Annotated in this window: 39 protein-coding genes (1 of these 39 running past the window's edge); 18 read left to right on the top strand and 21 right to left on the bottom strand. The window is 69.4% G+C overall.

The annotated features are described in order from the left end of the window. On the bottom strand, positions 1–228 hold the start of the coding sequence (locus tag G6O54_RS09575) for a protein kinase domain-containing protein (protein ID WP_165223883.1). 2,088 nt of this gene lie to the left of the window's left edge; only the first 228 of its 2,316 coding nucleotides appear in the window; it begins with the start codon at positions 226–228; the stop codon falls past the left edge of the window. A gap of 7 nt (positions 229–235) precedes the next feature. Beyond that, positions 236–853, bottom strand: coding sequence for a sigma-70 family RNA polymerase sigma factor (locus G6O54_RS09570; RefSeq protein ID WP_165223880.1), 618 nt, complete (start codon positions 851–853; stop codon positions 236–238). 247 nt (positions 854–1,100) lie between these two features. Here G6O54_RS09570 and G6O54_RS09565 point away from each other — a divergent pair, with 247 nt between their 5' ends. Both G6O54_RS09565 and G6O54_RS09560 read left to right on the top strand, forming a co-directional pair. Further along, positions 1,101–4,433: an efflux RND transporter permease subunit gene (locus G6O54_RS09565; protein ID WP_165223877.1), complete on the top strand. Its 3,333-nt coding sequence runs from the start codon at positions 1,101–1,103 to the stop codon at positions 4,431–4,433. 88 nt (positions 4,434–4,521) lie between these two features. Then, complete coding sequence (locus tag G6O54_RS09560) at positions 4,522–5,997, top strand: efflux RND transporter periplasmic adaptor subunit (RefSeq protein WP_165223874.1); 1,476 nt, start codon at positions 4,522–4,524, stop codon at positions 5,995–5,997. A gap of 118 nt (positions 5,998–6,115) precedes the next feature. On the opposite strand, the gene G6O54_RS09555 is transcribed toward G6O54_RS09560, so the two are convergent. From G6O54_RS09555 to G6O54_RS09500, 12 genes are all read right to left on the bottom strand, one after another. After that, positions 6,116–7,279 carry an ABC transporter permease gene (locus G6O54_RS09555; protein ID WP_165223871.1) on the bottom strand — a complete coding sequence of 388 codons (1,164 nt, stop codon included), beginning with the start codon at positions 7,277–7,279 and terminating at the stop codon, positions 6,116–6,118. Positions 7,280–7,285: 6 nt separating this feature from the next. Continuing rightward, complete coding sequence (locus G6O54_RS09550; RefSeq protein WP_165223868.1) at positions 7,286–8,449, bottom strand: ABC transporter permease; 1,164 nt, start codon at positions 8,447–8,449, stop codon at positions 7,286–7,288. A gap of 78 nt (positions 8,450–8,527) precedes the next feature. Further along, positions 8,528–12,523: a non-ribosomal peptide synthetase gene (locus G6O54_RS09545; RefSeq protein ID WP_165223865.1), complete on the bottom strand. Its 3,996-nt coding sequence runs from the start codon at positions 12,521–12,523 to the stop codon at positions 8,528–8,530. Next, entirely contained in the window at positions 12,507–17,516 is a 5,010-nt protein-coding gene (locus G6O54_RS09540; RefSeq protein ID WP_165223862.1) for a non-ribosomal peptide synthetase, read from the bottom strand. Before G6O54_RS09540 ends, G6O54_RS09545 begins: the two co-directional genes overlap by 17 nt. A gap of 38 nt (positions 17,517–17,554) precedes the next feature. Next, positions 17,555–18,085, bottom strand: coding sequence for an FcoT family thioesterase (locus G6O54_RS09535; RefSeq protein WP_205678722.1), 531 nt, complete (start codon positions 18,083–18,085; stop codon positions 17,555–17,557). Next, positions 18,082–18,975, bottom strand: a complete 894-nt coding sequence (locus tag G6O54_RS09530; RefSeq protein WP_165223859.1) for a TauD/TfdA dioxygenase family protein — start codon at positions 18,973–18,975, stop codon at positions 18,082–18,084. The genes G6O54_RS09535 and G6O54_RS09530 overlap by 4 nt, the downstream gene beginning before the upstream one ends. Positions 18,976–19,050: 75 nt before the next feature. Next, positions 19,051–20,625: a long-chain-fatty-acid--CoA ligase gene (locus tag G6O54_RS09525; protein WP_165223856.1), complete on the bottom strand. Its 1,575-nt coding sequence runs from the start codon at positions 20,623–20,625 to the stop codon at positions 19,051–19,053. An 8-nt stretch (positions 20,626–20,633) separates the two neighbouring features. Then, a complete protein-coding gene (locus G6O54_RS09520) occupies positions 20,634–21,476 on the bottom strand; it encodes a PEP-CTERM sorting domain-containing protein (RefSeq protein ID WP_165223853.1) in 843 nt (280 codons plus the stop codon). A 163-nt stretch (positions 21,477–21,639) separates the two neighbouring features. Next, a complete protein-coding gene (locus tag G6O54_RS09515; protein WP_165223850.1) occupies positions 21,640–22,524 on the bottom strand; it encodes a PEP-CTERM sorting domain-containing protein in 885 nt (294 codons plus the stop codon). A 43-nt stretch (positions 22,525–22,567) separates the two neighbouring features. Continuing rightward, entirely contained in the window at positions 22,568–23,395 is an 828-nt protein-coding gene (locus G6O54_RS09510; protein WP_165223847.1) for a DJ-1/PfpI family protein, read from the bottom strand. 57 nt (positions 23,396–23,452) lie between these two features. Continuing rightward, positions 23,453–23,893, bottom strand: a complete 441-nt coding sequence (locus G6O54_RS09505) for a carboxypeptidase-like regulatory domain-containing protein (RefSeq protein ID WP_165223844.1) — start codon at positions 23,891–23,893, stop codon at positions 23,453–23,455. Further along, positions 23,890–24,711: a DUF1559 family PulG-like putative transporter gene (locus tag G6O54_RS09500; protein ID WP_165223841.1), complete on the bottom strand. Its 822-nt coding sequence runs from the start codon at positions 24,709–24,711 to the stop codon at positions 23,890–23,892. The genes G6O54_RS09505 and G6O54_RS09500 overlap by 4 nt, the downstream gene beginning before the upstream one ends. 1,426 nt (positions 24,712–26,137) lie before the next feature. Here G6O54_RS09500 and G6O54_RS09495 point away from each other — a divergent pair. The 4 genes from G6O54_RS09495 (at position 26,138) to G6O54_RS09480 (ending at position 32,150) form a co-directional block, all read left to right on the top strand. Beyond that, positions 26,138–26,746 carry a DJ-1/PfpI family protein gene (locus G6O54_RS09495; RefSeq protein WP_205678721.1) on the top strand — a complete coding sequence of 203 codons (609 nt, stop codon included), beginning with the start codon at positions 26,138–26,140 and terminating at the stop codon, positions 26,744–26,746. Positions 26,747–27,002: 256 nt separating this feature from the next. After that, positions 27,003–28,649: a TolC family protein gene (locus tag G6O54_RS09490; RefSeq protein ID WP_165223838.1), complete on the top strand. Its 1,647-nt coding sequence runs from the start codon at positions 27,003–27,005 to the stop codon at positions 28,647–28,649. 20 nt (positions 28,650–28,669) lie between these two features. Continuing rightward, positions 28,670–30,469, top strand: a complete 1,800-nt coding sequence (locus G6O54_RS09485) for a TolC family protein (RefSeq protein WP_165223835.1) — start codon at positions 28,670–28,672, stop codon at positions 30,467–30,469. 256 nt (positions 30,470–30,725) lie between these two features. Further along, positions 30,726–32,150 carry a dermokine domain-containing protein gene (locus G6O54_RS09480; RefSeq protein WP_165223832.1) on the top strand — a complete coding sequence of 475 codons (1,425 nt, stop codon included), beginning with the start codon at positions 30,726–30,728 and terminating at the stop codon, positions 32,148–32,150. Between the two features lie 123 nt (positions 32,151–32,273). On the opposite strand, the gene G6O54_RS09475 is transcribed toward G6O54_RS09480, so the two are convergent. Then, positions 32,274–33,212, bottom strand: coding sequence for a sulfotransferase family protein (locus tag G6O54_RS09475; protein WP_165223829.1), 939 nt, complete (start codon positions 33,210–33,212; stop codon positions 32,274–32,276). A gap of 374 nt (positions 33,213–33,586) precedes the next feature. Between G6O54_RS09475 and G6O54_RS09470 the strand changes: the two genes are divergently transcribed. The 5 genes from G6O54_RS09470 to G6O54_RS09450 all read left to right on the top strand — a co-directional run bounded on the left by G6O54_RS09470 (position 33,587) and on the right by G6O54_RS09450 (position 39,099). Next, entirely contained in the window at positions 33,587–35,014 is a 1,428-nt protein-coding gene (locus G6O54_RS09470) for a hypothetical protein (RefSeq protein ID WP_165223826.1), read from the top strand. A gap of 1 nt (position 35,015) precedes the next feature. Next, positions 35,016–35,660 carry an RNA polymerase sigma factor gene (locus G6O54_RS09465; protein ID WP_165223823.1) on the top strand — a complete coding sequence of 215 codons (645 nt, stop codon included), beginning with the start codon at positions 35,016–35,018 and terminating at the stop codon, positions 35,658–35,660. A 7-nt stretch (positions 35,661–35,667) separates the two neighbouring features. Further along, positions 35,668–38,172 carry a tetratricopeptide repeat protein gene (locus G6O54_RS09460; protein ID WP_165223820.1) on the top strand — a complete coding sequence of 835 codons (2,505 nt, stop codon included), beginning with the start codon at positions 35,668–35,670 and terminating at the stop codon, positions 38,170–38,172. A 10-nt stretch (positions 38,173–38,182) separates the two neighbouring features. Next, a complete protein-coding gene (locus tag G6O54_RS09455) occupies positions 38,183–38,674 on the top strand; it encodes a hypothetical protein (protein ID WP_165223817.1) in 492 nt (163 codons plus the stop codon). 86 nt (positions 38,675–38,760) lie between these two features. Continuing rightward, a complete protein-coding gene (locus G6O54_RS09450; protein WP_165223813.1) occupies positions 38,761–39,099 on the top strand; it encodes a hypothetical protein in 339 nt (112 codons plus the stop codon). A 204-nt stretch (positions 39,100–39,303) separates the two neighbouring features. Here G6O54_RS09450 and G6O54_RS09445 read toward each other — a convergent pair whose 3' ends face one another. The 4 genes from G6O54_RS09445 to G6O54_RS09430 all read right to left on the bottom strand — a co-directional run bounded on the left by G6O54_RS09445 (position 39,304) and on the right by G6O54_RS09430 (position 44,756). Next, positions 39,304–41,655 carry a M56 family metallopeptidase gene (locus G6O54_RS09445; protein ID WP_165223809.1) on the bottom strand — a complete coding sequence of 784 codons (2,352 nt, stop codon included), beginning with the start codon at positions 41,653–41,655 and terminating at the stop codon, positions 39,304–39,306. Further along, on the bottom strand, positions 41,646–41,813 hold the full coding sequence (locus G6O54_RS09440) for a hypothetical protein (RefSeq protein WP_165223806.1): 168 nt from the start codon (positions 41,811–41,813) through the stop codon (positions 41,646–41,648). Before G6O54_RS09440 ends, G6O54_RS09445 begins: the two co-directional genes overlap by 10 nt. 85 nt (positions 41,814–41,898) lie before the next feature. Further along, positions 41,899–44,346: a M56 family metallopeptidase gene (locus tag G6O54_RS09435; protein ID WP_165223803.1), complete on the bottom strand. Its 2,448-nt coding sequence runs from the start codon at positions 44,344–44,346 to the stop codon at positions 41,899–41,901. Next, positions 44,346–44,756, bottom strand: a complete 411-nt coding sequence (locus G6O54_RS09430) for a BlaI/MecI/CopY family transcriptional regulator (protein WP_165223800.1) — start codon at positions 44,754–44,756, stop codon at positions 44,346–44,348. Before G6O54_RS09430 ends, G6O54_RS09435 begins: the two co-directional genes overlap by 1 nt. Before the next feature lie 207 nt (positions 44,757–44,963). Between G6O54_RS09430 and G6O54_RS09425 the strand changes: the two genes are divergently transcribed. The 3 genes from G6O54_RS09425 (at position 44,964) to G6O54_RS09415 (ending at position 49,420) form a co-directional block, all read left to right on the top strand. Further along, entirely contained in the window at positions 44,964–46,406 is a 1,443-nt protein-coding gene (locus G6O54_RS09425) for an MSCRAMM family protein (RefSeq protein WP_165223797.1), read from the top strand. Positions 46,407–46,630: 224 nt separating this feature from the next. Next, complete coding sequence (locus G6O54_RS09420; RefSeq protein WP_250846794.1) at positions 46,631–48,085, top strand: NAD-dependent succinate-semialdehyde dehydrogenase; 1,455 nt, start codon at positions 46,631–46,633, stop codon at positions 48,083–48,085. 48 nt (positions 48,086–48,133) lie between these two features. Then, positions 48,134–49,420, top strand: a complete 1,287-nt coding sequence (locus tag G6O54_RS09415) for a hypothetical protein (RefSeq protein WP_165223794.1) — start codon at positions 48,134–48,136, stop codon at positions 49,418–49,420. A 542-nt stretch (positions 49,421–49,962) separates the two neighbouring features. Here the strand turns inward: G6O54_RS09415 and G6O54_RS09410 are convergent. Continuing rightward, a complete protein-coding gene (locus G6O54_RS09410; RefSeq protein WP_165223791.1) occupies positions 49,963–50,706 on the bottom strand; it encodes an AraC family transcriptional regulator in 744 nt (247 codons plus the stop codon). A 182-nt stretch (positions 50,707–50,888) separates the two neighbouring features. On the opposite strand from G6O54_RS09410, the gene G6O54_RS09405 reads away from it, so the two are divergent. The 3 genes from G6O54_RS09405 to G6O54_RS09395 all read left to right on the top strand — a co-directional run bounded on the left by G6O54_RS09405 (position 50,889) and on the right by G6O54_RS09395 (position 54,106). After that, positions 50,889–51,791 (top strand): dihydrodipicolinate synthase family protein, encoded by a 903-nt coding sequence (locus G6O54_RS09405; protein ID WP_165223788.1) that lies wholly within the window; start codon positions 50,889–50,891, stop codon positions 51,789–51,791. A gap of 111 nt (positions 51,792–51,902) precedes the next feature. Beyond that, entirely contained in the window at positions 51,903–52,850 is a 948-nt protein-coding gene (locus G6O54_RS09400) for a proline racemase family protein (protein ID WP_165223785.1), read from the top strand. Further along, complete coding sequence (locus G6O54_RS09395) at positions 52,847–54,106, top strand: NAD(P)/FAD-dependent oxidoreductase (protein ID WP_165223767.1); 1,260 nt, start codon at positions 52,847–52,849, stop codon at positions 54,104–54,106. The genes G6O54_RS09400 and G6O54_RS09395 overlap by 4 nt, the downstream gene beginning before the upstream one ends. A 20-nt stretch (positions 54,107–54,126) precedes the next feature. Here the strand turns inward: G6O54_RS09395 and G6O54_RS09390 are convergent, their stop codons facing one another. Next, positions 54,127–55,485: an LbetaH domain-containing protein gene (locus tag G6O54_RS09390; protein ID WP_165223765.1), complete on the bottom strand. Its 1,359-nt coding sequence runs from the start codon at positions 55,483–55,485 to the stop codon at positions 54,127–54,129. A gap of 250 nt (positions 55,486–55,735) precedes the next feature. Here G6O54_RS09390 and G6O54_RS09385 point away from each other — a divergent pair, with 250 nt between their 5' ends. Then, on the top strand, positions 55,736–57,142 hold the full coding sequence (locus G6O54_RS09385) for a lactate racemase domain-containing protein (protein ID WP_165223762.1): 1,407 nt from the start codon (positions 55,736–55,738) through the stop codon (positions 57,140–57,142). The last annotated feature ends 529 nt before the right edge of the window (positions 57,143–57,671 follow it).

Raw genomic sequence — 57,671 nt, 5'->3', positions numbered from 1 at the left:
GGTCTCCTCGCCCGCCCCGGCGCGACCGCCGGCGAAGGCGGCGAGGTCCGCGAAGTAGGCGGCCAGCTCCTCCGCGATCTCGGGATGGCCCGCGACCCAGTCCTCGGGGCGGGGGGATTCGCCGCGATCGGCCGCCGCGTGGAAGTCGTAGACCGCCAGGTCCAGCGCGCCCTCGGGGTCGAGGGCGACGGAGTCGAGGCGGCCTCGGGCGTCTGCGGCGTCGCTCATGGTGGGCTCACTCGGTCCTCGACAGGAGGTCCTGGAAGTCGCGGGTGGAAGCCAGCTCGCGGAGCGACCTGAGCCCGCGGCGGAGGAGGCCGCCGATCGCCTGCGGCGAGCGATTCATGTGGCGGGCGACCTCCTGGACGGGCAGGCCCTCGCAGTGCTTCAGGACGATCGCCTCCGCCTGGTCGCGGGGGATCCGCGCCAGGAGCTTCGCCACCAGCAGCGCCCTCTCCTCGCATCGCAGGCCGGCGCTGGGGGAGCTGAGGCTGGCGGGGATCAGGTGCTCCATCCCCACGCTGCTGCGGTCCAGGTCCTGGAGCGAGACGCCCCGGGCGCGGCCCAGCTCGCGGAGCCGGTCGGCCAGCCGGGCGGCCAGGACCTGCTTCAGCCAGCCGGCCCGCACGGCCTCGTTGCCGCCGCCGGCGGCGTCCCCGTCGCCCCGGAAGCGGTCGCGGTCGCGGTGGGCGCGGAGGAGCGTCTCCTGGATCAGGTCGGACGGATCGACGCGGCCCCGGAGGTCGGCCGGGATCCACTTCCAGGTCAGGGCGCGGAGGTAGTCGCGGAACCCGTCCAGGTCGCCGACCTCGGGCGAGGGGGAAGTGCCGGGCCTGGGCTGGGTCTCGGTCATGGATGGCGTCGCCTCGGTCCGCCCGGGTCCTCCGCCGCGACGCACGCCGGGGCCCGGGGCAGCACGGCCGCTCCGCGCCATTCTCGCAGAGTGCCGGGGCGACGGCCATCGGTGACTCGGGCCATTGTGCGCGGCCCGCTCGGCCCGGGATTGGAACGGGAATCCCGGTCAGGTTAGAATCTGGCGGCCTGGCGACGGGGCCGCGATAACCCCGGCCGCGGAGCGAGGGCACAGCGAGGGGGGAGACGTGGCCGAAGGCAGCACGCGCAGATCGGGCTCGGCGAATCCGACCGTCCTGGCGATGGACCACCCCGTCACCCTGATGATGGTGGTCCTCGCGCTGATCAGCCTGGGGATGCTCGCCTTCAACAAGATGCGGGTGGACATCTTCCCCGCGCTGAACGTCCCCAAGATCTACGTCTTCTTCGACTTCATCGGCATGAGCCCCGACCAGATCGAGGGCTTCATCGTCAACGAGCTGGAGCTCTACTTCCAGTACGTCGATGGCATCCAGGACATCAAGTCCCGGAACATCCAGCAGGTCGGCCTGATCGAGCTCGGCTTCTTCAACGGCACCGACATGGGGCAGGCGATGGCGCAGGCGGTCGCCATGTCCGACCGCGCCATGGCGTGGATGCCCCCCGGGGCCTTGCCCCCGATGATCATGCGCATGGACGCCGGCAGCGTGCCCATCGGCTACCTCGTGTTCACCAGCGAGGGGGACAAGACCTCGATCGGCGCCATGGGTGACCTCGCCCAGAACGTGATCCGGCCGCTCGTGCAGAAGAACGTGCCCGGCACGGTGGCCATCTCGCCGTTCGGCCCCAACATGCGGTCGATCGTCGTCGACGTCGACCCCCGCAAGCTGCTGGCCTACAACCTCAACCCCCAGGACCTGATCGACGCCCTGGCGCAGGGGAACGCGGTGATCCCGTCGGGTAACCTGTACATCAGGGACTCGATGCCGATCGTCCACAACAACGCCACGGTCGTGGACATCCGCAAGCTCGGGGACATCCCGATCCGGCTCGGGCAGAACGTCTACATCCGCGACGTGGCGACGATCCGGGACGCCACCGACATCACCTACGGCTACGCCCTGGTGAACGGCAAGAAGGCCATCCACCTGCCGATCATCAAGAAGGACACCGGCTCCACGCTGACCGTCGTCGCCGACGTCCACAAGGCGATGTCCCAGTTCCAGGCCGCCGTCTCCCAGGACGTGAAGATCAGCTTCGAGTTCGACGAGTCGCCCACGGTCGTGCACGCGGTCGAGAGCGTCGCCACCGAGGGGGCCATCGGCGCCGGGCTGACGGGGCTGATGATCCTGCTCTTCCTCCGCGACCTCCGGAGCGTGATCGTCGTCGTCTGCAACATCCCGCTGGCCCTGACCGGCTCGCTCTTCGGGCTCTGGGCGACGGGCAACACGATCAACATCATGTCCCTGGGGGGGATGGCCCTGGCCATCGGCATCCTCGTGGACGAGGCGACGGTCACCATCGAGAACACCCACGTCCAGATGGGCTCCACGCCGAGGATCGCCACCGCCGTGCTCCACGCCAGCAACGCGACGGCCGTGCCGCGGCTGCTGGCGCTGCTCTGCATCCTGTCGGTCTTCATCCCGGCGTTCATCATGGAGGACCCGCTGCGGTCGCTCTTCATGCCGCTGACGCTGGCGGTCGGGTTCGCGATGGTCTCCTCGTACCTCCTCTCCAGCACGTTCGTGCCGATCCTGAGCGTCTACCTGCTCAGGCACAAGGCGCACGAGGGGACCGAGGAAGGGCTATTCGGCCGGGTCGAGCGGGCCTACCGGGGGCTGGTGGGGCGGTTCATCGACTTCCGGCTGATCCTGGTGCCGGCGTACCTGGCCGCCTGCCTGGCCGTGGTCGTGATCCTGGGGCTCCAGGTCGGCCGCGAGCTCTTCCCCCAGATCGACTCCGGCGAGTTCGTGCTCCGGTTCCGGCCGCCGCCGGGCTCGAGCTACGAGCTGACCCGCGAGATGGCCGTGCAGTGCCTCAAGGAGATCGAGCGCGAGGCCGGGCCGAACCAGATCGAGATCTCCATGGGCTTCGTCGGCCAGGTCGCGCCCAATTTCGGCATCGACAACATGGTGCTCTTCATGCGCGGGCCGGACGACGGCCAGATGCGCATCAAGCTGGTCGAGTCCACCGCCATCCAGCTCGACGAGTTCCGCGAGCGGCTCCGCAAGGTGCTGCCGGAGCGCGTGGGCGCCTGGATGGCCGCCCGCCTGGAGCAGGGATCGGGGACCGGCGGGCTCCCCGCCGACGAGGCGAAGGCGCAGGCGGCACAGTGCACCTTCGGATTCGAGCCGGGCGACATCGTCAGCCAGGTGATGAGCTTCGGCTCCTCCCGGCCGATCGCCGTCCGCGTCATCGGCACCGACTACGACGGCGTCCGCAAGCATGCGGAGGCGATCGCCGCGCGGCTGAAGGAGACGCCCCACCTCCGCGACGTCGGCTTCGAACAGACGCTCGATTACCCGTCGGTGGAGCTCGAGATCGACCGCGAGCTCGCGGGGCTCGTGGGCGTCACCCCCAAGCACGTCAAGCACGCGCTGGTCATGGCCACCTCGTCCACCCGGTTCACGAACCTGAACTACTGGATCAACGACAAGACGGGCTTCGACTACCTGGTCCAACTCCAGATCCCGCCGCTGCGGATGAACCGGCCGGAGGACGTGGAGGAGCTGCCGCTGGAGTCGATCAACCCGCTGGTCCCGCTGATGATCCGCGACGTCCTCAAGGACGGCCGCGTCCACACGAGCACCCGCCCCGGCGAGTACGACCGCGACATGTCCCAGCGCTACCTGACGGTGGTCGCCAACGTGGAAGGGGAGGACCTCGGCCGCGCCTCGAACCGGGTCCGCGAGGCCGTGAAGGCCGTCGGCGATCCCCCCCGCGGCGTCCGGGTGGAGGAGCAGGGGTCCCTGCCGCAGATGACCGAGATGTTCGAGTCGCTGGGCATCGGCATGGGCGTGGCGGTCTTCGTGATCGTCGTCCTGCTGACGGCCTACTTCCAGTCCCCGCGACTGGCGATCATCTCGGTGGGCGCCGTGCCGGGGGTGCTCGCCGGGATCGTGACCATGCTCCTGCTCACGAAGACGTCGCTGAACATCGAGTCGTTCATGGGCTCGATCATGTGCCTGGGGGTCTCGGTGTCCAATTCGGTGATGATGATCACCTTCATGGACGAGCACTGGAAGGCCGGCAAGCCCGCGGCCGAGGCGGCGCTGCTGGGCGCCGGCGAGCGGCTGCGGCCGATCCTGATGACCGCCTGCGCCATGACCGTGGGCATGGTCCCCATGGCCCTGGCGCTGGAGAAGGGCAGCCAGATGGAGGCGCCCCTCGGCCGCGCCGTCATCGGCGGCCTGGTGATGTCCACGTTCGCGACCCTGCTGGTGCTCCCCTCGATCTTCGCCCTGGTCATCGGCCGCCGGGAGCCGGCCTCCCCCTCGCTCTATCCGGGCAATCCGGAGAGCACGCACTACGATCCCGAGATGGACCACGCGGGCCAAGGTCACGGCGAGAGCGAGAGTGAGGCGGCGCATGGGGAATCCTGAGAGAGACGGGAGGCGGACCTTGGCAGGGGAGCGAGGATCTCGGTCGTGGGTTGCGCGAGGGGGCCATGGTGGGCCGCGGTGGCCGCTCATGCTCGCCCTGGCGTTTGCCATCGCGGGCTGTTCGAAGAAGGAGGAAAAGGCCGCCCCGAGCGTCGCGACGCCGCCGGAGGTGCAGGTCACCCGGCCGGCCGCGCGGACGATCACCCGGGTCGTCGGCCAGCCGAGCTTCGTCCAGAGCTACGAGCGGACCTCGATCTACGCCAAGCTCCCGTCGTACATCGAGAAGTGGCACGTGGACATCGGCGACGTCGTCAAGAAGGGTGACGTCCTCGCCGACCTCTTCATGCCCGAGCTCGTCGAGGAGTGGGATTCGCGCAAGGCCACCGTCGTGCTCGACACGGAGAAGGTCCGCGTCGCCGAGAAGGACGTGGAGGTCGCCGACGCCCAGGTGAAGGCCGCCGCCGCCAAGCTCGACGAGGCGAAGGCCATGCTCGCCAAGTTCGAGGCCGAGGTCATCCGCTGGGACGTGCAGGTCAAGCGGATCCAGGGCGAGGTCGACCGCCAGGTGATCGCGCCCCAGATCCTCCTCGAGTCGCAGAACCAGTTCCGCTCCGCCGTCGCCTCCCGCGACGCCGCCAAGGCGACGATCCAGACGGCCTCGGCCGACCTCTCATCGAGCGACGCGTCGCTGGCGCGGGCGAAGGTCGGCGTCGCGGCGGCGAAGGCCGATCTGATGGTCGCCAAGAGCGAGGCCAAGCGGCTGGAGGCCCTGGTCGGCTACCTCAAGCTGACGGCCCCCTTCGACGGGATCATCGTGGTCCGCAACGCCAACACCATGGACTTCGTCCTCCCCCAGACCGGCGACCCCTCGGCCGGCAGCCGGTCGCCGGACCTCTCGCCGAGCACCCAGGCCGCGCCGGTCTACGTGGTCGACCGCACGGACGTCGTCCGGATCTTCGTCGACGTGCCGGAGCGCGACGCCAACTTCGTCCACGTCGGCTCGAAGGCACGCGTCAAGCTCTGGGCGTACAAGGACGAGTGGCTGCCGGCCTCCGTGACGCGGCTCTCGTGGGCGCTCAACGTCAAGAGCCGGACCATGCGGGCCGAGATCGACATCCCCAATCCCGGGACCAAGATCCTGCCGGGGATGTACGCCTACGGCCGGATCGTCATCGAGCGCCCCGGGGTCATGTCGATCCCGAGCTCGGCCCTGGTCTCCGCCGGGGGCAAGACGTTCGTCTGGCTCTACGACGGCAAGCGTGCCCACCGCACCGAGGTCCAGACCGGCGTCGAGGACGGCCGCTGGACCGAGGTGACCAACCTCCGCGCCGACACCTCCTCCGACGACCCCTTCGCCGAGGAATGGCGGCCGATCGACGGCACCGAGCAGGTCCTCACGGGCAGCAGCCTGCCGATCCTCGAAGAGGGGGGCGAGGTGAAGGTGACCGAGGCCTCGCCGAAGAACGGAGCCCCCAAGGAGGAAGAGAAGGGAAAGGACGCACCGACAGCCGCCTCCCAGCCGGCCGATGCCGGGCCATTGTCGACCTCCGCCCTACCGCGGTGAGCCACGATCTCGGACGTCTCGGCGAAATGGGACTTCCGCTACCTCAGGCAGGGGGTCGTGGTCGCAGCCCGTCAGTAGCTGGCAGCCTTGGCATCTCCCAGCTTTGGTCTCCGTTGCCTCAGGTTTCGCGGATCGCCCGGGCGGGTGCGAGGCGGACGGCGCGGATTGCGGGGGAGAGTCCACCGAGTGCGCCCATCGTCAGGGTCATAAGCACCGCCGCCGTCATCGCGCCAGGGCCGACTCGGAACCGGATCATCATTTCGGAATAAGTGATCGAGTTTCGGGTGCTGAAACTCATGATGCTCAGGGGCAAGGTCGCCAGCAATCCTGCTGCTCCTCCCAGCGTGCAGAGGATGATCGACTCGGCGAGGATGGCGAGGAGAATATCGCGTCTCGAGAAGCCGATGGCCCTCAGAGTGCCGATCTCGCGTCTCCGGGCATCGACTGCGGCGTGCATCGTGTTCGAGGCGGCGAACATCGCGCCGACGGTCATCACCACGGCGATGAGGGTCCCTCCCAGTCGGAGAAGATTGCCCGATTTCGCATACTCTTCGAGGTAGTCCGTCTCGCGGATGGCATCCAGGCGGAAGCGTTGGTCCTCCACGATAATCTTCCTGATCGCATCAACATCTCCGGGCGTCGCCGCGCGGAGCTGGACGCAGGAAACCGTCCCCACGCGGCCGATGGCCCGTGCCAGGTCGTCCAGGTCGGTCCAGAGCTCGCTCTCGGCGGGTCCCCCGACGACGGTGAATAGCCCGACGACGCGAAAGCTCTCCTTACCCGCGAGCTTGAAGCTAGAGCCGAGGGAACAATCCTTGATCTTCCGCGCGAGCCCGCGGCTGACGACGCACTCCCGACGTCCGGGGATGAACTCCCTCCCCTGGACGATGGTAAATCCGGGTCGGAGAGACCTCGAGGCGGCGACGACGCCGCGGACCAGAAGGTTCGTGCGGCCTCCATCGGACCGCTCGGCGACAGGGATGAAGACCATCTCCTGCGCGCAGAGGGCCGAGCCGGTCTCGTCGCGGGAGATCCCGGGGAGGGTGGCGATCTCGGCGGCCGTCGATGAATCGAAGCCGCTGGTCGTCTCGGCGGTCGATCCCTCGCGGAGGACGATCAGGTCGTGAGGGTCGCCCGAGACGAGGAGGCTGTCCCGGAGGCCGTCAACCAGGCCGAACAGGGCGCAGCTCGACCAGACGACGAGGCCGGTCCCCACGACCGTCGCGAGGGTGCTCGCACGCCGTGCCAGGAGGCTGCGGGTGCTGTAATTGAGGGGAATCATGAGTTCCTATCCGACCCTCCTGAGGCCATCGATCACGGAAAGCCTCGCGGCTCGCAACGCCGGAAGCAGGCCGCTCGCGAGGCCGATGAACACCGCCACGCCGAGGCCGAGGGCCACGGTCGGCCACCTCACGAAGAAGAACGGGATCGAGCCCCCGGAGAGCCGGGCGACATCGAGGACGCCGCAAAGGAGCTTACAGCCGACCGTACCGATCAGCCCGCCCGCGACCGCCAGGATCGTCGCCTCTCCGACCACCAGATAGACGATCATGGCCCGACTGAACCCGATCGCCTTCATCACGGCCATCTCTCCGGCTCGTTCCCGCACAGACATCGCCATGGAATTCCCCGCCACGCAGAGCAAGGAGAAGACCACGGCCAGCCCGACGTTCCGGATCATCCCGCGAACGTCTCCCATCGACTCGGAGAACATCCTCCCAAATTCCTCCTCCGACTGAGTCCGGGAGGGGGAATCGCTGTTCGCGAACAACCCGTCGATCGCCAGGGCGAGGCGCGCCTGATCTCCCGCGCCCCGGCACTTCGACAGGATGATCCCCGCGTTCCCGGATCGGGCTGGCGTCGTCCGCTTAAGCGCCTCGTCGAGGCAATCCCAGCGGAAGACGCACATGCGACGATTCCGATTGGCCGGTCCGTCGTAGATCCCCCGGATTGTCAAGATGACTTCGACCGGATAGGCCCCCGCCTGGAGCGGGAGCCTGTCGCCGACTTCTAGGCCCAGATCCTCGGCCAGCAATCGGCCGACGACGCACCCGGTCCTGTCCTGCCGTAACGCCTCGATCTGATAGGAAGGGACGGTCAGCTCGTCGAATATCGAGAAGGCGACGGCCGGATCGACGGCATACTGGGGAAACGCATTCGCCCGCCCCCGGAATTTACCGCCGAACCAGACGAACGGCGTCGAGGCCACGATGCCGTCGAGCGCGGTGATCTCCGCGACTCGCGAGATCGGCAGGCGACCCGAGAAGCCGAAGGAGCTCATCGTCACGAGTCGGTTGTGCACCCTCACCGAGCTGATGACGTCGTCGTTGATCGACAGATACGACAGGATAAGCATCCCCAGGAAGAGGCTAACGGCCAGCGAAGCGACCGTGAGCAGAGATCGAGTCGGGTTGCGCCTGGCGTTGCGAACGATGAGGCCGAGAAATTTCATGCTCGCTCCCACATAACATGGAGGATCCACGTCATCGCCAGGATGGTGGTGGGCCCGACCCGCCGCATCGCGCCCCGATCATCTCGAATATTCAAGTGTCGATGGCTGACAACATGGCAGGACGCGTTCGATCCACCGCCGGCAATCCTGGCGTCTGACGATCGACAGGTGGTCGCCCGCGGTCTCGACGACCCGAATTCCCTTGAAGTAGTCCCCCCACGCACGTCGATCCATCCAACTTCGGCTCTGTTCCGCCACGACGAGAGTCACCTGGTAATCGAGGCGGCCCGATGGCCCCGGGTGGGGGGCCCGCAAGGCCGCCTCGACGACTCCTCGGGCTTCCGGTATCACGTCGAGCCCGAGGGCGGATTCCCAGGTCGCCAGGAGGTCCGCGTCAAGCCTCGCCATGCGCTCGTGCGGCATCGAGTCGAGCAGGATGACCGACTCGACCTGGAAGCGGGCTTCGTCCCTGCTTCGGAGCATCTCGTAGAGAACCGTCCCTGCGTAGCTGTGGGCGAGGAAGCGAACGGGACGGTCGGAGGCGTGATGTTCGACGGCCGATCTCCAATGCGAGGCCATCTCCTCGACGGTCGTTGCCGGATCTTCCCCCTCGTACCCGGGCAGCGATAGAGCCAGGATTTCACCCTCGGTCGCCAGGCATTCCGCGAGCTCGTAGTATTGCCCTCCGATCCCCGGCAAGCCGGGGAGGATGAAGCTCGCGACCGGTTTTCGAAGCACGGTCGCTCTCGCCGAACTGGGGGCCGATTTCCCCAACAACGACCGGACCCGCCCGGCGATGTCCCGGAGCGTGGGATGGCTGAAGAGGTCGGCGACGGGGATGGAGATCCCGAACTCCGCCTCCAGGCGTCGAATCAACTGAACCGCGGCCAGTGAATGCCCCCCGCTCTCGAAGAAGTGCTCGTTCGGATCGACGTGCTCACGCCCCAGGATGCCGCACCAGTGGCGGCCAAGCCTCGCCTCCAGGGGCGAGGAGGCGGCATTCGGCTCGGTCTCATCCATCCCAGGGGACTTCGGGACGGCCCAGGCGGCCAAGGTCCGGCGGTCCAGCTTGCCCCCGGCGAGGGGGAACGACTCGACGGCGATCACTTCGGCCGGGATCATGTAGGATGGAAGCCGGTCGGCCAGGCGTCGCCGCACTCCTCGTCCATCGATCGGCCTCGCGTCGCTCGGCGTGACGAAGGCGATGAGGCGCCTGTCCCCCTCCTCGCCCGCGGACACGACCGCGGCACCGCCGACCTCCGGATCTACGCCGAGGGCCGCTTCGACCTCGGCCGGCTCCACGCGATGCCCGCGGATCTTAAGCTGCAGGTCCCCCCGGCCGACGAACCGGAGCGAGCCGTCGCCTCCCCAGACGACCAGGTCTCCCGTCCGGTAGATCCGCTTGCCAGGATGCAACGGGTGGGGGACAAGGGCCGTCGCCGTCTCTCGGGGCTGATTGAGGTAGCCTCGCATCAAGCCCGGGCCGCCGACGTGCAACTCGCCGGCGCTGCCGATCGGGACCATCCGCCCGCCCCGATCGAGGACGAGGAGTTCGACCCCGGCAATGGGGCGGCCGATGGGGATCTCTGAGCCGGTCCATCCGGGCTCCAGAGCGTGGGCCGTGCAGATGACCGTGGTCTCGGTCGGTCCGTAGGTGTTGACCAGTCGCGTGCTCCCGCATCGCTCCAGGAAGCGGCGAGCGGCCGAGGCGTCGAGCCGCTCGCCGCCGACTATGACCAGCCGCAGCGAAGCCCCCAGGTCGTCGAGTGCCCGGGGATCCTCGGCCAGCAGGTGGAAGTAGGAGGTCGGCAGGTCGAGGACCGTGATCCGCCTGTCCCGCACCAAACGAGCGGCTCGCCGCGGATCGCGACGAGCCTCGTCGTCGAGGATGACGAGCGTGGCGCCGGATCGTACGGTCGGGAAGACCTCCTCCACGAAGATGTCGAAGGCCGGCGTGGAGAGCTGCGCCACGCGATCGGACGAGGTGAGTCCATACTCCTCGACGACGGCCGCGATGTAGCTGCTGAGGCTCCCGTGCTCGATCATCACCCCCTTGGGTCGTCCGGTCGTCCCGGACGTGTACATCACATAAGCGAGGCCCCCCGGCAGGGCGGACCGCCGCGGCACCTCGCCGCCGTCGGCGTCGAGCTCGTGCGTCCGGCAGCCGACCCGGTTGGCCGCCTCGCGGAGGGCGAAGGGAGTCGACCCGTCCACGATCATCGCAGCCGCCCGGGTCTCGCGGAGCATGTGCATGAGGCGAAGCTCGGCCTCATCCGGATCGACGGGCAGATACGCCGCCCCCGCCTTCAGGGCCCCGAAAACGGCGACGACATAGCCCGCCGACCTCGCCACGCAGACGGCCACGCAGGCCCCGGACGGCGTGCCCCTCCGTCGGAGCGCGGCCGCCAGGCGGTCGCTCGCCTCGTCGACCTCCTGGAAGGACCAGGTGCGATCGCTGTCCTCCATGGCGATTGCGCCCGGATGCGACCGCGCCCATCGGGCCAGCCACTCGTGGGCGCGGGGCTCAGGTATCGGGGAGGCCGGCCTTCGGCCCCATTCCAGCAATTGCCGCCGGTCCGAGTCCGAAAGCAGATCGATCCGATCGAGGGGCCGTTCCGGTTCGGATGCGAGAGCCCAGGCGGCCCGGGCCACCTCTTCCGCGATCCGCGAGGCGGTCACGGGTCGGAACAGGTCCGTCGCGAATTCGACCGCGAGCAGAGCCCCGCCGTCGCACTGCTCGGTGATCGAGAACGTCCACTCGAATTTGGCCCAGTCGCTCTCGGGGAGGATCGGGGTCAGCGTGGCATCGCCGAGTGCCGGTGGGTCGAGAGGCTCCGAGGCGTGATTCACGAGGACCTGGAAGAGCGGCGTGCGATTCATCCGCCTGGGGGGATTGAGCCTCGCGATGATGTCCTCGACCGGGACGTCGCGATGATCCATCGCGGCCGTCAGGGCCTCCTGGGCCGTGGCGACCAGTTGCCCGGCCGACCGTTCGCCCAGGCTCGCGGCCGGGCGGACGATGAGCGTGTTGACGAAGAGCCCCACGACCGAGGACAGCTCGGGCCGGCCCCGGCCGGTGGCCGGGATCCCCAGGCAGAAGTCGGTGTCCCTGGAGCGCCTGCCGAGCACGAGGTAGACGGCGGCGATCCAGACGGACAGCGGCGTGACCTTCCGAACGCGGCAGAGCGCGGCGATCGCCCGGTTCTCCCGGACGCCAAGCACGGCCGTGACGACACTCCCACGACCGCTGAGGACTTCCGGCCTGGGGAAGTCAGTGCGGAGATCCAGATCCTCGACCCCGACGAGCGTGCGTTCCCAGAACCGCAGGGCGTCGAGGCGAGCTGAGTCGGACTGCGAGGATCGATCGCAGGCCCGAAGCCAGGCCGCGTAGCCGGAGTACTGGAGCGGCCGTGGAAGCAGGCCCGCGGGCTCACCGCGACTGAGACGTGCGTAGGCGGCGGAAAGCTCGTCGAGCATGATGCGCAGCGACCAGCCGTCAGAGAGGATGTGGGGCATGCGCAGGAGGACGAGGCAGGCCCGAGGCGACCACCGCGCGACATCCGCGAGGAAGAGCGGACGGCGACGGAGATCGAACGGGCGTCCGATCAGCTCGCGTGCCATTGCCATCGCCTCGGTCTCATCCGCGACATCATGCACGACAAAGGGGACGGTGACCGAGGCGGCGATCGCCTGCACGGGCCCCCCGGGAAGCGATGGGAATCTCGTCCGGAGCGACTCGTGACAACCCATCAGGGCGTCCAGGGACTCGCGGAGCAGCCTCAGGTCCAGCGGGCCGTCGATGCGGGCGAGCCCGGGTAGGTTGTAGGCCTCCGCACCCCCGAGCTGGGCCAGGAACCACAGCCGCTCCTGGGCCGGGGTGAGGCAGGCGAGCTTCTCTCGCCCCACGATCTCTATGAGGCCGGGCTTGTTGAGCCTCGCCTCCTCGATGAGCCCCTCGTCGAGCCGGGCTCCACCGGTTACGAGCCGCAGGTGCTCTCCGTCCGCCCGGAGACGGACACCGCGATTCAAGAGGTGATGGAGGGTCACGATCGCCTGATCAGAGAACGAGTTCAAGGCTACCCTCCCCGAACATCGAGAGCTCGATCGCATCCGCCTCCTCCGGGCATCGGTCGATGGCCTCCGCCACGGCCCCCACGTCTCGAGCCGAGAAGAAGTCCCGAAGCGGGACATGCCTCCTCGAATCGCGGCCGATCTCCGCGGTGATCTGGATGGCCAGGAGGGAATGGCCTCCCAGGTCGAAGAAGTTGTCGCGGAGACCGATCGGTTGCCTTCGTAGGACTCTCTCAAAGACCTCCGCCACGAGCCTCTCGCTCGGAGTGGCCGGGGGAACATAGGGGGGACGTGACTCGTCGACCACGCCTCGGCGGGCGAGCTCGCGGCGATCGATCTTTCCCTGCTCGGTGACGGGCATCTCGTCGACGGGACAGAGCGTCGAGGGCACCATGAAGGCGGGCAGTCGTTCTCGCAACCGGCCTCGCCACTCGGCGCGGTCGATCGATCGCCGCGACTGGTAATAGGCGACAAGTCGACATAGGCCGCCATCGCCCGGCACGCCGACGACCGCGACCCGATCGACATCGGGATGCTCGCTCAGGGCCGCCTCGACCTCCGCGGGCTCGACGCGATGGCCGAGGATGCTGAGCTGCTCGTCGAGCCGCCCGAGGATCTCGAGGTTCCCGTCGGGCAGCCATCGGGCGCGGTCGCCCGTCCGATACAGGAGGCCGTCGCCGAACGGATTCGGGACGAACGAAGGCCGGTAATCGGCCGCCGGGTCGAGATACCCCGTCGCCACCCCCGCGCCCGCAACGCACAACTCACCTTTGGCTCCGGGGGGCAGCAGATCCATGCCGTCCGACAGAATGTAGACCTCGACCCCGGGGAGCGGCCGGCCGATGTGGACGCGCCGGCCGCCGGTGAGTTCCGCCACGGAGACGTTGACGGTGCATTCCGTCGGCCCATAGGCGTTGAAGACCCGGGTCGGCAGGCCCTTGAGAAAGCGCAGGATCTCGTCGGAGAGCCGGTCGCCCCCGAAGGCGACGATCCGGAGTCGTCCGTACAGGTCCCTCAGACGATCGTCCCCGAGGCTCCTGAGCGCGTCGTGGAAGGAGGGGGGGAGGTTTGCGATTGTCACCCGTTGGTCGCGGACGAGTCTCGCGAATCGATCGGGCGCGAGATCCTCCTCCGCTCGAATCACGACGGCGGCCCCGACGGTCAGGGCTGGGAAGATCTCCTCCACCGACATGTCGAAGGTCGGGGGGGCGAACTGCAAGACGCGGTCAGCGGACGAGAGCCCGTAGAGGGAAGCCATCGCCCGGCAAAGGTTCCCCAGCGAGGATCGCCGGATCCCGACCCCCTTCGGCCTGCCCGTCGTTCCGGACGTGTAGAGGATGTACGCGAGGCCCGAGGCGTGCCGCCGGCGATCGAGGGGTGCGGGGGACGACGACAGCGGCTCGAACCGCATGCCCCGTCCGAGGACCCCGACGGCACCGCTATCGGCGAGTTGCTCCGCGGCTCGTCGCCCCGGGGCGTCGACGTCGATCGGCAAGTAGGCGGCACCGCACCGCAGGACGGCCAGCGTGGCGACGATGAACTCCGTCGATCGCGCGATCCGCACCCCGACCACGCCCCCGGGGCGAACGCCGAGCCGGCGGAGCTCCTCGGCCAGGGCCAGGCTCCTCCCCCTCAACTCCGCATAGGTTGCGGCGATTCCCCCGGAGAGCACCGCGACCGCGTCGGGGGCAATCTCCGCATTGCGGTCGATCGCCTCCACGACGTCGCGGGCCTCCTCGGCGGGCCGGTCGCTTCTGCCCAGTCGCTCCAACAGCATGCGCCGATGCGGCTCGGGTAAGGCCCCCAGGGACGCGACGGTCGCATCCGGGCGGCTTGCCGCGTCGAGGAGGAGCGAGCAATAGCCCTCGAGGAAGCGCCTCGCCGTCTCGGGCAGGAGCTCGGAACGGCGGTACTTCAGGTTGATGCGGATGGAGTCGCGAAAGTCATACACCTCGAGCGTCAGGTCGTCCTCGACCTCCTGGTAGAGGTCCATGTCGACGCGTGCCGCCGATCCCAGCTCGAGCGACCCTCCCCATTCCTCGAAGATGTTCTGGTAGGTGAACGATATGGGGAACGCGGATTCCGCTCGATGATTGAGGGAGAGTCCGAGATCGGGCAGCAGCCTTGAATAGGGATAGGCGCAATGGTCGATCCCGCTCGCGAAGGACTCCCGCACTTCCCGCAGCAGCTCGGCGAACGGCCTCTCCGGAGCGGGCCTGGCGCGGGTCACGACGAGATTGAGGAAGCAGCCGATGCCGTCGCGGAACCGGGGCCGGGGCCGCAGCCCGACCGGGGTCGTCACGGCCATGTCGTCCTGGCCCGACACCCTCCCCAGAAAGGCGAAGAACGCCGCGAGCATCGTGGCCGACGGAGAGGCATGGCATCTCGCCGCCAGGGCCTTCACCGACCGCAACGGCTCGGATTCGAGCGTCGTTGACTCGCAGCCGACACCAACGGCCCGGTCCGGCGGGATGAACCCAGCGTCGCTGGGCAGGTCGAGCCGCGGGCAGACGCCGCGAAGGTGCTCGACCCAGTATCGCCGGTCCGCCTCCGCCTGACACCCGAGCAGATAGCCGCGTTCCCAGTCGACGAAGTCAAAGAGGGCCGCCTCGGCCTCCGGCGCCGCCGGCCCTCGCCCGTCTGGCGGCACCGTCGAGTCGTAGCGCCGCCAGATCTCGTTCACGAGGCGGACCGCCGAGAATCCGTCGATGATGAGGTGATGGACGATTAGCAGGACGGATTCCCCCGCTCCATCCCTCCGGACGTGGAACGCCCGCATGAGTGGGCCCATTCCTAGTGGGAAAGGCCGGCGAAGCTCGCGGACCATCCGCTCTCGCGGCGGATCGTCGCCGCCCAGATCGAGCGTCCGTAAAGAGACGAGGCCCGGCGCCGGCAGCACTTGCTGGACGATCTCCCCCGACCCGGCATCGGGGACGAATGCGACCCGGAGGGCCGGATGGTCGTCGAGGACGCCTTCCATCACCCGTTCGAAACGGTCGCGGTCCAGCGGCGCGGCCAGATGCATCAGGATGGGGACGTTATAGCTCGTGCTTCGGTCGAGCACCTCGCTGACATACCACATGCCCCGCTGGGTCTCGGAGGCGGGGAATCTCTGCCCGGCTACGACCCCGCGCGGGGCCCTGATGGGCTCACGCCGCCCGGGCCGATCGCCGCCCCGATTCAGGATGTCGCCGAATCTCCCCGCCGTGATCACCTCCGAGAAGCGGAGGTCCATGCCGAGCTCCTCATTCGCCCGCTGGATGAATTCGACGATCTTGATCGAATCGAGGCCCATCTTCGCGAACGACAGCGATCCGTCGATGCGGCCGGCATCGATCTCGAACACCTCGGCCGCCAGCGAGAGGAGCCCCGTCGCCGCTTCGGCCGGGACCTTGGCGTCGCCGCGGCTCTCATCCGCCCGGCCATCCGCATCATCCCAACGGGATCTCGCGGGGCGGCGATCCCCCGGGGCGTGGAGCCCGACCGGGGGTTCCTCCAGGATGACGTGGGCATTGAGGCCGCCGATGCTGTAGCTGTTCAGGGCCACGCGCCGGGGGCCCACGCCCGGCGACCAGGGTATCGGGGAGGACTCGAAGACGAAGCGATGTCCTTCGGGGAGATCGTCGATGAGGTCCCCCGCCGTGGCGAGGGGCGGAAGCGTACGGCTCCGGATCGCCTCTATGGCCTTGATCAGCGACGCCATCCCGGACGCGAGTTCGGGATGGCCGACCGATGGCTTGACGCAGCTCAGGTGCCAGGAAATGGCCGCATCACGCGAGGTGTAGACCCGGCGCAACGCGGCGAGCTCGAGGGCATCCGCGAATGGGTTGCCGATGCCGTGGGCCTCCAAGTAGCCAACGTCCTCCGGCCTCAGCCCGGCCCGCCTGAGGCAACGCAGGGCCGTGCCGGCGATGGCCTCGACGTTCGGCGCCTCCATCGAGAATCCCCGGCCGCCGTGCTCGACGGCCACGCCCCGGACCAAAGCCAGGATCTCGTCGCCGTCTTCCTCGGCCTCCCCGAGTGGCTTGAGGAGTGCCACGCCGATCCCTTCGCTCCGGACGAATCCGCAAGCCTTCCTGCCGAAGCTGCGGACGTGATTGTCGGCGGCGAGCAGCGCCGCGTAGGCCCCAGAATCCGCCGCCCGACGAAATCCGTCCCCGTCGATCAGGTTCACTCCCCCCACGATCGCCTGCCGGCATTCGCCGGCCCTGAGGGCGAGCACGGCCCGATGGAGTGAGAGGTAGGCCCCCGCGCAGAAGGCGTTGACCGTCTCGCTCGGGCCCCGCAGGTCAAACCTGAAGGAGACCCGATTGGCGAGCGGGACGCGATAAGCCGGCGCCGTCGCGTCGGCCCCCTCACACGGGAGTTCCGCGTTCAGGAAGACTCCCGTCTTCCGCGTCGCGAAGCGACATCGCCCGGCTTCGCGACGAGATAGCAGCTCATCGATCACCTCGAAGGTCGATCGGCCCTGACGATCCTCGACTCGAGAGTCGTCGAGCCGGCCATAGCCCAGGCCCGGGCCGTCGCCGATGGCGAGATATCGGCCTTCGAGCGATTTCTGAAAGAGAGCGGCCGATCCGGAAGCCCCCGGGAACCGGCAGGCGACGGCCACGATGGCGACCTCCGGGCCCGGGCGGACGTCCTCCCACTTCGGTCCATCCGGAGGGGCACTCCGGATCTCCCGGACACGGGTCCCCGCCCCGTCCAGGCGATCGCCCAGCTCTTCGATCAGGTAGGCCGCCAGGCGCTCCGCGGTCGGGTGCTGGAACAGCACCGTCGAGCTGAGCCTCATGTCGAGCAGGTCGTCGAGGATCAGCTTGAACTCGACCGCCTGGCTCGAGTCGGCCCCGAGTTCCGCGAAGGTCTCGCCGGCTCCCACATCCTCGGCCGAGTCATAGCCCAGGAATTCGGCCAGGCGATCCCGGATCACGTTCGCGAGCTGCCGCTCGCGGCTGGCAGGAGCCGCAAGGCGAAGCTGATCGAGACATTCGGACATGATGACCTCAGCAGAATTCCCGGGAGTTCGCCATCGCATCAGGGACGAAGGACGACCAGCTTGACCTCGCCGTCGGATCGCCCATCCGCGCCGTCGCGGAATCGGCAGGTCGTCCTGAGGATCGAGAATCTCGATCGCTTCTTCGCGGAGACGACCCGGACCTCGCCGGAGAAACGCCGCGGGCTCAACGGGGAGTGGTAGCTGCTGTTGATGTTCGCGATCAGGAAGTTCGAGAGTTGGAGCCGATGGAAGCCCTGCAGGTCGTAGCCAAGGAGCGCCGGCATCAGGCCGTGCCGGATGCAATGGGCCAGATGGACGTAGGCAAGCTGGTTGTAGCAGATATTGAATTCGACGGCGTTGAAGTGGCCCGTATCGTCGATGTAGCACGACGCGTCGATTGCAAACTCGCCCCGGATCACGAGAGATTCCCAACCCGGCACGCCATCGAACTCGGCCCTTGCGGCCCGCAGGTAGCGACAGTTCGGCCGGTAAGGGCCCAGCACGCGATCGAGGAAATCGGGGGCGAGCATGGTCTCGACCCCCGCCGCGAGGTGAAGTTGGTTATTCACGACTGGAGTCCCTCGTAGAAAGGCTGGCCGTCGTAGATCCCGATCCGGTAGCTCTTGCTCCGCTCTCCCGGCGAGACCGACGTGGACATGTGGACCAGGGATCGATTGTCCCAGATGATCAGGTCTCCCTCGTCCCAGCGATGGTCATGGACGTGCTCCTCCCGCTCGATGAAGTCGAACAGCCCCTTGAGCGTCGCGGCGTTCTCCTCGTGATTCAGGCCCTCGAGCCGGACCGTGAAGCCGCTGTTGAGGTAGAGGATCCTCTCCTTCGTAACCGGGTGAGTGATGACGGCCGGATGCCGGACGGGTGGGACCTCGCGATCGATCCGCTCGAGGAGCTCCTTCAAGGATCGGTCGATGTCCGACTCCTGCACCTTGTAGCGCAACTGGCCGGCGTGGATCGCCGTGGCGCCGTCAACGCGGGCCCGCAACTCCGACGGCAGGTCGCGGTACACCTTCGTCATGTCGATGTAGAGCGTTCCGCGCCGTTTCGGCTCGAAGACCTGCGGATAGATCGATGTCCACGACAGGGGCTTCTGCTCGAACGAGCAGTCGGTATGCCAGTAGTTCCCGGTCCCGGCAACGCCGATCTTCCGCCCCTGCTCCTTGACGTTCGACGAGACGAATATCTCGGGGTGATCCGGGTGGTGGTAGTTCGACTGGAAGTAGACCTGCGGCCGGCCCATCTTTCGGGCGAACTCGACGTACTGGGCTTCGTCGAGTTGCTGGCCGCGGATGACGACCAGCCGATGGCGATAGATCAGGTTCCTGATCTCGCCAAACTCGGGCGATCCGGCCGGCAATCGCTTGACGTCGATGCCGCGAACCTCCGCGCCGATCTCGCCCGCCCGGGGCTCGACAACTTGCAGTGCTACCGTTGCCTGGGACATGGTGAAGGCCTCTTCTGTCGCCTGGATCCTGGAAGGAGAACGAATGAGAATCGGCGGGTGTCGCCCGCCGACCCGTCAGTTCACGAGTCGCCCGCGGCCTTGCCAGAGGGCCGACCTCAGTTCGCGTCGGAGGAGCTTGCCGCTGGGGTTGCGAGGCAGGGAGTCGACGAACTCGAACGATCGGGGGACCTTGAAATCCGCGAGATGCCCGCGGGCGAACCGGGAGAGATCCTTCGCCTTCACCGACTCCCCGGGCCGGAGGACGACGAAGGCCCTGATGATTTCGCCCCAGCGGTCGTCGGGCGCACCGACCACCGCCGCCTCCTGCACTGCCGGATGAAGCCGCAGGGCCGCCTCGACCTCGGCGGGAGAGACGTTCTCGCCGGCGTAGATGATGAGGTCCTTGATCCGGTCGGTGACGAAGAGGTATCCCTCCTCGTCGAGATAGCCGGCGTCGCCGGTGTGAATCCAGCCGTTGACCAGGGTGGCCCGGGTCGCTTCGGCGTCGTTCCAGTAGCCGATCATCCGCGAGGGGGACTTCAAGCAGATCTCGCCGGTCATGCCGGGCGAGAGCCGCCGGCCGTCCGGCCCGATAACCTTCGCCTCGACCCCCGGCAACGGCCGGCCCGCGGAGAGCAGCCGGCCGCCCCCCCGCGCGTGGTCCTTCGGCCGCAGGCAGACGGCCATGTTTCCGGTCTCGGTCAGCCCGTAGATCTGGAAGAAGTCACAGCGGAAGAGGTCCATCGCCCGCTCCAGCAGCGCGGGGGAGATGGGAGAACCGCCGTAGAGCAGTCCCGTCACGCTCGAGAAGTCGGCCGAGATCGACGCTGGTTCGGCCAGGACGAACTGGATCATCGCCGGCACGAGCGGCACCTTCGTGATTCGCCATCGCTGAATGAGTTCGATAACCACTGTCGGCTGGAACGACTCGATCACGATGCCGGTGGCGCCGGCCAGATAGCCCTGGACGGCCCACCAGAGCCCCCCGATGTGGAACTGGGGGAGGGACAGCAAGAGGCGGTCTCCCGCGCCGAGGTCCATCCAAACGTCCCCTTCCGCCCGCATGCCACGCAGAAGGTGGAAGAAGGTCCGGTTGGGCAGGACGACCCCCTTCGGGTGGCCCGTCGTACCGGAGGTGTAGACCTGGACGACCGGGTCCTCCTCGTCGTGCCCGTCGACCGCGACCGGCGCTCTCGGCCGATCGCGCCAGGACTCATACGAGTCACCCCCGGCGGGACCATCGAGGGAGATGACGCGCGGCTCGCATGGAAGCCCGCCGCACTCGCGCAAGCGAGAGATCGACTCCACGGAGGTGAAGAGGAACTTCGAGCCGCTGTCGGCGACGATGTAAGCGGCTTCCTTCGGAGAGAGCCGCCAGTTGATGGGCACGAGCACCGCACGCGCCCGAGCCGCCCCGAACAGCACCTCGTAACTGGCCAGCGAGTCCTTCGCCAGGATCGCGACCCGGTCGCCCGGCCCGATCCCCGCGTCGCGAAGCGCCGCGGCGATCCGGTCGGCGCGACGGTCCAGCTCGGCGAACCCGACCGACTCCTCCTCGAATCGGAAGGCCGTACGGTCGCCCAGGGACGTCGCGAGGGTGGTACAGGCCAGCGAGAGCGTGCCGGGCGGATCGGTGCAGGTGCTCGACATCTTTCCGGTTACCTCCCGCCCGCGCGTCGGCGAGCCGCGAGGGAGATCACGCCGACGAGCCCCGAGCCCAGCAGGACCATCGAGGCTGGCTCGGGGACCGATGTGGCGTTCAACGAAAAGCGGCCGACGTTCTGGCCCGCGGGCGGACCGCCGAAGAAGAACTCGCTGAACTCGGGGGCATACACGAGATCGCCGCTGATAGACAGCCCCCCCGCCGTGGTCGTCACCACGACGTTCTGCGTATCGAACACGGGGACGACCCCCATGATGGTGTTGCTCAGATACCAGCCGCTGTCGCCGCCGACGGCGCGGGCAGCGTCGTACTGGAGCGTGAAATTGCCGAAAGCGTTCCAGATCGAACCCGTGGCGATGAGGGGATCGTTGCCGTACCAGAAGCTCACCGCGCCGGCCGTGCCGATCTGGCCAGAGGCCGTCCCCGCCACGTTGGACGGATCGTAGGTGAAGTTAGTGGTCGGGCCGGCGGCCGCGGTCGAACCGTTGACGTCGAATACCAGGCCGGTCGACGACGGGCGGACCCACCCCTGGCGGAGGTCGGCGAAGCTGGCGGCGGTGCCGGGCCGCAGGTCGTTAGCAGAGAGCCCGACGATCTCGCTGCCGGAGATGTAGCGGCCGAATTCGAGGAACGTCTGGCTCGTGTCGTAGGACGTGCCGTAGTAGTCGCCGAGCACCGCGTCCAGGGCGGCTACGTTGACATCATTGGCGAAGGCGGCGCCATCCAGGTTGAGGGTCAACGATCCGCCGGTGACCTGGTCCGCGCGGGCCGGCGGCATCGAGGCCGTCGCCAGGATGAAGAGGATCGCAGCCGAATAGGTTCGCACATGCTTTTGCATTGAATTTCCCTTGTGTAGTGGGCATGAGATCGTCGAGGAATCGTCGGAGTGGAAGGTACAGCGGCTCGGTTCGGGTGCGGAGCCCGCCCGCCGGGCCGTCAGGGCCCACGGCCGCCGACGGCCCCCGCATCCGGGCGGGCCATCGTCCCGCCGGCCCCGAGGCTCAATCGCCCCGCTGCCGTCCGGGGCGGCGACGAACGATCGCCGAGACCCCGACGCCGCCGAGCGCGAGGAGCACAGCCGAGGAGGGCTCGGGGATGGCCGCGTTCGTGTCCCTCAGGGTCGCGGTGATCGTGATCGTGCCGAAATTCGTGCCCGCGACGGCACCGGGATCGAGCACGGTAAGGCCGCCACCGATGAGCAGGTTCCCGCTGATCGTGAGGATGTCGCCCTGCACGGAGATCTTCGCGTCACCGAGGTCGGCGAACGCCGCGTTGAGGAAGTCGATGTTGCTCGTCAGTACCAGCTTCGACCCCGTGTACCGAAGCGCGAAATCGCCGTACAACAGCGAGCCCGTGAAGGGCCCCGTCCAGCGCTGCATGTGCGTGAACGCAATTTGCTCACCGAGCGTAGAATTGCCGACGAACCCGAATGCGTTGTTGGATTGCGTCCACGAACCCAGCACATCGCTCGTGTTTTCGATCTCGAGCGTGGTCTCTTGAGGGCTCCGCGTCACACCCGGCGTCCCGGGATAGGGCGTGGGAGTCACTCCGTACGGCCGGATATCGTCGGTCAAGGTGACGATATTCCCCGACGAGGTCCAGGGGGCATTCCCCGGCGCGGGGTCGGTGAGGATCTGAGTGCGAGTGGCCAAGGCGTCGAAGTACGCGTTGAACGTGCTGATCGCGGCGGCCTTCCCCTCGGTCAGGGTGATCGCGGCACTCCCGCCGGTGATGATGAACCCGGCACGCGCCGGAGAGGACGACAGCAGGACGACGATCGACGCGGCCAGGAAGGCGAGGCGGCACCACCGCCCCGGCGGGGGAGTAGCGGTCGCAACGGCGGCTTCGGTGGGGTGAAGAGGGCAGGGGAGGGATCGGCAGCTCATGGGGTTTCCTCGGGGTGACATCGGGGTTTCTCGACGAATTGGGTCACTTGGCCAGTCGCTCGACAACGGCGCCGAGCTCATTGTGGAAGGGGATTGCCATCGCCCGGAGCAAGTTCACGTCGTCCGGTGCGGCGACCCCGGGGTTGCCCGATTGAAAAGGGGGATGAGGGTCGTATTCCATCATCAATTGCACGGCTTTCGCGTATTTCTCGTCCTTGAGCCTGGCGGCCAGGGTAAGGGCGAAATCGATCCCCGCGGTGACGCCTGCGCCGGTCACCCGGTTGCGGTCCACGACGACCCGCTCCGAGACCGGCTCCGCGTCGAACTTCTTGAGGTCGTCCAGGGCAAGCCAGTGGGACGTGGCCTTGTAGCCCTTCAAGAGCCCGGCGGCCCCCAGGACGAGCGACCCGGTGCAGACGCTCGTCACGAAGGTCGCCTTGGCCCCGCGCGAGGCGACGAACTCGCGGACCTCCCGATCGGCCATCGCCGCCAGGGTGCCGTCGGTCCCGCCGGGGATGAAGAGGACCGCGGGCGAGTCCCCGCAATCGCGGAATGTCCGCGTCGGCCGGAAAGGCACTCCCGTATCCGAGACGACCTCGTTCGTGTCCTTCCAGACGAGCCATGTCTTGAATTCGGGTCCGAGGAGGGAGAAGACGTGCTGAGGGCCGATCAGGTCGAGGGCCGTGAATCGCGGGTAGGTGAGCATCAGGATCTCGGCCTGGGCCGCGTGGGACGCGTCCGGGCGATCGGTCGCAGCCCGAGCCGCGGGGGCTGCCTGGGCCGCGGTCGCGAGCGACCGGGCGGCCCATCCGCCCGCGAAGGCGCCGCCGGCGGCGGTGGTCGTCAAGAGCATCTGTCGACGGTTCATCATCAGCGAAGGCTCCAGGATGCGAGGAGGACGGCCATGCCGCCCCATCGGGCCGCGGGGTTAGGGGAGCTTGATCGGCGGGATCAGGTTGACGCCCGGCCGGACCGTGAGTTTCGAGATCGGATGGGAGGGGTCGGCGTACCTGCCGCCGAAGCGGTCGGCCTCCCCATCCGGCCACGTGGCGGTGAGCGTATATGCCCCTTCCGGAAGGCCGAGGGCGCCGTCGGCCTGTGCGGGGGCGAATCGGCCGTCGGAATGCACCGTGGCGGTGACCATCGACCCGCCATCGGCGGGGTGGAACGAGATCACCGCCCCGGCGGCCGGCTTCTTGCCCACGAAGAGCCTGCCGTCGATGGGATAGACTGGCACCGGATCCGGCCGGGAGCTGGACGCCCAGCAACCGCTCACGACCAACGCCCCCAGCAGCAAGGCCACGAGGCGGATGCGTCGCGGTTGCGCGATGGTGGCATGCCGGCGCCGAGACGAATCGAGGAGCTTCACCAGTCTCCTCCGATCGGGGTCGGGTTCTTCGGGTCGATGACGGCCGCCCAGGTCGAGGCCGAGATCTCCCGGCGGACGGTGCGGACGCTGCCGTCTCCCATCGCCACCACGAGGCCCCCGGCGTGCGGGCTGCTGAACCACTCGAGATTGCACTCCTTCCGAGAGCGCACCCCGATGTTCGCCGGCACCGCGACGGTCGGGCTGAGGGGGAGGAAGTTGAGGTCCCAGTAGTGTTCGAAGAAGGTCCCCGCGAATGCCGCCCAGGGGCCGGTCGCCGGGAAGTCGCACTGGTGGATCCGCTCGGCGAGCAGGATCGTGTTCGAGGTGCCGCGAACGACAAAGCCCGTCGACAGGTTGAACCGGCTGAGCCGTTGATCGGACGGAGCAGGCGCAGGTGTGAACAGAGGCTGGTTCGTCGTGTAGCTCGCCGCTCGTGCCTGGGTGGCATCCTGGATCGTCACGTCCGACGGGCAGAGGAACGCGCTCAGTCGCGTCGAGCTCGTCGCGTTCCCGGCCTCGATGAAGCCCTTGAGGATCGTGAACGTGTCCGCGTAGCGGTAGGGATCGGGCAGGACGTTGGCGTACGTGTTCCCCGGGAGGCGGTTGTGGGAATTCTCGAAGTTGTGCACCGCCAGCGCGATCTGCTTGAGGTTGTTCCTGCACGCCGTCTGGCGCGCCGCCTCGCGGGCCTGCTGCACGGCGGGGAGCAGCAACCCGACAAGGATCGCGATGATTGCGATCACCACCAGCAGCTCGATCAGCGTGAAGCCGCGAGCGAGGGCCTTCACCCTCGCCGGGACTTTCTGCACGCCCATCATCGTCCACCCACTCCCTCCGCGGCGACGGAGCTCGGACCAAACGAGGTGCTCCCCCGGATCGCCCCCCGCATCCCTCTCTCGCGATGGAAGCGATGCGCCCGCCCGGCACAGCACAAAATGACATGACATCAGGATATATCCTGAAAATCTGTTAATAACCTCACTATTCATGGAAACCGAATTCCAGCAGCAAGTTAAAATCATGCTCAGCAGTTACTATCGGATTGCTTTTGGTCAGCGCGTGGCGGAGCGGTCCCCCGAGGCGATCGAGACGCCGGAGGGGGAAGGGACGGAAGGTCTCGTGCCGCGGTAGAGGCTCGCGCGGACGTCGGAGGCATGCCGCGATCACGACAGCGCCAAGGGCGTCCGTGTGAGGATCCCGGCGATCAACATTGCGCCTCCGCAAGGGAGGCACGCCGCGAGCGGGTGTGCCGGTCCGGCGATGCGCGGGCGTAGTCTCGGCGTGATCTCCTCGTTTGGCAACCCAGCGCCGGCCACGAGGGGACTGGGAGCCCGTGCATGACCGTCAACAAGGGAGCGATCGAGGAGCTTCGAGACGATCTCAGCCGAGCCGGGCGGGCTCCGGCGGCTCGTCGATTCGCCCGCGGACGGGCTCGGGAGGGCGGGATGGGCCGCGGGATACCAGGGGGCGCCACAGGGCGCTGGGCACTGGGCGGAGGATTTCTCCCACCAGCGCCTCGTCTCCCTGAGTCCGGGGGCACGGAGGGGTCGGCAGGACCGGCGCACCGCTCGGGTCGGCTCCGAGGCAGGAGCTCTCGCCCCGGCTGACGGGCAAGGGAGCCTCCGAGCGTCCCCCGGGCGCCTCGGGAGATGTCGTCCCGGCGACGGCCGGGGATTCCCCCTGGCCTTGATCCGGGGACGATTCAGGCTCGGGTTGGGCCGGGCCGCAGCAGCAGGACTCCTTGCGGCAATTGCGGCACTTGCAATGCTTCGCGTGCTCCTCCTCGGTCGCGTACCCGCCGGTCGACGCGGCCGCGACGCCATGGAGGCCGAGACAGACGACGACCGCCAGGAGCCGCCATAACCGGCGGGGGTGGTCACCGATGTCTCGGTCGCGAGATCTCATCGATTTTCGCACGTTCCGCCAGGAGGAGTGTGGGCGATTCCGCACAACGCCGAGCATTGTAGGCTCCCGACACCTCAGCGCCTAGAGGGGCGGGGCGCGCATGTTCCCGAGGAACCAAAGAAACGCATAATATATACAGTGATATAATCATGATATTGATGCTCAGAGAAACCGCGCCGTTCATCGAATCCGCGGTCGCGCGGTACTTACCGGTCATCCGCGGCGCCGACGTCCGGCGACGGGCCGCGACGGTCAAGGCCGCCTTGCGATAAGACGTCTGGTCGAGGTGGCGTCCCAGTGGTGGAGCCGAAAGCGGAAGGTGCTGTCATGACACGTCGGATGGTGGGCATCCTGATCTTCCCCGAGGTCGAAGTGCTCGACTTCTGCGGCCCGTTCGAGGTGTTCTCGGTAGCCCCTCTCGATGAGGAGCGACGGAGGGATGAGCCGGCGCCTTATGAGGTGGTCCTGATCGCCGAGGGCCAAGGCACGGTGATCGCGACCGGAGGTCTCAAGGTCGTGCCGGATCATGACCTGGTCGCAGCCCCATCGCTCGACGTCCTGATCGTGCCGGGAGGCTGGGGGACTCGACGGGAGATGAGTAATGACCGCCTGCTCTCGTGGATCGCCAGGCAGGCGAGGCGGGGGACCACGATGGCGTCGGTATGCACCGGCTCGTTGTTGCTCGGGAAGGCCGGGCTGCTCGACGGCAAACGAGCGACGACACACTGGCGGGCACTCGAAGACATGCGGGCTTGGTTCCCGACGGTGACCATCGTCGAAGACGAGCACATCGTCCAGGACGGGAACCTGATCACCTCAGCGGGCATAGCGGCCGGCATCGATCTGGCGCTGCGCATGGTCGCCGCCCACCATGGCGACACCGTGGCCAGAGCGACAGCCAGGTACATGGAGTATCCGTTCCCGGAAACCAACCGCAGGCGGGTTTGAGGCGCGAACGCCCTCAGCGTTCATGGAGGCCTTGCTCACGGATCCCAATCATCTCATGCCAGGCATCTGGACCTCCCGCCAACCCTTGAAGGGCCGTCGGGCCTGTTTTCGTGGCACCCCCCGCTCGCCCTCGCCGTTTGCTAGTTATGTCCTCATCCCAGGGATCCCCCCTTGCCGATATTCCCCATGATCCCGCGAGGGCGGAGGAGTCGTCCCCGCGTTGGCATCGATCCGCGACGTCAGGAGGACGGAGCGCATGACGGGTTCATTCCCGGGGATGAGAAGGTCGCTCGCCGCTGCGCTGCTCCTGGGAGCCGTGGCGCCTTCCCTTGCGGCGCAGGACCTTGCGCCGATCCCTCCCGCCTCGGTCTCGCCGCCGGCGCTCCCGCCCGCGATCCCGGGGGCGGCGACGACGCCTCCTGCCCGCCGGCCGACGGCCTCGCCGCTGGCCTCCTCGCCGACGATCAACGCCGCGCCGTTCGGGCCGGATGACCTGCGATTCCCGATCACCCTGGCCGCGGCACTGCGGCTCTCGGACGCCCGGCCGCTGGTCGTCGCCGCCGCCCAGGCCAGGGTCTGGGTCGCCGAGGCCGAGCTCACCCAGGCCAAGGTCCTCTGGCTGCCGGACCTCAACATCGGCTTCGACTACATCCGCCACGACGGCGGCGGCCCCGACTTCAACAAGGGGATCATGACCGCCCCCAGCGTCAACTTCTTCTACGCCGGCGCCGGGCTCTGGGGGAACGACCTGGGCATCATCCACACCACCGACGCGATCTATCAGCCGCTGGTGGCCCGCCAGGTCCTGAACGCCCGCCACTGGGACACCCAGGCCGCCAAGAACGACGCGATGCTCCGGACCTCCGACGCCTACTTCGGGGTCCACCGCAGCCGCGGCACGTTCGCCGCCCACCTCTACCTCCTGGACCTGGGGGGCAAGCTCATCAAGGAGGTGGACCAGCTCGGTCGCGACCTCGTCCCGGCGTACGAGGTCGACCGGGTGCGCAACTTCGTCGCCGACCTCCAGCAGCAGGCCGTCTCCGCCCGCGAGCAGTGGCGGGTGGACAGCGCCGGACTCACCCGGATCCTCCGCCTGGATCCCCGCGCCGTGCTCGAGCCGCTCGAGCACGACCACGCCCAGATCACCCTGATGGACCCGGGCCGGGAGCTCGACGACCTGATGAGCGTCGCGCTCGCCAATCGCCCGGAGCTGGCCTCGCGGCAAGCCTCGGTCGCCGCGGCCGAGATCGGCATCCGCCGCGAGAAGGCCCGGCCGTTCATCCCGACGATCGGGATCGCCGGCTTCCAGTCGCCCTTCGAGATGCTCCAGGCGGGGATCTTCGGCATGGGCCCCAACAGCAGCCTGAACCAGTGGAAAGGGCGGGTCGATGTCAGCATCCAGCCCCTCTGGCAGCTCCGCAACGTGGGGCTCGGCAACCTCGCGATGATCAAGGCCCAGCGGGGGATGGAGTCGCAGGCGATCATCGACCTCTTCGACGCCCAGGACGGCGTGGCGGAGGAGGTCACCCAGGCGAGGGCCCGGCTCCAGTCCGCCGCCGCCCGCGTCTACCAGGCCGATCGCGCCCTCCGCAGCGGCCTGATCACCTACCAGGGGACCGCCGAGGGCCTGAGGCAGACCAGCCGCTTCGGCGACGTCCTGACGCTCATCAGCCGGCCCCAGGAGGCCGTCTACGCCCTCGAGCTCCTCCAGCGTGCCTTCGCCGAATACTACACGACCGTGGCGGAATACAACCGCGCCCAGTTCGCGATGTTCCACGCCCTGGGCTATCCGGCCCGCGAGCTCGCCGAGCTGCGGCCGCTGGGACCGGCCATCCCCGTGGACACCACCCGGCCGAATTACCTGCCGCCGGTCGGCAACGGGCCGCCCCCGGCGTCGCGATGAGGGGACCGAGGGTGACGAGCATGGATCCGACGACCCGACGATCCGACGGCGCCCCGCGGCGGCCCACGGGCTCCGACCGCTCGCGTCGCGCCGCGCGACGAGCCGCCCTGGGCCTCGCGCTGCTCGCCGGCGGGACCGCCCCCGGGGCACCCGCGTTCGACGGCCCCGGCCGCCTCATGACGACACCGTCGCCACCTCCGGCCAGGGCCGACGCGCTGCCGTCGGCCGTGTCGTCGAACATCGAGCGATTCGTCCGCTCCAACGGCCTCGACCGGCCGGCGACCGCCGCCCCTCCTTCACGCCCCGCGCAGGGCCCGGCGAGCGGCCTCGGCCCCGTGCCGTCGCCGCTCCCCCCCTCGCCCCCGCCGCTGGGCGAGGCCCCGAAGATCCAGGCCGCGGCCCTCGGCCCGGACGATCTCCGCTTCCCCATCAACCTGGCCGCGGCGCTGCGGCTCTCGGACGCCCGGCCGCTGGTCGTCGCCGCCGCCCAGGCCAGGGTCTGGGTCGCCGAGGCCGAGCTCACCCAGGCGAAGCTCCTCTGGGTCCCCGACCTGAACGTCGGCGCCAGCTACATCCGCCACGACGGCGGCGGCCCCGACTTCAACAAGGGGATCATGACCGCCCCCAGCGTCAATTTCTTCTACGCCGGCGCCGGGCTGACCGGCTTCGTCTCCACGGCCGACGCGATCTATCAGCCGCTGGTGGCGCGCCAGGCCCTCAACGCCCGGCACTGGGACACCCAGGCCGCCAAGAACGACGCCCTGCTCCAGACCGCCGACGCCTACTTCGCGGTCCACCGCAGCCGCGGCACCTACGCGAGCCTCCTCTACACCGTCGGCCTGGGCCGCAAGCTCGTCGTCCAGTTCGACGCCCTCGGCCGGGACCTCGTCCCCGCCTACGAGATCGATCGCGCCCGGACGACCGTCGCCGAGCTCCAGCAGCAGGCCGTCTCCGCCCGCGAGCGCTGGCGAATCGACAGCGCCCGGCTCACCCGGGTCCTCCGCCTGGATCCCCGCGCCGTGCTCGAGCCGCTCGAGCACGACCACGCCCAGGTCACCCTCCTGGACCCCGGCCGGCCTCTCGAGGACCTGATGGCCGTCGCGCTCGGCAATCGCCCGGAGCTCGGCTCCCGCCGGGCCTCGGTGGCCGCCGCCGAGGCGGGCATCCGCCGCGAGAAGGCCCGCCCGCTCCTGCCCAGCGTGCTGCTCAACGGCTTCCAGAGCCCCGGCGGCATGCTCCTCCAGGGGGGCGTCTTCGCCATCGGCCCCAACGACAGCCTGAACCAGTGGAAAGGCCGCGACGACGTCAGCGTCCAGTGCATCTGGCAGCTCGAGAACTTCGGCATCGGCAACCTCGCGAGGATCAAGGGCCAGCGGGGCAAGCAGTCGCAGGCCATCGTGGACCTCCGGCGGATGCAGGACCGGGTGGCCGAGGAGGTCACCGAGGCGAGGGCCCGGCTCCAGTCCGCCGCCGCCCGCGTCTACCAGGCCGATCGCTCCGTCCGCGCCGGCGTCTTCGCGTTCAACGGGGCCTTCGAAGGCCTCCGGCAGACCAGCCGCTTCGGCGACGACGTCCTGACGCTCATCAGCCGGCCCCAGGAGGTCGTCTACGCCCTCGAGCTGCTCCAACGCTCGTTCGACGAGTACTTCGCGACCGTCGCGGAGTATAACCGCGCCCAGTTCGCGATGTTCCACGCCCTGGGTTACCCGGCCCGCGAGGTCGCCGAGCTTCGGCTCCCCGGCGAGCCGATCCCCGTGGAGACCTCCCGCCCCGGCTACCTCCCGCCCGTCGGCAATGGCCCCCCGCCGGCCTCTCGGTAACTTCGGCCCGGCCCCATCGGCGATCATTCCGCCCCTCCCTGTCCGGGCAGGCTAAACTCGCCGGGGGGCGTATGCCGATAATCGATGATACGCTCCTTTGCGCGCCCCTTCAGAACGTCTTATCCCGTGTTTTTTCCTCGGCTTGTGGAGAAATGACGCGCGGCGATCGGCTCCTCTTGCGTTTGTTTCCTTGGGCAACGCACCGGCAACCTGGCCGGGGCGAACAGGAAGTGAACCCCACAAAGGAGTTGATCGGATGAGCTCGATCCTGAACATCGTGGCGATGCTGAAGGGTGACAAGGCGACCGAGGCCGCGAACACGCAGCGTCGCAAGGTGCGCAGGGCCTCGACCTGCGAGGCGCTGGAGGGCCGCCAGCTCCTCAACGGGAGCTGGAGCGGCGGGATGGGGAACGGCGGGATGGGGAGCGGCGGAATGGATGCCGCCCCGGACTGGGGCTCGAACGGCAGCCAGGCCCAGTTCCAATCGTTCCGCGGCCAGCAGAACGCCTTCAGCGGCATGCCGACCTCGGGCCGATTCGACTTCCACACCGGCTACAACAAGACATCCGATAGTTCGTCCTCGGGCAGCAGCTCCACCTCGGATTCCAGCAGCTCCACTTCCACTTCCACGACCGATTCCAGCAGCTCCACCACCGACGCCGCCACCGCGCAGGCCAACCGCGAGGCCTTCCAGACGCTCCAGGGCGACATCAAGACGCTCCAGGGGATGGTCTCGACCACGCTCCAGGACTCGATCAAGGCGGACGTACAGATCATCGACAAGGCCCTGGCCTCGATCGCGCCGAAGACCGGCACGGATAGCTCGTCGACCTCCGACAGCTCGACGGATTCGTCGTCCACCACTGATAGCTCGACCACGTCGACGACGGACACCACGACCACGTCGACGGACGCCCTCACGAAGCTGACGACCCTGCTCAAGGACGCGAAGGTCTCAGACAACGTGATCTCCGCGATCACCACGGACATCCAGTCCTACCAGTCCGCGATCAAGTCGGCCGACTCAACCCTGTACGACAAGATCACGACCGAGCGGGCCGCGCTCAAGGCGAGCCTGCCGACCGACATGCAGACGAAACTTGATGACGTCGGCGACGGCCTCGACGGCCTCGGCGGGACCTTCGGCATCAACCTCGACGGCGACTCCGCCACACCGGATAACAGCGGCCTCCCGAGCCTGACCCAGGGCGGGCCCGGCTTCTCCACGAACAACCAGGGCGGGCCCAGCCTCTCCACGAACAACCAGGGCGGGCCCGGCTTCTCCACGAACAACCAGGGCGGGCCCAGCCTCTCCACGAACAACCAGGGCGGGCCCAGCCTCTCCACGAACAACCAGGGCGGGCCCGGCTTCTCCACGAACAACCAGGGCGGGCCCGGCTTCTCCACGAACAACCAGGGCGGGCCCGGCTTCTCCACGAACAACCAGGGCGGGCCCAGCCTCTCCACGAACAACCAGGGCGGCGTTGCCGTCTCGGATGTGGCGTCGAACACCGGTTCCGGCGGCCAGGCCAATTTCGAGGGACCCGGATCGAGCATCCGTAGCAATCAGGGCGGCGGGAGCTACGGCTCTTTCCGCGAGTCCTTCAACAACGGCGGCGGCGGCGGCGACCGCTTCGGCGGCTTCTACGGCTCGGGCGGCTTCGGCGGACGTGGGCGGTAAGTCGCCCCCAGGCCCCGGCACCCTCCGGCCGGCCGCGTCCCATCCTCGCCCGGGAGTCCTCCCTCCCACGGCGGGGGTGGGACGCCCCGTTTTGCGCCCATTGTTGGCCTCGAAGCCCGGTCGCTAGCGGGATGCCGCTGCCCGCTCGGGCAGACATCCCGCGCCCTGCGGGCCTCGCCACGACAGCGGCCGCTCGGCGGTCCGCTCGCGGAAGGAATCGCAGCAGAGGGGGACGCCGAGCAGGTCGCCAAGGCGGTCCAGGTCGGGATCGAAGGCATCGCGGAGCCGATCATGAAGCGCGGGGGAGACCAGCGGCGGGGCGTCCTTCACCCTCCAGAGGGATTTCAAGGCATCCGCCCAGGCCCTGGGGAGGCATCGCCGCCGCAGGCCCGTCAGCACGGGGAGGCGCACCATCGCTTCGCGGAGGGCGTCCGGGCGGAGCCGCTCCCGGCCCACGTTCTGCGGTCTCAGGCCGTGGTCCCAGGTGAGCGGGTGCGGCGCCCCCAGGAATCGGCCGATGCGGGCCAGCTCCTGGTCGGGCCGGACGACCAGGCGGTCGAAGAAGACGGGAAGCACGGCCCCCGGGCCGTAGGCGTCCAGGTAGGGCGCGATCTGCATGGCGTACCGGCCGTACGCGAGGAGCTCGGGATGCCGCTCGACGGCCGCTTCCAACCCCACGGAGACTCGCCCCACGGTCACTTCGTGGAAGTAATGGGAGACGAGGCGATCGATCGGGTGCCGCATCACATAGATGAGCCTGACCCGAGGCAGGGCCCGGACCATCCGCTCGAGGGTGTGAGGATGGGTGGGACGCTTCGTGTAGTGCGTGCTGGATTCACCCCGGAGGGACGAGGGGGCGCCCCCCTCGAAGCAGGAGGCGTACCAGTCCAGCCCGCGCGAGTATTCGGCGTCGTCGCTGAAGAAGTTCGGCTCCTTCGGGCGGCTCATGTGGAGCCCGGGCTGCCTGGCCAGTTGTTCATGCAGGGTGGTCGTGGCGCTCTTCATGGCACCGATGACGATGAAATCGGGCAGCAGGTGCGGCCTCTTGCGCGCAATATCCATGAGAAGACCCGGTCGTCCTGTCGGGTGCACGGCCCGGCCGTCCTGGGAGGATTCGCCGAGGCCCGGGATCCTGTTGAGAATCCGAAAGGGGGAGGAAAGGACGAAAGATGGGGCGGTGCCGAGGAGTCCCTGGGGCAAGGTAATGACCCCGGTCCGCCCCACCTTTCGTCTGAGGGCATGAGCGGAAGTCCGCCGAGAAGGCGCGCGCGAAAAAACAAATTGATCGCGCCACCTTGGCGGGGCCGATCCGAGTCCTACAGTTCACCTGGATATCCCCGGCAAATTCCGCTACAGTTCACGCTCAGTTCTCATGCAGTCCCCTCGGTTGCGGTCTTGTATCGATCCAACCGGAATTTCAAGGGATGGAACGCTCGATGCGGAAGCCGCGAGCCGCAGGCTACCCTGGAAGGATGAGCCTCGAGTCGCTGGAGGACCGGCGGCTCCTGAGCGGCATCGTCGGCCCGGTCGAGCCGACGGTCCCGGTCATCTACGTGGCCCGCACCAGCCTGGTGGGCCCGCTGAGCCCGGGCCAGGGGGGCGGGGACTCGCCCCTTGGCCTGGAAGGCCAGGACTCCGGGCTCGCCATCGGCCGCGTCTTGTCGGCGGTACGGTCGCTGGCATTCACCCCAGCGGGGATGATGGGATCGGGTCGCAGCGGTCCGATGATCGGGATCAATGCCTCCGCCGAATCGCTGGCCGCGATCGGTTCCCCGGCGGCCGCCACGACCGACTCCCAGGCGACCGCCACGACGACCGACTTCCGGGCGGCCAATCCATCGGCCATCGTGCCGGCCTTCTCCGCCCGCCCCTGGGTCGCCGCGGGCTGGGGATGGCAAGGGGGCAACCGGCCCTGGCAGCGGTCGGAGGACGCCACCGGGAACGAGACCTTCGGCCCCGGAGCCGCGAGCTGGTCGTCCGGCCAGCCGCCGGGCATCCTCTCGTTCCGCGACCCGTCCTCGGGGAATACCACGCTGCCGGATCATGGGCAGATCCTGGGCCAGGGGCAAGGATTGGCTCAGCAGGTGGAAGCGATCTTGCAGCATGTTCATGAAGAGATCGGCCTGCAGAACGTCCTGGGCGGGGCGATCGGCCCCGCCGGCGTCCCGCTGCCGCCGTGGATGACGCCACCCGCGGTCGCGCAGGGCCGATCCAGCGATCCGGCGCCCCCGACGATCGCGGCCGGCGTGCAGGCCCTCCCCCCGACCGCCGCGCCGACGTCCCCCGCGAAGGAAGGCGGCCCCCGGCTCGCGCTGAGCGTCTCCGACATCGTGGCGCGAGGCGGGGCCATGGAGCTCACCGCGGGCTTGCAGCCGGCCCTGCTCCTGAGCAACATCATCTCGGGCCTGATCCCCGGCGGCGTCCTGCCGCAGTCGCAAGCCCCCGCCGATCTCGGGTATCGCCCCGGCACGGGGGCCGATCCGGCCTCGGCCGGGGGGGAAGCGCAGGTCCAGGACGGGGCCGCCTCGGCGGAAAGCGAGGCGGAAGGCGTCCTACCGGCCCTCGAGGGGGCCGGCCTGATCGCCGAGGCCCTCCCCGTCGATGGCCGGTCACTCCAGGCGGCCATCGAGCGGTTCCTCGACCGGCTCACCGACCTCACGCCCGGCGAGTCCGACCCGGCGGCACCGTCGCGGGGCGGCCCGATCTCGGTGGGCGTGCTCGGCCTCCTCGCCATGACCCTGGCGGCGCGGCAGCGGCTCCGCAATCGGCAGCCGTCCTCCTCGGCCCGCCGCGAGGAGCGCGACGGCGAGCAGTCCCTGGAGTTCCCGGAGCTCCCCGGGAGCTGGTCCACGAGGCTCACCTGACATGACCGTCGATCACCTGGATGAGCTGATCGAACGACTCAACGACGGGGACATTACGGCCGCCGAGCGGGCCTTCCTCGCCTACGAGCCCTACCTGCGGATGGCCATCCGCCGCCAGTTGACCGGGCCGCTCCGCTCCAAGCTCGATTCCATGGACATCGTCCAGTCCGTCTGGGCCGACGTCCTGCTCCGGTTCCGCGATGCCGGCTGGCGGTTCACCGACCGGTCCCACCTCCGGGCCTTCCTGATGCGGGTGGCCCGCAACCGCCTCATCGACCGTCGCCGCGAGCACCACCGGGCCATCGAGCAGGAAGCCCACCTCGACGACGAGGCCCTCCAGGACATCCCCGCCGGCGCCGAGCCCCGCCCCAGCGAGGTCGCCCAGGGCCGCGAGCTCTGGGAGCGGATGCTCGAGAAATGCCCGCCGGAGCACCGCGAGATCCTCCGCCTCAAGCGCCAGGGGATGAAGCTCGCGGAGATCTCCGCCCGCACCGGCCTGCACGAGGGGAGCATCCGCCGGATCCTCTACGACCTGGCGAGGCGCCTGGCCGTCCCCCGCCGGACGATCACCCGGCCGTCGCCCGACGCCGCCGACCCCGACGCCGACGCCGACGCCGTTGCAGAGGCGGGATCGACGGAGGAGTAAGCCCCGCATGGACGACCCGGTTTCGGTCCACGTCCGGGCGATGGCCTCGGCCTGGGCCCGCGGCCGGCCCCTCCCGGCCGAGCAGGTCCTGGCCGAACACCCGGAGCTCGGCACCGAGCAGGCCGTCCGCCTCGTCTACGAGGAGGTCTGCCTCCGCCGCGAGGCCGGCCAGGACGTCGCCACCGCCGAGGTCGTCCGCCGCTTCCCCCAGTTCCGGGACGAGCTCGAGATCCTGCTCGACGCCGATCGCCTGATCCGGCCGCTGACGCGGGCCGCCGAGCTCCCCGAGGCCGGCGAGGACCTGGGCCCGTTCCACCTCCTGGCCGAGCTCGGCCGGGGGGCCTCCGGCAGGACGTACATCGCCGCCGAGCCCGCCCTGGCCGACCGCCAGGTCGTCCTCAAGGTCATGGCCGACGACCAGGAGGAGCACCTCTCCCTGGCGCGGCTCCAGCACACCCACATCATCCCCCTCTTCTCCGAGCACACGTTCGCCGACCGCGGCCTCCGCGCCCTCTGCATGCCCTATCTCGGCGGCGCCAGCCTCGGCCTGGTCCTGGAATCGATCGCGAAGACCCCGCCGGAAGGCCGCCGCGGGCAGCACATCCTGGACGCCATGGACGCCATGCAGCGGGGCCGCCCGGCCCCCTCGTCGCCCGACAGCCCGTATCGCCGCTACCTGGAGCAGGCCCCCTACGTCCGGGCGGTCTGCTGGATTGGCGCCTGCCTGGCCGACGCCCTCCACGAGGCCCACACCCACCGCCTGGTCCACATGGACGTGAAGCCGTCCAACGTCCTGATCGCCGGCGACGGCCTCCCCATGCTGCTGGACTTCCACCTGGCGAGGCCCCCGATCCGGGCCGGCGAGGCCGTCGCCGACCGCCTGGGCGGCACACCCGGCTGGATGGCCCCCGAACAGGCCCTCGCCATGGAGGCCGTCGGCGACGGGCGGCCGATCCCGGAGGACGTCGACCAGCGGGCCGACCTCTACGCACTGGGCCTGCTGCTCCGCGAGGCCCTGGCCGGCCCCGGGATGCTCGCCGCCCCGCCCTCCGCCGGCGCGGGACGGCTCCGCGACCGCAACCCGGACGTCAGCGTCGGGCTCGCCGACATCGTGGAGAAGTGCACCGCCCCCCGGGCCGCCGACCGCTACCCGGACGCCGCGTCATTGGCCGACGACCTCCGCCGCCACATCACCGACCAGCCCCTTCGCGGCGTCCCCAACCGCAGCCTGCCCGAACGGTGGCGGAAGTGGCGACGGCGACGCCCCGGCGGTCTCATCCGGTCGGTCGCCGCGGCGCTGACCCTGGCGCTGCTGGCGGCCGGGTTCGTGGTCGGCTGGGCCTACTTCGGCCAGCGCGTGGACGAGGTCGTCAACGACCTCCACGTCGCTCGAAGACTCCAGGGCGAGCATCGGTTCTCCGAGGCGATCGACCTGCTGAGGCTGGCCCTCTCCCGGGCCGACGGCGTCCCCGCCATCCACGGCCTGCGCCGCGACCTGAGCACCCAGCTCCACGTCGCCGAGCTGGGCCAGAAGGCCACCGAGCTGCACGAGATGGCGGAGATCGTCCGGTTTCGCCACAGCCTGCCCTCCTCCGCCGTCGATCCCGAGATCCGCCTGCTCCTGGACCATTGGGACGCGGCCTGGGGGCTAAGGGCGAGCCTCCTGGACCAACCCGAGGGCGTCTTCGATCCCGAGACCAGGCAGGCCATCAAGACCGACCTCCTGGAGTTGGCCCTCCTCTGGGCCGACCTCCGCAGCCGCCAGTCGCCCGCGGGAAAGGCCGCGGAGGCCCGCGCCGAAGCCCTGGTCGTCCTCGACGAGGCCGACGCCCTCTGCGGCCCGAGCCTGGCCCTGAACCGCCAGCGCCGCGCCCTCCGCCAAGCGGCGGGCGAATCCGTCGCCGACGCCCGCCTCGATCCGCCGCCGCGGTCGGCCTGGGAGCACTACGACCTCGGCCGCTACTTCCTCCGAACGGGAAAGACCGACGAGGCCGCCGCCGAGCTCGAGAAGGCGGTCGGGCTGAACCCGTCGGACTTCTGGGCGAACTTCCAGCAGGGCCTCTGCGCCTACAGCCTCGGCCATTTCGAGGACGCCGTCGCCGCCTTCCGCGCCAGCATCGCCCTGAAACCCGAGACCTCGGAACCCTACTACAACCGGGCGCTCGCCGAGGAGGCCCTCGGCCGGACGCCCCAGGCCATGGACGACTACCGCCGCGCCCTGGCCATCAATCCCAACCTGACCTTCGCCCTCCTCAATCGCGGCAAGCTCCTCTTCGAGGCCCATCGCCCCGCCGAGGCCGCCGCCGACCTGGAGAAGGCCCTCGCCACCACGACCGCGAAGCCGATCCTCGCCCGGATCCAGTACGCCCTGGCCCTCGCCCGCCTCGCCCAGAATGACCGCGGAGCCGCCCTTGCCGCCGCCCGCAAGGCCGCCGCCCTGGGCCACGCCCAGGCCCCGGACCTGGCCGAAAGGCTGGAGCGGGGCACGGCGCATCATACGTATCTTCCATGAAATCACTCACATGAATGTTTCAAGGCGTGGAGCAGGCCCCCGGCCGACGACGCTGATCCTCGTCTCCGCGGCGATGCTCGCGGTGCCGGCCGTCTTGCTCACCGCCTGCGTCCTCCTCGCCCTCTACTCGATGGCCCGAGATCCTTCAGAAGCGGCGACGTTTTCGGGGCCGGCCTGGCTCGGGGTCGTACTCTTGCCGGTCCCCCTCGTCCTCGTGGTCATGGTCGAGCATCGGGCGATCCGCCGCCGCGAGCCGAGGGCGGCCGCCTGGATCGCGGGCATCGGACTCGGGTTCCCGATCGTCGGCTCCCTTGGCTGGATCGAGGGCCTGCTCCGCGTCACGGGCGTGCTTCCGAGGGGCCACGAATGGCACTCGTGGGCGGAATTTGCAGTCTACTCGGCCTTCCTGGCCTACATGGGCTTCATCGGCTTCGGTCATCTGCAATGGTGGCGGCTGCTTCGGGCCGCGAAGCCGGCCGCGACTTTCGATGAGTGGGATTGAAGCTCATGACGGTGCATTCCGACTCGGAATCGGCAGGCGGTAGAGGCCCGGATGCCAACCTCCATCGGCGATCGGCCCGACCCCAGGTGATTCGTGCGAGCCCTCTGGCGCTGGTCTATCTTACCGTGGAGTGGTCGGTCCCGGAGCGCCGGGCCCGCCGGGCCTTCCAGGAAGCAATCGAGCGATTGTCGGCCGACCACCCGGCTATCGATATCGCGTTCTATTCGCTCGATGAGGAGGACGAGACGGTCCGCGACTTCCTGAAGCCGCTGGGCTTCCCCATGAAGTATGCGCTCGGCTCGGGCAGCCTCATCTGGCTTGAATCCGGTCGCATGGTCGCCTCGGAAAGCTACGGATGCCTGCTTGATGCGGCGGACATCGTGGAACGGACGCTGGTCCTGTGGGGTGACAGGGTGCGGTCCTGATCCCAGTCACAGGGTGCGTCAACCGGAGAGCGGATGCACGGAACCGCACCGGATCGGCCCGTCCTCGCGACCGGACCCGGAACCGTCGTCATCCAGAGCCGAGCTCCTCTTGGCGACCGCTGGTTCCACAGGACGAGGCGATCCGGTGCGTGTGCGCTCCGCTGGATACGGCACACCCCACAAAAGAGAACCACGCGAGCATGCTCATGGCCGGACCCTGGCATTCTGGCGCAGGATGACCGTGTGCTCCCGGCCATCGGCGGTCAGGACGGCCTTCTCGACGCCCTCGAAGCCTTCCTTGCCGAATCGGTAGTTCACCGCGTCGGCCGGCGCCCAGGACCATTGGAACCGCCCCTCGTCGTTGGCCTGGATGGGGATCTTCGTGTCCAGGACGTCGGGATGCTTGTGATTGTACAGGCTCTCGCCGCCCCGCCAGGTCCCGATCCCGACGTAGACGCCCGGCACCGCCTTGCCCGCCCCGTCCACGAACCGGAGCCGTAACTCCTTTCCCGGTTCGAGGCGAAAGTCGGCCGGCGGCATCCCGGACTTGATCTCGACCGATCGCCGCGCGGGGCTCCAGCCCTCCGCGATCACCGTGACGTTCACCTTCCCGGCCGGCAGCGGCGGCAGCGTGTAGCGACCGGCCTCGTCGGTCAGGATCTCCTGGCTGCCCGGCTCGAAGTAGGGATTGTCCCCGCGGACGACCACGGCCCGAGCCACCGGCTTGCCGGACGGGTCGGTGACGATGCCGGTCACCACCAGGCCCGGGCGCATCGTGAGGATCGCCGTCCGCCGGCGCAGGGGCATCAGGTCCACGCCCTGCGCCTGCTGCGAGTCGCCCCAGTTCGCGTCCGAGACGTAATCAGGATGGGCCAGCTTGAGCCGCAGGTCCAGGTCCAGCCCGGGCGGGACGTTGTCGAGCGACCAGCGCCCCTCCGCGTCGGTCCGCACGGCGGTTGGCCCCTCGGCGAGCCACCGATTGGGTGAGGTCCGCCCTTCCACCTTGCCGCCGCGGGAGAGCACCACCTCGATGGTGACGCCCGGGATCGGCTTGCCGTCCGGGTCGCGGATGATCCCGCCGATTGTGGTACCGCGGGCCATGTGGAAGGTGAACTCCTCCGGGAGCGTCCGCTCCGGATTCTCGGCCTCCTCCCAGTGGGCGAACAGTGGCACGTGATGATCGGCCCTCGCCCAGAGGCGGAAGATGTACAGGCCCGGCGGCCGTTCCACGCGAACGTTGCCCTCTCCATCGGACACGTAGTCGAAGTTCCTCCTGGGGACCATCGGTCGCGTCCAGACACTGACGTGGATCTTCACGCCGGCCATCGACTTGCCGTCGGGCCCGATGACGTGGACCAGCATCGACCGGCCTTCGGCCTCTGGCGGGTCGGCCTTCGCGAGCGGCACCGTGGTCGGAGAGGCCGGGGCCGTCGGCGCCGCCTCCTTCGCCTCGGCCCTGGCGACGAACCGCATCGACGCGGCGAGCGAGCCGATGCCCAGGAATAGGACGAGGATCCCGCAGGCGAGCGCCCGAGGCGTCCGCGTCGCGGTGCTCCGGCTCGCGTCCAGCAGGCCGGCGATCCGCGACTCGAGCTTCCCCCGCCAGTGGAGGATCCCGGCCGACGCGGCGAGGTGATGTCTGCGATGATCGCCCGCCAGCTCGGCCAGGTGCAACAGGGTCTCGCCGTAGCTCAGCGGGTCGCGATCCTGGAGCACGTGGTTGTCGCAGATCTCCTCGCGGGCACGCTCCAGCTCGCGACCGAGGAGATGGACCGGCACGATCGGCCAGTACAACGCCCGCGCGACCCCTTGCAAGAGCACGGCCACCGGGTCCCGGCGTCGCGCGTGGGCCATCTCGTGATGTAACACGTCGCGGAGCTCGTCCGCCGAGATCGCACCGGCCAGGCCATCCGGCAAGATCACCGCCGGCCGTACGATGCCGACCACGACCGGCGTGGCGAGGCCCGGAGAGACGAGCACCCTGATTCGTCGCGGATGAGGCTCCAGGACGGCGGCGACCGCGTGATCGTCACACGGGCTCGCAGAAAGACGAAGCGACCTCGCCCGCCGGATTCCCCGCGCCAGGGCCGCGAACAGGACCAGGCTACCCATCGCCCAAAGCCCCAGCACGATCACGACCGTGGCTCGATACGGAGAGAAGGCCGCGGCAGCACCATCGACCGTCACCACGCTCCCCCCCCGCGCCGGCTCACTCGACCTCGAAGGCGAGGGCAGGGGGGAGATCGGCGCGACAGCCTCGCCCACATTCGCCCGCCGCTCACGCTCAGCGGGGGCTTCCCGCGCCGGCAGGACCGGGACCGCGATCGCCAGCCCCGCGGCGGCGACGAGCGCCGCCAGCAGGGGCATCACCAGGCCGCCGACCAGGGCCGAGTACAGCACCGCATGCCGCGGGGCCGGACGGCGAGCGAGCCACCGCAGCCGCGCCGCCAGGACCGCCATCGCCGCCAGCAGGGCCACGCCCGCGGAGACGATGCCCAGCCACGCCACGGCCGTATCGCCGGGGTATATCCTCTCCACGATCGTCATCAACGACATCGCGAGTCTCCCTTCTTCGTCCGCGTGGCGCGGGCCGCCGCGAGCATCTCGTGGATCCGCATCAGCTCCCAGCCGCCCCTGCCGCCCGCAAGGCCGCCGCCCTGGGCCACGCCCAGGCCCCGGACCTGGCCGAACGGCTGGAGCGGGGCACGGCGCATCACAGCTATATTCCTTGACGTTTTCTCTCGAGAGGTGCGTCCGCGCTGCGTTTGATGCACCCTGCAAAAGATCATGACATGCGGATCATTTTAGCTTGATCGCAGCCCCCTCGCGGAGGACGACCGTGTGCTCTTGGCCGTCGGCGGCCAGCCTGGTGACTTGGGGCTGCAGGCCCTCCCTCGAGAAGACGTACAGGGTCTCCTCGCCGGGCGCCCACGGCCATCGATAGAGCCCATCGCCATCGGCCTGCCGGGGAATCTTCGCATCCGGATATCCGGCCTGGGTGCCGATATACAGCCAGTTGCCGCCCTGCCAGAGGTTGAACGAGACGTCCACGCCGGGCACTGGCTTGCCGGCGGGATCGACGAACCGGATCCGCAGGTCCTTGCCACGCCCGAGGCGAATCGCCAGGGGCTCCAGCCCGGGCCCGACGTCGACCACTCGCTTCGCCGGCATCCAGCCCTCGGCGACGACCCAGAGGGCCTGCCGCTCGGACGCCAGCGGCGGCAGCGTGAAGCGACCCTGATCGTCCGCCTTGACGGCCTGGCCGCCGGCGCTCAGGTCCGCCGGGGGGAGATCCGGGATCACCACCGCCCCGGGGACCGGCCTGCCATCCGCGTCGGTGACCGTGCCGCGAACGACCGCCGTGGGCCGCATCGTCAACACGGCCGTTTGCTCGCGAAGCGCCCGCATGGTCGGACTGCCGGGGAGGGCTTGCAACCCATCCCGGTCCGCACCGACCGCATGGCCGGCGCGGCTGGGTAGGATCTGGAAGACCGGATCCCGGAGCCCTTTCGGCCCTCCTTCGACCTGCCAGCGGCCGGCCGGCGCCCCGTCAAACGACCAGCGGCCGTCGGCACCCGTCCGCGGGGCATGCTCGCCCGTGGCGGGCTGATTGTCGGGCATGGCCCGCCCCCTCGACCGCTCGGGATAGACGAGCGACCGGACCTCGACCCTCACCCCCGGGATGGGCCGGCCCTCGGGGTCGCGGATCGTGCCGCCGATGGCGCTCCCGCGATCCATCCGGAACGTGAACTCCGCCGGCAGCGGCTCGCGCCGGCTCTCGGCTTCCATGCGTTCCTGTTCGACCGGCAGCATCATGGAGATCTTGCCGTCGCCACTGTAGGCGAACCCGGTGAACTTGAACATGAGAAGGGTCGACGGCCGATCCACCCCCCGCCACTCGGCGACCATCGGCACGCAACGATCCGCCCGCGCCCGGAGGGTGAAGTCCTCGATGCCACCGGGTAGCGCGAGCCGCACCTGTCCCTGCCCGTCGGTCACGAACCGACGGTCGCCGCGATACGCCGGCTCCGCGACGATGTCGGCCTCGATCGCCACGCCGGGCATCGGCGAGCCGTCGGGGCCGACCGCCTTCAGGAGGATCGACCGGCCCTCGGGCTTCGCGGCCGGTGCCGCGGGCGACGGTGGTTGCGGTTCCGGCTCCGCCCCCCTCGCGACGAGTCGCATCGACGCGGTCAGGAATCCCGCGCCCAGGAAGAACGCGAGGATCCCCCAGGCGAGCGCCCGAGGCGTCCGCGTCGCGGTGCTCCGGCTCGCGTCCAGCAGGCCGGCGATCCGCGACTCGAGCTTCCCCCGCCAGTGGAGGATCCCGGCCGACGCAGCAAGCGGCCGAGCCTCGAGCCCAGTCGCCAGCTCGGCCAGGTGCAACAGGGTCTCTCCGTAGCTCAGCGGGTCGCGATCCCGGAGCACGTGGTTGTCGCAGATCTCCTCGCGGGCCTGCTCCAGCTCTCGGTTGAGGAGATGGACCGGCACGATCGGCCAGTAGAGCGCCCGAGCGATGCCTTGCAAGAGCACGACCAGCGGGTCGCGGCGTCGCGCGTGGGCCATCTCGTGATGCAACACGTCGCGGAGCTCGTCCGCCGAGATCGCACCGGCCAGGCCCGCCGGCAGGATCACGACCGGACGCACGATCCCGACCACGACCGGCGTGGCGAGGTCAGGAGCGACGAGCACCGTCGCGGCGGCGGCGACCGCGGGATCGTCGCAGGGCCGCGCGGAAAGGCGAAGCCGCCTCGCCAGCCGGATTCCACGGGCCAGGCCCACGAACAGGACCAGGCTACCCATTGCCCAGAGGACCAGTCCGATCACGATCGAAGCCCGAGCCGGAGAGAAGGCCGCGGCGTGACCTTCGACCTCCGCCACGGCGCCGGCCCGCACGACTTCACCCGGCCGCGAAGGCAAGGGCAGGGGGGCCATCGGCGAGACGGCCGCGGCTTTCGCAACAGGCCGATCATGCCCCGCGACAGCCTCCCGCGCCGGCAGGACCGGGACCGCGATCGCCAGCCCCGCGGCGGCGACGAGCGCCACCAGCAGGGGCATCACCAGGCCGCCGACCAGGGCCGAGAACAGCACCGCGTGCCGCGGCGCCGGTCGGCGAGCGAGCCACCGCAGCCGCGACGCCATGACCGCCATCGCCGCCAGCAGGGCCACGCCCGCGGCGACGATGCCCAGCCACGCCACGGCCGTATCGCCGGGGTATATCCATTCCACGATAGTCACCAACGACATCACGAGCCTCCCTTCTTCGTCCGCGTGGCGCGGGCCGCCGCGAGCATCTCGCGGATCCGCATCAGCTCCCCGGCGCTCAGGCCGCGGTCGTCCAGGAGCGCCGCCACGAGCGCCTCGGCCGAGCCGCCGCAGACCGTGTCCACGACCTCCCGCACCTTCCGGCCGATGGTCGTCTTCCGCGGCTGCACGGCCGCGTAGAGGAAGGTCCGCCCCTCCTCCCTGTGCCGCAGCCAGCCCTTCTCCTCCATCCGCTCCAGGAGCGTCCGCACCGTGTTCCTCGCCACCGGCCGCGCCGCCGACAGGACCTCCCGGACATCGCTCGCCGAGACCTCGCCCCGGTCCCAGACGATCTCCATGATCTCCGCCTGCGCCGGCGACAGCTCCGGCAGCTCGCGTCCCGCCTCGCCCATGGCACCTCCCTCGCCTTGACTACATGACGTCGCCGATCATGGCGACAGAATGTAGCCGTGTCAAGGAGGCGCCGGGTCCGCGACGCGGCTTTCGCGGATTCCTTCGGAAATCCGCGGGGCTTGCCCGTTATCGGGATGGGCGTTGACTCGCCGCCGCGGCGGGGGCACGCTGGGTCGGCGAGGCACATCGAACGAAGGGGGGCGGCAATGGGCGGATGGCGCACGAGGTTCGCGGCGTCGGCACTCGGGATCGGCCTGGCGATGCTCGGCCCGCCGGCGGCGTTCGCCCTGATCACCGGCGGCGTGGGCAACACGCCGATCCGGGACCCGGGGTGGCCCAAGGGGGCGGAGGCGGTCTTCAACCACCCGGCGCGGATCGCCTGGTGGGAGGGGCCGCCGTTCGGCGGCGGCCAGTGGCACGCCGAGTGCCGCGGCGAGGCGAAGTCGCTCAACGCCATCCTGACGGGGTTGTCCCGGATGGACGCCAAGAACCGGCGGGTCTACGTCCACGACGGCGTCGGCGCCAGCTTCTGGATCAACCCGAACCGCGAGGAGCAGAAGGACCTCGACGCCCGGATCGACTGGATGTTCGTGGTCTGGCAGCCGGAGAGCTGGCAGCGGCTGCGGGCGATGCCGCCGAGCCTCAACCCCACGGACCCGGTCGACGCGGGGCTCGGCCCGCCCACGGAGCTGCACATCTGGACGGGCGGGAACGTCAAGTGGGCCGACGTCGTGGTCCCCGAGGGACTGAAGGTCGTCGACGAACGGCTCGAGGCCCACGGCTTCAAGGCGGCCGACGGGACCGTGATCGAGGGGACCGCGATCGACCTGGCGACGAAGGCCCCGGCCGCCGCGACGGCGGAGCTCCGGCGGATCGAGCCGAAGAAGACCGGCGGATACGACTACACCACCGCGGCCGAGGCGAAGGCCGACGAGAAGGGTCGCTGGGTCTTCCGGAACGTACCGTCAGGCTGGTATCAGGTTGTCGTGCATGGGCGCGGCTTCGCCTCCCGGGTGGTCGGCCACGTCCGGCCCGACGGCCAGCCGCACTGGCAGGACTTCAAGGCCGGCCTGGCACGCCCCGCCGCGATCTCCGGCCGGGTGGTCGACGAGGCCGGCAAGCCGATCGATGGCGTGGACGTGCGGTTCGACAACGTGACGGCCGCCGCCGAGGGGACCTCGCCCGGCCGGTACGAGATGCCCGTCGAGCTCGAGTGCAAGACCGGCCCGGACGGGATATTCGCCCTCGAAGGCCTCCCGGTGGGCAACGCCTCGATCTGGATCCACAAGTTCGGCTATGTCCGGCCCGGCCTGGGGCCCTCGATCAAGGTGCCGTCGGAGCAGATCGCTCTGACGATGAAGCGGTCCGCCCGGCTGCGAGTTACGGTCGATTTCACCGGCACGACCCGCCCGGCCCAGTACATCGTGGAGATCGAGCCCGAAGGGGGCGCCGTCGTCGGGAGCTGGGGCGGCTCCTCGATCCTCGACGAGAAGAACCAGGTCCAGCTCTCCAACATCCCGCCCGGCCGTTACATCGTCCGCGGCAAGCCCAACCCGTCCGACGGCAAGGACATCACCGGCCCCATCAAGGTCGATCTCGAGGGCGGCCGGCTCGCCGAGATCACCCTGAAACCGGGCGAGAAGAAATGAAGCGGGCACATGCCTCGCGGGACACGGCTCTCCCGATCGCCGGACGGAGCCGGCTCCTAAAAATCCTTCTTCTCTTCTCCGTGCCTCCGTGCCTCTGTGGTTAGCGTTCCCCCGTCTTTGTGCGCGGAATGGAGCCGGTTCCGCCCGATCGGACAAGACAGGGGCCTTGCCCGGCCGTTACGATTTGAGGGATTGGACTCTTGCCCACGAGGAGGTCGGACGCGATGGCCGAGACGACGACGGGGACCCGGATGTACATCGATGGCACGTGGTGTGATGCCCCCGGCGGCAAGACGCTGGCGGTGATCAACCCGGCCGACGAATCGACGGTCGCCGAGGTCGCCTATGGCGGCCGCGCGGAGGCCGAGCGCGCCGTGGACGCCGCGGCGAGGGCCATGCCCGCCTGGCGGGCCACCTCGGTCTACGAGCGGGCGAAGGTCCTCAAGAAGACGGCCGAGCTGATCCGCGGCCGGGCCGACGAGCTCGCCCGCGTCATGACGATGGAGCAGGGCAAGCCCATCCCCGAGGCCAAGGCCGAGGTCCTCGCCACCGCCGACACCTTCGAGTGGTTCGCCGAGGAGGGCAAGCGCGCCTACGGGCGAGTGATCCCCCACTGGACGGGCAACCGCCGGCATTATGCGATCCATCACCCGGTCGGCGTCGTCGGCACGATCACGCCGTGGAACTTCCCGATGGCGCTGGCCAGCCGGAAGATCGCCCCGGCGCTGGCCGTCGGCTGCACGGTGGTCAGCCGGCCGGCCGACCAGACGCCCCTGATCATGATCGGCATGTTCGAGTGCCTGGCGGAGGCGGGCGCCCCCGCCGGCGTGGCGAACCTGGTGATCGCCCCGGCCCGGCAGGTCGCGGACGTCTATTTCGAGCGCCCGGAGGTCCGCAAGATCAGCTTCACCGGCTCCACCGAGGTCGGCAAGGAGCTGATCCGCCGGTCGGCCGACCAGGTGAAGCGGCTGAGCATGGAGCTCGGCGGCCACGCCCCGCTGATCGTCTTCCCGGACGCCGACGTCGAGCAGGTGGCGAAGGCGGCGGTCATCGGTAAGTTTCGGAACAACGGCCAGGTTTGCGTCGCCCCGTCGCGGTTCTACGTCCACGAGAAGCTCGCGAAGGACTTCACCGAGGCCGCCGTCGAGCTCGCCAAGAACCTCAAGATGGGCAACGGCCTGGAGCCCGGCGTCCAGGTCGGCCCGATGTTCGAGCAGAAGGCCATGGACAAGACCGCCGCGCTCATCGACGACGCGAAGTCCCACGGCGCCAGGGTCCTCACCGGCGGCGGCCGCTCGACCCGCTTCGACAAGGGCTACTTCTTCGAGCCGACCGTGCTCACGAACGTCAACGGCTCGATGAAGCTGATGACCGACGAGCCGTTCGCCCCCGTGATGCCGATCCTCGACTTCGCGAAGATCGACGACGTGATCGCCGCGGCGAATAGCACCCCGTACGGCCTGGCCGCCTACGTCTTCACCAATGACCTGACGGTCGCGACCCGGATGGCCGAGGGCCTGGAGGCCGGCATCATCGGCATCAACGACCCCGTCCCCGCCACGCCCCAGTGCCCCTTCGGCGGCATGAAGCAATCCGGCATGGGCCGCGAGCTCGGCGTCGAGGGCCTGGAGGCGTACCTGGAGACGAAGTACGTGTCGGTCGGGCTGAGGGAGGGGTGAGCGTCTCCGACGCAAGGATGGAGGGCGGCCGAATCGGAGCCCCAAGGGATGTACGGAATTCGTCGAAGCGTCCTCTTGCTTTGCCTGGGCGCGACGAGCGTCCAGGCGATGGACATTGCCGTCCGAGGCGCCGAGGAACCGGCGCAGGGGCCGCCCGGATATGCCTCGCCCCGAGAGGCGTTCGAGGCGAGGCGGAAGGCCCTCGCCGGGCGTGATTGGCGCACGGCCTTCGCCTCATCGACCCCCGCGGTCCAGGACCTCGAGGTCGAGTACCTCGTGCGTTGCTGGATCTTGAATGAGTGCGGGTTCGACGACTACAAGTTCGAGGAACCCCAACGCAGCGCGAACAAGGCCAGGCTGAGCGCGGCCATGAAGAAGCACGGGTTGGAACTAACCAACTTCTCCTTCGGTCTGGTCTTCAATCAAGAGAAGTTCATCAAGACCATGGCGTCTCGCGTCGCTGACAGGGCGGCGTTCTACGCGGAGGCGAGCGAGCTCATCAGGCCCGTCGGCAAGGAGTCGCCGGAGTCGATTCACGACTTCGGCGACCTGCAAGGGGTGGTGGAATCCGGCGATTCCGCCAGCGGCTGGATCGTGTGGACTTTCAAGAACTCGACCAGGTCCGCCCGCCTGCTGCGGAAATTCCGGAAGGTAGACGGCCGGTGGTTGAACGACAGTGAGACCTGGGATTATACCCGCCGGATCTCCCACGAGCCGGCGCAGGGGCCGCCCGGATATGCCTCGCCCCGAGAGGCGTTCGAGGCGAGGCGGAAGGCCCTCGCCGGGCGTGATTGGCGCACGGCCTTCGCCTCATCGACCCCCGCGGTCCAGGGCCAGGAGGTCGAGAATCTCGTGAGTTTCTGGGTCGTTTTTGAGACCGGGGGTGGGATAGGGGGTCCTTTCGTTGGGAACGAACCTGATTTTGCCGCACAGGAGGCAATTGAGGCCAGGTTTCGCGAGACCATGAAGAAGCATGGGTTGGTCTTTCCGCTCTTCGGCTTCGGCCTGGAAGAGCGCATCAAGGCCATGACGCCTCGGGACGCCGACAAGATGGCGTCGTTCTACGAGGAAGTGAGCGAGATCATGTGGGGGGGACGGCAAGAGGCCTCAGATTCTGTGGATGGCTTCGGGGATCTGCAAGGGATCGAGGTGTCCGGGGACACGGCCCGGGGCTGGGTCGCAGGGAACCGCGATCAGGTCCACCAGGATGGCGCGAAGAAGGCGGCCAAACCCGTCCGTCGGCTCTGGAAGTTCCGAAGACTGAATGGCCGGTGGTTCAATGACGGCATGACGTCGGATCCAGCGGATCACGGTTCGGAAAAGGGGAAGCCCTAGGCGTCTGCAAGCCTGCGCATGAATCGCCAGGTCTCGCCGCAACCCCCTGTCAGAAAGCCTGGCTCATCCGGCGGACGCGTGCGCCAGCGGCAAGAGCGGATTCCTCGTGACGTGCGGTCGCCGGCCAGTCGGGTGGCTGTGGTGGAAGCGAAGCGATACCACGGGATCGACGGGGCCTGCGCGCGAGCTCGTGACCTTCGCACCGGCCCCCGGCCGTGGTTCCGCTGGGCCATCACCGCGTCCAGGTCGGGGCCTGTCAGGGAGACGACCGGGAGCACGGAGCGAGCCCCGGATGGTCGAGGTTTGCGCGAAGGACTCCGGCCCGCATCGAGCCGTCGCGATCCCGTGGTGTCGCTTCGCTTCCACCACAGCCACCCGGAGAGCAGAACCCGATCGACATCGGCGGGACCGATCCCGCGATTCGGCGCGCGCTTCCGCCGTATGAACCGAAAGTCGGTCCGCTTTTCTGACAGAAGCCAGGCCCTTTACCCGGCACAACATCCAGGTTCGTTCGCGGACCGCCCTCGGCTTCCGCGCGGGGTTCACGTCGATCGATATGCCTCGCGGTATTCGAGCGGCGTCAGGCCGATGGTGCGGCGGAACTGGCGGGAGAAGGCGCTCTGGTCGGAATAGCCACAGGACAAGGCGACGTGGGAGGCGGGGCGGTCGGTCCGGCGGAGCTGCTCGGCGGCGGCGTCGATCCGGAGCTTGAGCAGGAGCTGGCCGGGGGTGAGGTTGAAGAGGCGGCGGATCCGGCGGTCGAGCTGGTAGGCCGACAGGCCGGCGACCTCCGCCATGGCCTCCACCGAGGGGCGGTCCTCCAGGTGCTCGCGGGCGAACCGCACGGCGCGGGCCACGTCGTCGTAGCCGTCCTCCGCCTCGGCCGGCGGGCGGAGGTCCTGGGAGGAACCGACGAGGCCCGCGACCAGGCCCTCGCGGTCGCGGAGCGGCAGCTTGTTGGTCAGGCACCAGCCGGTCCGGCCCCCCGGGTACAGGTGGAGCTCGAGCTGGTCCACGATCGCCTCGCCGGAGCGGATCAGGGCCTCGTCCTGCTCGCGGTACGATCGCCCGAGCGGCGGCGGGAAGAGGTCCTCGGCCGTCTTGCCGATCAGCTCCGATTTCTCCGCGGCGCCGCAGCGCTCGACGAGCGTCCGGTTCACGAGCACGTACTCGGCCCGCTCGTTCTTGACGAAGTAGACGACGCCGTCGAGCCGGTCGAACAGGGCCTCGCCCGTGAACGGCTCCGCGAGGCGAGCGAACAGCTCCGCGGCCGGGTCGGTCCCCATCGAAAGCCCCTCGCCTCGACATCGACTGTGCGCGGAATCGAGTCGCATTCTCGGAAATCGCCAAGACTTCGGCGGGCGTCTCCGAGAGAATCCATGATGTCGCGTGGACGCTCGAGGAACAAGACGGGACGGGACGGGACGGGCCCGCGGATCGATCGGGCCGGAACCGAGGGGACTCATCGATGGCACAGAATCCGAAATGGTCGGGCGTCTTCCCGGCGATCACGACCCAGCTCCGCGAGGACCGCTCGCTCGACCTGGCGGCGACGGCCGGGCACGCGGAGGCCCTGGTGGCCTCGGGCGTCGCGGGGATCGTCGCCTGCGGGTCGCTCGGCGAGAACCAGGCGATGAGCCCCGAGGAGAAGCAGCAGGTCCTCTCCGCGATCGTCAGGGCCGTCGGCGGCAAGGTCCCGGTGATCGGCGGCGTGGCGGAGTCCTCGACGGCGGTCGCCGTGCGCTGCGTCCGCGATTACGCGAAGAACGGCGCGGCCGGGTTCATGATCATGCCGCCGATGGTGTATCGCCCTGACGAGGCCGAGGCGTTCGCGTACTTCCGGGCCGTCGCCACGGCCGTCGACCTGCCGTGGATGCTCTACAACAACCCGATCGCCTACACCGTGGACGTGACCCCCGCGAAGCTGCCCGGATACCTGGAGATCCCCAACCTGGTCGCCATGAAGGAGAGCTCCGGCGACCCGCGGCGGATCACCGAGATCCGCCTGGCGATCGGCGACCGCCTGGCGATGTTCGCCGGCGTGGACGACCTGATCATGGAGTGTTCGCTCAACGGCATCGACGGCTGGGTCGCCGGCTCCGGCATCGCCTTCCCGACCGAGAATCAACGGCTCTGGGACCTCACCCGGGCCGGCAAGTGGGACGAGGCGAAGGCGCTCTATCGCTGGTTCGCCCCGCTCATGAAGCTGGACACCCACCCCAAGTTCGTCCAGTACATCAAGCTCCTGGTCCAGGAGGCCGGCCTCGGCGCCGAGTGGGTCCGCGGGCCGCGACAGACGCTTGCCGGCGAAGAACGGGAGCGGGTCCTGGCGGTCATCCGCGCGGGGATCGAGAGCCGACCGAGAGGATAAGACGGGACGAACCACAGAGGCACAGAGGCACGGAGAAGAACCGGATAGGGGAGAGAAGGGGAGAGAAGGGGAAGCGGAAGAGACAAGGAGACAGAGAGAGGGGTTCATCGGATGAAGAAAGTCCATGTGATCGATTCTCACACCGGCGGCGAGCCGACGCGGGTGGTGATCGCGGGGGGGCCGGATCTCGGGGGCGGGCCGCTGGCGACGCGTCGGGAGGTCTTCCGCGAGCGGTTCGACGGCTTCCGGTCGGCGGTCGTGAACGAGCCCCGCGGGTCGGACGTGGTGGTCGGCGCGATGCTCGTGGAGCCGCACGAACCCGGCTGCGTGGCGGGAGTCATCTACTTCAACAACGTCGGCGTGCTCGGCATGTGCGGGCACGGGACGATCGGCGTCGCGGTGACGCTCGCCCACATGGGGAAGATCGGGCGGGGCTCCTACAAGCTCGACACGCCCGTCGGCGTCGTCGGCTTCGAGTACCGCGGCGGCGCGAGGGTCTCGATCCAGAACGTGCCGAGTTACCGGCACGGTGCCGGCGTCACCGTGGACGTTCCGGACGTCGGGCCGGTGACCGGCGACGTCGCCTGGGGGGGCAACTGGTTCTTCCTCACCCCCGCCCCGGCGCTCGGCCTGACGCTCGACCTGCGCTCGGCCGACGACCTGCTGCGGCGGTCGACACAGATTAGCCGGGCGCTCAAGGCCGGCAAGATCACCGGCGCGGGGGGCTCGGAGATCGACCACGTCGAGCTGTACGGCCCGCCGGCCGACCCGGCGAACCACGCCCGGAATTACGTCCTCTGCCCGGGCATGGCGTATGACCGCAGCCCCTGCGGCACGGGGACGAGCGCCAAGCTCGCCTGCCTGGCCGCCGACGGCAAGCTGGCCGAGGGGGACACCTGGCGGCAGGAGAGCGTCATCGGCAGCGTCTTCGAGGGGACCTATCGTCGCGCGGACTCCGGCCGGATCGTCCCGACCATCACCGGCGAGGCCTACGTGACGGCGGAGGCCACCCTCCTCTTCGACCCGGCCGACCCGTTCCGGGAGGGGATCCGATCATGACCGTTCCGGGGCGCGATGATCGCGTGGTGGTGGTCGGCGCGGGGGTCGTGGGGGCCTTCTCCGCCTACTTCCTGGCGAGGGCCGGGCGCTCGGTGACCCTGGTGGATGCGGGCACGTTCGGCGGGGGCTGCTCGCACGGCAATTGCGGTTACATCTGCCCGAGCCACGTCCTGCCGCTGGCGGGGCCGGGGGCGATCCGCCAGGCCCTGCGGACGATGATGCAAAAAGGCTCGCCGATCAGGATCGGCGTGGGGACCGTGCTCCGCGATCCCGGCTGGTTCGTCCGGTTCGCCAGGCGGTGCAACGAGGCCGCGATGATGGCCGCCGCCGGCCCGATCATGGCCCTCACGAAGTCGTCCCGGACGCTCTACGACGAGATCATCCGCGACGAGTCGCTCGCCTGCGAATGGGACCGCAACGGCCTCCTCTTCGTCTTCCGCACCCGGGCGGCGATGGACCATTACGCGGAGGTGGACCATCTGCTCCGCGACCGGTTCAACACCCCGGCGCGGCGGCTCGACGGCGACGCCCTGACGGAGTTCGAGCCGGCCCTCAGGCCGGGCCTCCCCGGCGCCTGGCTCTACGAGGGGGACGCCCAGCTCCGGCCCGACCGGCTCATGGACGAGCTGAGGCGCGTGCTGACCGCGCGGGGCGTGTCGATCGTCGAGAACCGCAAGGTGACGGGCTTCATCCGCAGGGACGGCAAGGCGTCCGGCGTCCGCACGGAGCAGGGCGAGATCCCGGCCGACCGGGTGGTTGTCTCGCTCGGGGCGTGGACGCCGGGCCTGGCCCGCGAGCTCGGCTGCAAGGTCCCGATCCAGCCGGGCAAGGGCTACTCGGTGACCTATCCGAAGCCGGAGGGCAGCCCGGCGTTGCCAATGATCTTCGAGGAGGATCGCGTCGCCGTCAGCCCGTTCCACTCGGGATTCCGGATCGGCTCCATGATGGAGCTCGTCGGGCCCGACACGAGCCTGGACCCGAACCGCCTGGGCGTCCTCACGGAGACGGCCAACCGCTACCTGAAGCCGCAGACCACCGGCCGGCCCCTGGAATCGTGGTGGGGCTGGCGGCCGATGACCCCCGACGGCCTGCCGCTAATCGGTGCCTCGCCCGCCCTGTCGAACGTCGTGGTCGCCGCCGGCCACAACATGCTCGGCATGACCATGGGCCCGGCCACCGGCAAGCTCGTCGCCGAGCTGATCGGCGGCGAGACGACCCACGTCGACCCCGGGCCGTACGCGGTGGGGCGGTTCTGAACCATCCGGCCGGCACGCGCTCACCACTGCACGGTGCCGACGAGCTTGTTGTTGATGTAGATCGCACCCGCGGGGATCTGGGAATCGGCGGCGAAGGTCGAGTTGAGGACGTAGGCGTGGTCGCCGACAATCGTCCCGCTCCCCAGGGACGAACCGGCGACGACCGCGGCGTTGCCGATCGTGACGTTGTCGCCGATGACCGCCGTCTTCGTGCCGTCGCCCAGGATGGTGGCGTTGTTGCCGGCGGTGAAAGCCTGGCCGATCGCGAGCGCGCCGCCTCCCGGCGAGTTGATGGTCACGCCGTTGCCGAGCGCGGAGATCGAGCCGATCGTGATCGGCTGGCCCTGGTCGGCGCGGATCGCGACGCCGCGGCCGACGCCGCCCTGAACGGCCCGGGCCCGCTGGTGGAAGAGCGCCTGGCCGGTGACCCGGGCATGGAAGTTGGAGAGCGTGCTCTGCACGTGCGCCCGGCGGGGCCCGGGGAATTGCGCGCCCTTGCCCGGGGGCAGGAAGGCGGTGGTGGCCGTGGGGGAGCCCGGCTGGCGAGAAACGCCGGAGACGGCGGCGAGGTTCCCGTAGTAGACCCCCGTGACCGTGGTCGGCACGCCCGTGCTCACTCCCGTGGCGGACTGGCCCTGGTAGAGCGTGATGTAGCCCTGAGCGAGCGTGAGGTTGCTCGTCAACTGCTTGGTGGCGTCGGTGACGTCCCCGGCGGTCACCGCCACGACCTTGCCGAGCGTGGGGTCGGAGGCTTCCGCGGCGGTCGTCACGTTCATGCCGGGCAGGACCCGGATCCCCGACGGCACCGTGACGCCCGGCCCGACCCGGGCGAGGGCCGACACGATAGCACCTTCCTGCACGGTCGCCCCGTCGATCAGGGCCCCCGGGCCGATCACCGTCGGCTTCGTGGCGGCGTAGGAGCTGATCGTGCTGGCGCCCTGGATCGTCGCGCCGTAGCCGACCACCACGTAGCTGCCGATGTTCGCCTCGGGCGCCGGCGCGGTGCCGGCGCGCGCCGTGTTGGCCACGATCGCGGCATTGTCCAGGATGACCGAGCTGTTGCCGATCTTGACGATCCCGCCGTGGGCATCCAGGGTGGCATAGGGCCCGATGAACCCGGGCGATCCGACGATCACCGCATAGCCGTTGTTGATCCGGGTGGTGGGATCGATGTAGGTGGCGAGCTTGGCCGTGTTCCCGTAGGGCAGGACCGGCGTGTTGGGGCGAACCGCGGGCGTCCCCTCGCGGAGCAGGGCGCGGAGCTCGGCCTTCGAGATGTACGGGGGCCACGTGCCGCTGAGCAACTGTCGGCCCTCGAGGGACTCATTCCCGGGCCGACAGGCGCGCCTCCATCGCTCGCCTCGCGTCGATCGATCCATGTTGGACTCGCTCCATCCTGCGGCCCCGGCCCCGAGCGTCGAGGACGGCCCCCGAGCAATCCCTTGCCTCATCACTATCGGATTTCCCCGCCCGACTCTGCATTCGAGCGGCCGGGTGCGGCGGCGGCTTGCGGTTGCCGCGGGCCGCGTTTTGCGGGATGGTGGGATCTTACGGCGAAGGGGGTGCGGCGAGGCGACCGATCCTGACGGATCTGCGGGCGGCACCCCGGCAGACACGGAGAACACGATCTTGAAAGGCGCGTCGGCATCCGACGGATCGGGGGATGGCGCCGCGGCGACGGTCGCCGCGTGCAGGATCCCCTGGGGGCCCGACGACATCCTCGACCTGGCCTTCCCGCCGGGGATGATCGTCCGCGAGCGGGACATCGTCCGTCCGGATCTCGGGGACGCGGTCGGCGACTATCAAGCCGCCCTCGGGGCGGCACTCGCGACCCCGGACGGCATGGGGCGGATTCGAGACGTCGCCGGGCCCGGGATGAAGATCGCCATCGTCGTGGACGATCCGTCCCGCTGGACGCCCGTCCGCGAGGCCCTGCCGACCGTGCTTCGCGAGTTGGAATCCGCGGGCGTGGCCCCCGGGGACATTTCCATCAGCGCGGGCGTCGGCCGGCACCACGCGGTGGACCGGGCCGCGATGGAGCGGCGCGTCGGCCCCGAGGTCGCGGCGCGGTATCAGTGCCACAGCCCGCCGGTGGACGACCTTTCCGCCTACGACGACCTGGGGACGACGGCGACCGGCCTGCCGGTGCGGGTCTTCTCCCCGGTCGCGAGGGCGGGGCTGCGGATCCTGATCGGGTCGGTCCTGCCGCACCTGCAGGCGGGATTCGGCGGCGGCTACAAGCTGATCTTCCCCGGGACGAGCCACCGGACCACCCTCGGGGCGCTGCACCGTCGCGGGATCACGGGCCGGGAGGGGCATGACGCCGGCCGGCTGCTGGGCGGCGACGCGGGCAGCAACCCGATGCGACGGGCGATCCACGAGGCCGCCGGCATGCTCGGCCCGTGCGTCTCGATCAGCCACCTGCTGGGCGCGCCGGGGCAGGTCTTCCGGGTGGCCGCCGGCCATCCCGCGCGGGTCCAGGACGCGCTCGCCGCCGAGGCGCGGCGGCGGTTCCGGGCGCCGGCCGCGAGGCCGGCGGATATCGTGGCGGCCGGCAATCACCCGTGGCCGGGGGACCCGATGCAGAGCTTCAAGGTGCTGCTCCATCATCGGGCGGCGAGCCGGCCGGGCGGGGTGCTCGCGGGCCTCTTCTGGACCGATCCGGAGGAGATCGACCGCTCCTTCCCGCGGGCCGCGATGCGGCTGATCGCGGCCTCCGGCGCGGCCGGCGGCTGGGGGATCCGCCGCGCCGTGCCGCTGGCCGAACGCGTCCTCTCCGCGACGGGCTCGCCGGCCGCCTTCATGCTCCGGTGGGCGCGCGAGCTGGTCGTGGACCGGGCCGTCCTGGTGTACTCCCCGCCGCTCTTCGAGCGGATCGGCCCGCGGCTGGGCCCCGTCCGGATCTTCGACGACCAGGCCAAGCTCTGGGCCGCGGCGATCGCCGCGGCGGCCAGGACCGGCCCCCGCGGCGTCGAGCCGTCCGCCCGGATCTTCCCCCAGGGAGGGCTGACGTACGTGCCAGTCGACGAGGGATAGCCAAGGTCCGGAAGGTGGACTGCTGGAAATGGGGTAACGACGGGGAGCGGGAGCCGACCGCGCCCCAGGAGATCTCGACCGGTGCGGGCCGGTAGGCCGAAGGTCTCAGCCGACTCGCCGGCGGTGACGCCGTCCTGAACCCCCGCACAGCATGGGTGCCGGCTCATCGCTAGTGCTTTGTCACAGCTTAATTTTCGGGTTGGCAGCAGGACAGGCAGGAATGCCTGTCCTCCGAAATCCCCGACTCACCTGGCATTAAACCCGGGAGACAGACATTCCTGTCTGTCCTGCAACCCGAATCCTGAGTGTTGACGGAGTTCTAGAGCGATTCACGTTCGGATCAACCACGGGCAAGGAGCGACCGCGCCAGCCGTGGCCACCCCAGGCCGATGCGACGAGCGAGCCCCGTGGGAGCCGGCTCCGTCCGGCGACCGGGTGAGCCTTGGCTATCCCCCAGGCTGATGCCACAGGCGAACCCTGTGGAAGCCGGCTCCCAGTCCGCATGCGATCCAAGCGTTACGCGCTCTAG

Source organism: Aquisphaera insulae (assembly GCF_011064615.1).
GTDB lineage: Bacteria > Planctomycetota > Planctomycetia > Isosphaerales > Isosphaeraceae > Aquisphaera > Aquisphaera insulae.
This window is presented reverse-complemented; position numbering and strand designations above follow the sequence as displayed.

Bases quoted from the DNA above. Each gene is read 5' to 3' on its own strand.
- G6O54_RS09465 (WP_165223823.1), top strand. From the start codon at position 35,016: ATGACCGTCGATCACCTGGATGAGCTGATCGAACGACTCAACGACGGG.
- G6O54_RS09445 (WP_165223809.1), bottom strand. From the start codon at position 41,655: ATGTCGTTGATGACGATCGTGGAGAGGATATACCCCGGCGATACGGCC.
- G6O54_RS09400 (WP_165223785.1), top strand. From the start codon at position 51,903: ATGAAGAAAGTCCATGTGATCGATTCTCACACCGGCGGCGAGCCGACG.
- G6O54_RS09435 (WP_165223803.1), bottom strand. From the start codon at position 44,346: ATGTCGTTGGTGACTATCGTGGAATGGATATACCCCGGCGATACGGCC.
- G6O54_RS09500 (WP_165223841.1), bottom strand. From the start codon at position 24,711: ATGATGGGCGTGCAGAAAGTCCCGGCGAGGGTGAAGGCCCTCGCTCGC.
- G6O54_RS09520 (WP_165223853.1), bottom strand. From the start codon at position 21,476: ATGCAAAAGCATGTGCGAACCTATTCGGCTGCGATCCTCTTCATCCTG.
- G6O54_RS09560 (WP_165223874.1), top strand. From the start codon at position 4,522: ATGCTCGCCCTGGCGTTTGCCATCGCGGGCTGTTCGAAGAAGGAGGAA.
- G6O54_RS09440 (WP_165223806.1), bottom strand. From the start codon at position 41,813: ATGCGCCGTGCCCCGCTCCAGCCGTTCGGCCAGGTCCGGGGCCTGGGC.
- G6O54_RS09515 (WP_165223850.1), bottom strand. From the start codon at position 22,524: ATGAGCTGCCGATCCCTCCCCTGCCCTCTTCACCCCACCGAAGCCGCC.
- G6O54_RS09420 (WP_250846794.1), top strand. From the start codon at position 46,631: ATGGCCGAGACGACGACGGGGACCCGGATGTACATCGATGGCACGTGG.
- G6O54_RS09410 (WP_165223791.1), bottom strand. From the start codon at position 50,706: ATGGGGACCGACCCGGCCGCGGAGCTGTTCGCTCGCCTCGCGGAGCCG.
- G6O54_RS09455 (WP_165223817.1), top strand. From the start codon at position 38,183: ATGAATGTTTCAAGGCGTGGAGCAGGCCCCCGGCCGACGACGCTGATC.
- G6O54_RS09550 (WP_165223868.1), bottom strand. From the start codon at position 8,449: ATGAAATTTCTCGGCCTCATCGTTCGCAACGCCAGGCGCAACCCGACT.
- G6O54_RS09430 (WP_165223800.1), bottom strand. From the start codon at position 44,756: ATGGGCGAGGCGGGACGCGAGCTGCCGGAGCTGTCGCCGGCGCAGGCG.
- G6O54_RS09490 (WP_165223838.1), top strand. From the start codon at position 27,003: ATGACGGGTTCATTCCCGGGGATGAGAAGGTCGCTCGCCGCTGCGCTG.
- G6O54_RS09510 (WP_165223847.1), bottom strand. From the start codon at position 23,395: ATGATGAACCGTCGACAGATGCTCTTGACGACCACCGCCGCCGGCGGC.
- G6O54_RS09555 (WP_165223871.1), bottom strand. From the start codon at position 7,279: ATGATTCCCCTCAATTACAGCACCCGCAGCCTCCTGGCACGGCGTGCG.
- G6O54_RS09395 (WP_165223767.1), top strand. From the start codon at position 52,847: ATGACCGTTCCGGGGCGCGATGATCGCGTGGTGGTGGTCGGCGCGGGG.
- G6O54_RS09485 (WP_165223835.1), top strand. From the start codon at position 28,670: ATGGATCCGACGACCCGACGATCCGACGGCGCCCCGCGGCGGCCCACG.
- G6O54_RS09530 (WP_165223859.1), bottom strand. From the start codon at position 18,975: ATGTCCCAGGCAACGGTAGCACTGCAAGTTGTCGAGCCCCGGGCGGGC.
- G6O54_RS09460 (WP_165223820.1), top strand. From the start codon at position 35,668: ATGGACGACCCGGTTTCGGTCCACGTCCGGGCGATGGCCTCGGCCTGG.
- G6O54_RS09425 (WP_165223797.1), top strand. From the start codon at position 44,964: ATGGGCGGATGGCGCACGAGGTTCGCGGCGTCGGCACTCGGGATCGGC.
- G6O54_RS09495 (WP_205678721.1), top strand. From the start codon at position 26,138: ATGGTGGGCATCCTGATCTTCCCCGAGGTCGAAGTGCTCGACTTCTGC.
- G6O54_RS09525 (WP_165223856.1), bottom strand. From the start codon at position 20,625: ATGTCGAGCACCTGCACCGATCCGCCCGGCACGCTCTCGCTGGCCTGT.
- G6O54_RS09480 (WP_165223832.1), top strand. From the start codon at position 30,726: ATGAGCTCGATCCTGAACATCGTGGCGATGCTGAAGGGTGACAAGGCG.
- G6O54_RS09405 (WP_165223788.1), top strand. From the start codon at position 50,889: ATGGCACAGAATCCGAAATGGTCGGGCGTCTTCCCGGCGATCACGACC.
- G6O54_RS09415 (WP_165223794.1), top strand. From the start codon at position 48,134: ATGTACGGAATTCGTCGAAGCGTCCTCTTGCTTTGCCTGGGCGCGACG.
- G6O54_RS09570 (WP_165223880.1), bottom strand. From the start codon at position 853: ATGACCGAGACCCAGCCCAGGCCCGGCACTTCCCCCTCGCCCGAGGTC.
- G6O54_RS09475 (WP_165223829.1), bottom strand. From the start codon at position 33,212: ATGGATATTGCGCGCAAGAGGCCGCACCTGCTGCCCGATTTCATCGTC.
- G6O54_RS09540 (WP_165223862.1), bottom strand. From the start codon at position 17,516: ATGTCCGAATGTCTCGATCAGCTTCGCCTTGCGGCTCCTGCCAGCCGC.
- G6O54_RS09470 (WP_165223826.1), top strand. From the start codon at position 33,587: ATGCGGAAGCCGCGAGCCGCAGGCTACCCTGGAAGGATGAGCCTCGAG.
- G6O54_RS09390 (WP_165223765.1), bottom strand. From the start codon at position 55,485: ATGGATCGATCGACGCGAGGCGAGCGATGGAGGCGCGCCTGTCGGCCC.